The sequence below is a fragment of the Bacterioplanes sp. CLAM21 genome, assembly GCF_059641015.1.
Genome location: NZ_CM184929.1, coordinates 152844 through 208606, shown reverse-complemented (window position 1 = coordinate 208606; position 55763 = coordinate 152844). Strand labels below are relative to the sequence as shown.

The 55763-nt window shown below is 51.4% G+C and carries 60 protein-coding genes (2 of these 60 cut by a window edge); 27 read left to right on the top strand and 33 right to left on the bottom strand.

Going from position 1 to position 55763, the window contains the following annotated elements:
* From urtE to AC55FS_RS00925, 5 genes are all read left to right on the top strand, one after another.
* Nucleotides 1-316 carry the 3' portion of an urea ABC transporter ATP-binding subunit UrtE gene (gene urtE / locus AC55FS_RS00945; RefSeq protein ID WP_496934189.1) on the top strand. The gene continues 383 nt to the left of window position 1, outside the view, so the window shows 316 of its 699 coding nt (coding positions 384-699); the start codon falls outside the window, past its left edge; it ends in the stop codon at nt 314-316.
* Between the two features lie 122 nt (nt 317-438).
* Nucleotides 439-1104, top strand: a complete 666-nt coding sequence (locus tag AC55FS_RS00940) for a YiaD family glycine zipper/OmpA-like lipoprotein (RefSeq protein ID WP_496934188.1) — start codon at nt 439-441, stop codon at nt 1102-1104.
* 45 nt (nt 1105-1149) lie between these two features.
* Nucleotides 1150-1434, top strand: coding sequence for a TfoX/Sxy family protein (locus AC55FS_RS00935; protein WP_496934187.1), 285 nt, complete (start codon nt 1150-1152; stop codon nt 1432-1434).
* 19 nt (nt 1435-1453) lie between these two features.
* Complete coding sequence (locus AC55FS_RS00930) at nt 1454-1735, top strand: putative quinol monooxygenase (RefSeq protein ID WP_496934186.1); 282 nt, start codon at nt 1454-1456, stop codon at nt 1733-1735.
* Between the two features lie 78 nt (nt 1736-1813).
* Nucleotides 1814-2452, top strand: a complete 639-nt coding sequence (locus AC55FS_RS00925) for a YkgJ family cysteine cluster protein (protein ID WP_496934185.1) — start codon at nt 1814-1816, stop codon at nt 2450-2452.
* 6 nt (nt 2453-2458) lie between these two features.
* On the opposite strand, the gene AC55FS_RS00920 is transcribed toward AC55FS_RS00925, so the two are convergent.
* Nucleotides 2459-2689: an accessory factor UbiK family protein gene (locus tag AC55FS_RS00920; RefSeq protein ID WP_496934184.1), complete on the bottom strand. Its 231-nt coding sequence runs from the start codon at nt 2687-2689 to the stop codon at nt 2459-2461.
* A 358-nt stretch (nt 2690-3047) separates the two neighbouring features.
* On the opposite strand from AC55FS_RS00920, the gene AC55FS_RS00915 reads away from it, so the two are divergent.
* The 4 genes from AC55FS_RS00915 (at nt 3048) to AC55FS_RS00900 (ending at nt 5929) form a co-directional block, all read left to right on the top strand.
* Complete coding sequence (locus tag AC55FS_RS00915) at nt 3048-3728, top strand: TorF family putative porin (protein ID WP_496934183.1); 681 nt, start codon at nt 3048-3050, stop codon at nt 3726-3728.
* Between the two features lie 75 nt (nt 3729-3803).
* Nucleotides 3804-4142 carry a P-II family nitrogen regulator gene (gene glnK / locus AC55FS_RS00910; RefSeq protein ID WP_496934182.1) on the top strand — a complete coding sequence of 113 codons (339 nt, stop codon included), beginning with the start codon at nt 3804-3806 and terminating at the stop codon, nt 4140-4142.
* A 48-nt stretch (nt 4143-4190) separates the two neighbouring features.
* Complete coding sequence (locus AC55FS_RS00905; protein WP_496934181.1) at nt 4191-5459, top strand: ammonium transporter; 1269 nt, start codon at nt 4191-4193, stop codon at nt 5457-5459.
* Between the two features lie 110 nt (nt 5460-5569).
* On the top strand, nt 5570-5929 hold the full coding sequence (locus AC55FS_RS00900) for a DOPA 4,5-dioxygenase family protein (protein WP_496934180.1): 360 nt from the start codon (nt 5570-5572) through the stop codon (nt 5927-5929).
* A 159-nt stretch (nt 5930-6088) separates the two neighbouring features.
* On the opposite strand, the gene AC55FS_RS00895 is transcribed toward AC55FS_RS00900, so the two are convergent.
* From AC55FS_RS00895 to AC55FS_RS00865, 7 genes are all read right to left on the bottom strand, one after another.
* Entirely contained in the window at nt 6089-6853 is a 765-nt protein-coding gene (locus AC55FS_RS00895) for a hypothetical protein (protein ID WP_496934179.1), read from the bottom strand.
* Between the two features lie 177 nt (nt 6854-7030).
* Nucleotides 7031-7483 carry an NUDIX hydrolase gene (locus tag AC55FS_RS00890; RefSeq protein ID WP_496934178.1) on the bottom strand — a complete coding sequence of 151 codons (453 nt, stop codon included), beginning with the start codon at nt 7481-7483 and terminating at the stop codon, nt 7031-7033.
* Between the two features lie 113 nt (nt 7484-7596).
* The gene (locus AC55FS_RS00885; protein WP_496934177.1) at nt 7597-8820 is read right to left on the bottom strand and encodes a M48 family metalloprotease; all 1224 of its coding nucleotides are present in this window, start codon (nt 8818-8820) and stop codon (nt 7597-7599) included.
* A gap of 154 nt (nt 8821-8974) precedes the next feature.
* Nucleotides 8975-9310 (bottom strand): 5-carboxymethyl-2-hydroxymuconate Delta-isomerase, encoded by a 336-nt coding sequence (locus AC55FS_RS00880; protein WP_496934176.1) that lies wholly within the window; start codon nt 9308-9310, stop codon nt 8975-8977.
* 96 nt (nt 9311-9406) lie between these two features.
* On the bottom strand, nt 9407-9928 hold the full coding sequence (locus AC55FS_RS00875) for a GNAT family N-acetyltransferase (RefSeq protein ID WP_496934175.1): 522 nt from the start codon (nt 9926-9928) through the stop codon (nt 9407-9409).
* A gap of 128 nt (nt 9929-10056) precedes the next feature.
* Nucleotides 10057-11004, bottom strand: a complete 948-nt coding sequence (locus tag AC55FS_RS00870; RefSeq protein WP_496934174.1) for a glutathione S-transferase family protein — start codon at nt 11002-11004, stop codon at nt 10057-10059.
* A gap of 136 nt (nt 11005-11140) precedes the next feature.
* Nucleotides 11141-11632, bottom strand: a complete 492-nt coding sequence (locus AC55FS_RS00865) for a DoxX family protein (RefSeq protein ID WP_496934173.1) — start codon at nt 11630-11632, stop codon at nt 11141-11143.
* Nucleotides 11633-11764: 132 nt separating this feature from the next.
* On the opposite strand from AC55FS_RS00865, the gene AC55FS_RS00860 reads away from it, so the two are divergent.
* Nucleotides 11765-12673: a LysR family transcriptional regulator gene (locus tag AC55FS_RS00860; RefSeq protein WP_496934172.1), complete on the top strand. Its 909-nt coding sequence runs from the start codon at nt 11765-11767 to the stop codon at nt 12671-12673.
* Between the two features lie 194 nt (nt 12674-12867).
* On the top strand, nt 12868-13338 hold the full coding sequence (locus AC55FS_RS00855; protein ID WP_496934171.1) for a GNAT family N-acetyltransferase: 471 nt from the start codon (nt 12868-12870) through the stop codon (nt 13336-13338).
* A 77-nt stretch (nt 13339-13415) separates the two neighbouring features.
* On the opposite strand, the gene AC55FS_RS00850 is transcribed toward AC55FS_RS00855, so the two are convergent.
* Nucleotides 13416-13811, bottom strand: a complete 396-nt coding sequence (locus AC55FS_RS00850) for a tautomerase family protein (protein WP_496934170.1) — start codon at nt 13809-13811, stop codon at nt 13416-13418.
* Between the two features lie 91 nt (nt 13812-13902).
* Nucleotides 13903-14739, bottom strand: a complete 837-nt coding sequence (locus tag AC55FS_RS00845; RefSeq protein WP_496934169.1) for a substrate-binding periplasmic protein — start codon at nt 14737-14739, stop codon at nt 13903-13905.
* Between the two features lie 198 nt (nt 14740-14937).
* On the opposite strand from AC55FS_RS00845, the gene AC55FS_RS00840 reads away from it, so the two are divergent.
* The gene (locus AC55FS_RS00840; protein WP_496934168.1) at nt 14938-15405 is read left to right on the top strand and encodes a DUF1203 domain-containing protein; all 468 of its coding nucleotides are present in this window, start codon (nt 14938-14940) and stop codon (nt 15403-15405) included.
* 232 nt (nt 15406-15637) lie between these two features.
* Here AC55FS_RS00840 and AC55FS_RS00835 read toward each other — a convergent pair whose 3' ends face one another.
* Entirely contained in the window at nt 15638-15823 is a 186-nt protein-coding gene (locus AC55FS_RS00835) for a PA3496 family putative envelope integrity protein (RefSeq protein ID WP_496934167.1), read from the bottom strand.
* A 298-nt stretch (nt 15824-16121) separates the two neighbouring features.
* Nucleotides 16122-16982: an SIS domain-containing protein gene (locus AC55FS_RS00830; RefSeq protein ID WP_496934166.1), complete on the bottom strand. Its 861-nt coding sequence runs from the start codon at nt 16980-16982 to the stop codon at nt 16122-16124.
* A 176-nt stretch (nt 16983-17158) separates the two neighbouring features.
* Here AC55FS_RS00830 and uvrD point away from each other — a divergent pair, with 176 nt between their 5' ends.
* Complete coding sequence (uvrD, locus tag AC55FS_RS00825; protein WP_496934165.1) at nt 17159-19342, top strand: DNA helicase II; 2184 nt, start codon at nt 17159-17161, stop codon at nt 19340-19342.
* A gap of 175 nt (nt 19343-19517) precedes the next feature.
* Nucleotides 19518-20096: a prepilin-type N-terminal cleavage/methylation domain-containing protein gene (locus AC55FS_RS00820; protein WP_496934164.1), complete on the top strand. Its 579-nt coding sequence runs from the start codon at nt 19518-19520 to the stop codon at nt 20094-20096.
* Between the two features lie 12 nt (nt 20097-20108).
* Here AC55FS_RS00820 and AC55FS_RS00815 read toward each other — a convergent pair whose 3' ends face one another.
* The 4 genes from AC55FS_RS00815 to AC55FS_RS00800 are packed head-to-tail and all read right to left on the bottom strand — an operon-like array spanning nt 20109 to nt 23231.
* Nucleotides 20109-20378: an acylphosphatase gene (locus AC55FS_RS00815; RefSeq protein WP_496934163.1), complete on the bottom strand. Its 270-nt coding sequence runs from the start codon at nt 20376-20378 to the stop codon at nt 20109-20111.
* Nucleotides 20375-21898 (bottom strand): GNAT family N-acetyltransferase, encoded by a 1524-nt coding sequence (locus tag AC55FS_RS00810; RefSeq protein WP_496934162.1) that lies wholly within the window; start codon nt 21896-21898, stop codon nt 20375-20377. The genes AC55FS_RS00815 and AC55FS_RS00810 overlap by 4 nt, the downstream gene beginning before the upstream one ends.
* A gap of 9 nt (nt 21899-21907) precedes the next feature.
* The gene (gene rsmD / locus AC55FS_RS00805) at nt 21908-22474 is read right to left on the bottom strand and encodes a 16S rRNA (guanine(966)-N(2))-methyltransferase RsmD (RefSeq protein ID WP_496934161.1); all 567 of its coding nucleotides are present in this window, start codon (nt 22472-22474) and stop codon (nt 21908-21910) included.
* The gene (locus AC55FS_RS00800) at nt 22467-23231 is read right to left on the bottom strand and encodes a hypothetical protein (protein ID WP_496934160.1); all 765 of its coding nucleotides are present in this window, start codon (nt 23229-23231) and stop codon (nt 22467-22469) included. Before AC55FS_RS00800 ends, rsmD begins: the two co-directional genes overlap by 8 nt.
* 130 nt (nt 23232-23361) lie before the next feature.
* Between AC55FS_RS00800 and ftsY the strand changes: the two genes are divergently transcribed.
* From ftsY to rpoH, 4 genes are all read left to right on the top strand, one after another.
* Nucleotides 23362-24678 (top strand): signal recognition particle-docking protein FtsY, encoded by a 1317-nt coding sequence (ftsY, locus tag AC55FS_RS00795; RefSeq protein ID WP_496934159.1) that lies wholly within the window; start codon nt 23362-23364, stop codon nt 24676-24678.
* A 26-nt stretch (nt 24679-24704) separates the two neighbouring features.
* Complete coding sequence (gene ftsE, locus AC55FS_RS00790) at nt 24705-25394, top strand: cell division ATP-binding protein FtsE (protein ID WP_496935929.1); 690 nt, start codon at nt 24705-24707, stop codon at nt 25392-25394.
* The gene (ftsX, locus tag AC55FS_RS00785) at nt 25384-26358 is read left to right on the top strand and encodes a permease-like cell division protein FtsX (protein ID WP_496934158.1); all 975 of its coding nucleotides are present in this window, start codon (nt 25384-25386) and stop codon (nt 26356-26358) included. The genes ftsE and ftsX overlap by 11 nt, the downstream gene beginning before the upstream one ends.
* Before the next feature lie 139 nt (nt 26359-26497).
* Nucleotides 26498-27367: an RNA polymerase sigma factor RpoH gene (gene rpoH, locus AC55FS_RS00780; RefSeq protein WP_496934157.1), complete on the top strand. Its 870-nt coding sequence runs from the start codon at nt 26498-26500 to the stop codon at nt 27365-27367.
* An 87-nt stretch (nt 27368-27454) separates the two neighbouring features.
* Here the strand turns inward: rpoH and rho are convergent, their stop codons facing one another.
* Nucleotides 27455-28714, bottom strand: a complete 1260-nt coding sequence (gene rho, locus AC55FS_RS00775; RefSeq protein ID WP_496934156.1) for a transcription termination factor Rho — start codon at nt 28712-28714, stop codon at nt 27455-27457.
* 160 nt (nt 28715-28874) lie between these two features.
* Entirely contained in the window at nt 28875-29201 is a 327-nt protein-coding gene (gene trxA, locus AC55FS_RS00770) for a thioredoxin TrxA (RefSeq protein WP_496934155.1), read from the bottom strand.
* A gap of 245 nt (nt 29202-29446) precedes the next feature.
* Between trxA and ppx the strand changes: the two genes are divergently transcribed.
* Nucleotides 29447-30991 (top strand): exopolyphosphatase, encoded by a 1545-nt coding sequence (ppx, locus tag AC55FS_RS00765; RefSeq protein WP_496934154.1) that lies wholly within the window; start codon nt 29447-29449, stop codon nt 30989-30991.
* Here ppx and AC55FS_RS00760 read toward each other — a convergent pair.
* Genes AC55FS_RS00760 through hemB form a run of 3 tightly spaced genes read right to left on the bottom strand, consistent with a single transcriptional unit; the run spans nt 30988 to nt 34375 of the window.
* Nucleotides 30988-31164, bottom strand: coding sequence for a DUF3012 domain-containing protein (locus AC55FS_RS00760; protein WP_496934153.1), 177 nt, complete (start codon nt 31162-31164; stop codon nt 30988-30990). The two genes, ppx and AC55FS_RS00760, sit on opposite strands and share 4 nt — an antisense overlap.
* Nucleotides 31165-31217: 53 nt before the next feature.
* Nucleotides 31218-33317, bottom strand: coding sequence for a polyphosphate kinase 1 (gene ppk1, locus AC55FS_RS00755; RefSeq protein WP_496934152.1), 2100 nt, complete (start codon nt 33315-33317; stop codon nt 31218-31220).
* 47 nt (nt 33318-33364) lie between these two features.
* Nucleotides 33365-34375 carry a porphobilinogen synthase gene (gene hemB, locus AC55FS_RS00750; RefSeq protein WP_496934151.1) on the bottom strand — a complete coding sequence of 337 codons (1011 nt, stop codon included), beginning with the start codon at nt 34373-34375 and terminating at the stop codon, nt 33365-33367.
* 340 nt (nt 34376-34715) lie between these two features.
* On the opposite strand from hemB, the gene AC55FS_RS00745 reads away from it, so the two are divergent.
* A complete protein-coding gene (locus AC55FS_RS00745; RefSeq protein ID WP_496934150.1) occupies nt 34716-35201 on the top strand; it encodes a thioesterase family protein in 486 nt (161 codons plus the stop codon).
* Here AC55FS_RS00745 and AC55FS_RS00740 read toward each other — a convergent pair.
* Both AC55FS_RS00740 and rpiA read right to left on the bottom strand, forming a co-directional pair.
* Nucleotides 35186-37834, bottom strand: coding sequence for an intermembrane phospholipid transport YdbH family protein (locus tag AC55FS_RS00740; RefSeq protein ID WP_496934149.1), 2649 nt, complete (start codon nt 37832-37834; stop codon nt 35186-35188). The genes AC55FS_RS00745 and AC55FS_RS00740 overlap by 16 nt on opposite strands.
* A gap of 3 nt (nt 37835-37837) precedes the next feature.
* Entirely contained in the window at nt 37838-38509 is a 672-nt protein-coding gene (gene rpiA / locus AC55FS_RS00735) for a ribose-5-phosphate isomerase RpiA (RefSeq protein WP_496934148.1), read from the bottom strand.
* 122 nt (nt 38510-38631) lie between these two features.
* On the opposite strand from rpiA, the gene ilvA reads away from it, so the two are divergent.
* Together ilvA and AC55FS_RS00725 are read left to right on the top strand one after the other, a co-directional pair.
* The gene (gene ilvA / locus AC55FS_RS00730) at nt 38632-40149 is read left to right on the top strand and encodes a threonine ammonia-lyase, biosynthetic (RefSeq protein ID WP_496934147.1); all 1518 of its coding nucleotides are present in this window, start codon (nt 38632-38634) and stop codon (nt 40147-40149) included.
* Between the two features lie 179 nt (nt 40150-40328).
* Complete coding sequence (locus tag AC55FS_RS00725) at nt 40329-41117, top strand: substrate-binding periplasmic protein (RefSeq protein ID WP_496934146.1); 789 nt, start codon at nt 40329-40331, stop codon at nt 41115-41117.
* On the opposite strand, the gene AC55FS_RS00720 is transcribed toward AC55FS_RS00725, so the two are convergent.
* From AC55FS_RS00720 to AC55FS_RS00705, 4 genes are all read right to left on the bottom strand, one after another.
* Nucleotides 41100-41402, bottom strand: a complete 303-nt coding sequence (locus tag AC55FS_RS00720; RefSeq protein WP_496934145.1) for a ribbon-helix-helix domain-containing protein — start codon at nt 41400-41402, stop codon at nt 41100-41102. The genes AC55FS_RS00725 and AC55FS_RS00720 overlap by 18 nt on opposite strands.
* Nucleotides 41403-41460: 58 nt before the next feature.
* Complete coding sequence (locus tag AC55FS_RS00715) at nt 41461-42018, bottom strand: DJ-1/PfpI family protein (protein WP_496934144.1); 558 nt, start codon at nt 42016-42018, stop codon at nt 41461-41463.
* 225 nt (nt 42019-42243) lie between these two features.
* A complete protein-coding gene (smrA, locus tag AC55FS_RS00710) occupies nt 42244-42834 on the bottom strand; it encodes a DNA endonuclease SmrA (protein WP_496934143.1) in 591 nt (196 codons plus the stop codon).
* A 138-nt stretch (nt 42835-42972) separates the two neighbouring features.
* Nucleotides 42973-43692: a DUF481 domain-containing protein gene (locus AC55FS_RS00705; RefSeq protein WP_496934142.1), complete on the bottom strand. Its 720-nt coding sequence runs from the start codon at nt 43690-43692 to the stop codon at nt 42973-42975.
* Between the two features lie 174 nt (nt 43693-43866).
* Here AC55FS_RS00705 and AC55FS_RS00700 point away from each other — a divergent pair, with 174 nt between their 5' ends.
* Nucleotides 43867-45243 carry an MATE family efflux transporter gene (locus AC55FS_RS00700; protein ID WP_496934141.1) on the top strand — a complete coding sequence of 459 codons (1377 nt, stop codon included), beginning with the start codon at nt 43867-43869 and terminating at the stop codon, nt 45241-45243.
* Here AC55FS_RS00700 and AC55FS_RS00695 read toward each other — a convergent pair.
* Complete coding sequence (locus AC55FS_RS00695; RefSeq protein ID WP_496934140.1) at nt 45237-45554, bottom strand: Mpo1-like protein; 318 nt, start codon at nt 45552-45554, stop codon at nt 45237-45239. The two genes, AC55FS_RS00700 and AC55FS_RS00695, sit on opposite strands and share 7 nt — an antisense overlap.
* A 213-nt stretch (nt 45555-45767) precedes the next feature.
* Between AC55FS_RS00695 and AC55FS_RS00690 the strand changes: the two genes are divergently transcribed.
* Nucleotides 45768-46988, top strand: coding sequence for a polyhydroxyalkanoate depolymerase (locus AC55FS_RS00690; RefSeq protein ID WP_496934139.1), 1221 nt, complete (start codon nt 45768-45770; stop codon nt 46986-46988).
* Here the strand turns inward: AC55FS_RS00690 and AC55FS_RS00685 are convergent.
* From AC55FS_RS00685 to AC55FS_RS00665, 5 genes are all read right to left on the bottom strand, one after another.
* The gene (locus AC55FS_RS00685; RefSeq protein ID WP_496934138.1) at nt 46966-48549 is read right to left on the bottom strand and encodes a PAS domain-containing sensor histidine kinase; all 1584 of its coding nucleotides are present in this window, start codon (nt 48547-48549) and stop codon (nt 46966-46968) included. The two genes, AC55FS_RS00690 and AC55FS_RS00685, sit on opposite strands and share 23 nt — an antisense overlap.
* Nucleotides 48542-49741, bottom strand: a complete 1200-nt coding sequence (locus AC55FS_RS00680) for an S-methyl thiohydantoin desulfurase family protein (RefSeq protein WP_496934137.1) — start codon at nt 49739-49741, stop codon at nt 48542-48544. Before AC55FS_RS00680 ends, AC55FS_RS00685 begins: the two co-directional genes overlap by 8 nt.
* Before the next feature lie 79 nt (nt 49742-49820).
* On the bottom strand, nt 49821-50417 hold the full coding sequence (locus AC55FS_RS00675) for a YggT family protein (RefSeq protein ID WP_496934136.1): 597 nt from the start codon (nt 50415-50417) through the stop codon (nt 49821-49823).
* A 9-nt stretch (nt 50418-50426) separates the two neighbouring features.
* On the bottom strand, nt 50427-51257 hold the full coding sequence (gene proC / locus AC55FS_RS00670) for a pyrroline-5-carboxylate reductase (RefSeq protein WP_496934135.1): 831 nt from the start codon (nt 51255-51257) through the stop codon (nt 50427-50429).
* Nucleotides 51258-51321: 64 nt separating this feature from the next.
* On the bottom strand, nt 51322-52011 hold the full coding sequence (locus tag AC55FS_RS00665; RefSeq protein WP_496934134.1) for a YggS family pyridoxal phosphate-dependent enzyme: 690 nt from the start codon (nt 52009-52011) through the stop codon (nt 51322-51324).
* A gap of 79 nt (nt 52012-52090) precedes the next feature.
* Here AC55FS_RS00665 and AC55FS_RS00660 point away from each other — a divergent pair, with 79 nt between their 5' ends.
* From AC55FS_RS00660 to AC55FS_RS00650, 3 genes are all read left to right on the top strand, one after another.
* Complete coding sequence (locus AC55FS_RS00660; protein WP_496934133.1) at nt 52091-53125, top strand: type IV pilus twitching motility protein PilT; 1035 nt, start codon at nt 52091-52093, stop codon at nt 53123-53125.
* Between the two features lie 11 nt (nt 53126-53136).
* Nucleotides 53137-54252: a PilT/PilU family type 4a pilus ATPase gene (locus AC55FS_RS00655; protein ID WP_496934132.1), complete on the top strand. Its 1116-nt coding sequence runs from the start codon at nt 53137-53139 to the stop codon at nt 54250-54252.
* Between the two features lie 147 nt (nt 54253-54399).
* Nucleotides 54400-55763: the 5' portion of a putative bifunctional diguanylate cyclase/phosphodiesterase gene (locus AC55FS_RS00650; protein WP_496935928.1), read on the top strand. 901 nt of this gene lie beyond the right edge of the window; 1364 of the gene's 2265 nt are visible here — the first part of the coding sequence; the start codon lies at nt 54400-54402; its stop codon lies beyond the right edge, outside the window.

The following is a 55763-nucleotide window of genomic DNA, read 5'->3' as shown; positions in this document are numbered from 1 at the left end:
TCGTGGTGGTGACTTGTCGGGGGGCCAGCAACAACAGCTGGCGATTGCCCGAGCCTTGTTACTCAAACCCAGCTTGCTGATCCTGGACGAGCCAACGGAAGGCATTCAGCCGTCGATTATTAAAGACATTCAAGCAGTGATTGAGCTACTGCGTGATCGTGGTGAGATGGCCATTGTACTGGTTGAGCAGTATCTGGATTTCGCTGCCGAGTTGGCCGATGACTTTATCATTCTCGAACGTGGCCGGGTGGTGGCTGCAGGGCGAGGTGATGAGTTACACCAGTCGCAGCAGGCACGGACTTTACTCGCTATTTAGCTTTCACTTTGAACCCGTCGGCAACTCATTGTTTTTACAGTAGCTTTGCCCACTAGGACTGTTTTACTCTGCGTCGTTTGGCAGGCGTTGTAGGCCTGCACGAAGTAACCTGTGGAGTAGTTATGAAAAAACTGATGCTTGCTTTGTCTGTCGCCGCCCTGGCTTCTGGTTGTTCTACCTATGACCCTTATACCGGTGAGCAGGAAACCTCCAAAACCGCCATTGGTGCGGGCATTGGTGCCGGCGTTGGGGTATTGGCGGCCTACCTGGATAACCGCGACGAAAAGGACGTGAAAAAGCGCAACCAGCGCATTCTGGCATCGGCCGCAGGCGGTGCCGCCATCGGTGGTGGCATTGGTTATTACATGGACGCCCAGGAAGCCAAGTTGCGCAAGCAGCTGCGCGGCACTGGGGTAAAAGTTGAGCGTGAAGGCGATAAAGTTAATCTGATCATGCCTGGCAATATTACCTTCGCCAGTGGTAGTTCGGCCGTTGCTTCCAGCTTTTATGAAGTGCTGAACTCAGTAGCGCTGGTGATTAAAGAATACGATCGCACTCTGGTGGTGGTGTCTGGTCACACCGATAGCGACGGTGCTGAGAGCACCAACCAGCGTTTATCAGAGCAGCGAGCCAGCTCGGTCTCAGCGTACCTGAAAAGCCGTGGCATTAAATCTGTCCGTCTGGAAACCGTAGGCTTTGGTGAGCGCTCGCCAGTTGCCAGCAATGCCACTGCCTCGGGCAAAGAGCTGAACCGCAGGGTTGAAATAACTCTGGTGCCCATCAGCTAATCGACGCAAGATGAGGGCTGCGGCCCTCAGGTTTGATGGAGTCTTATGTCACTGGCCAAGCTGCCCGGCCTGGGCGTTAAATCAGCGCAGCAACTCAGCGCCGTAGGTATTGAAAGTGAGCAACAGCTGCGCGAGCTAGGCGCTATCGCTGCCTTTGTGCGTTTGCAAAGCTTAACTCCCAAACCCAGCCTGAACTTTTTATACGCTCTGGTCGGAGCGCTGGAAGGGCGTCACTGGCAAGAGGTTGCGCGTACCGATAAGCATAGGTTACTGGCCGAACTAGAGCAGTGGCATCAGCAATGGGGCCAGGCTTGTTCGTCAACTCGTTAACACTCATAAAGGATATACCATGGCGATTACCCGTATTAACGAATTTCGTGCAGCGCCGCAGCAAGAGCAGGCATTGCATCAGTTTTTATTGTCGTTATTGCCCTACATTCGTGGCTCAGAGGGCTGTTTGAGCTGTGAAGTACTCCAGCATCAAGACAACGCGGATAGCTTTGTGGTGATTGAAAAATGGCAATCGGTGGAAGCTCATCAGCAGTCCATCGCCGGATTCCCTAAGGACGATATGCAAGCGGCGATGAGCCTATTTGCCGCGCCGCCCAGCGGAAATTATTACGTTGAATAACAGGCCAAAGATGGCCTGGCTGGACAGTGGCCGGTAGGACGCTAGAATGCAGAGCCACTTTTACGGACCGCTGTGTTTATGTCGTCTTCTGCCAATGCCGGATCTTCGATACGTCTGATTGACTCCGTCAGCGACTGGCTGAACGATTACCAGCGCTGTCGCACCGAACTGAGCGATTTGGACGTTCCTTGTGGTGATTGCGCCGCGTGTTGCCAGTCATCCATGTTTATTCTGATTCGTCCACAAGACACAGCGGCTAAGCAAGCCATTGCCCAAGAGTTGCGTTTTCGTGCCCCTGGGCTGCCCGACGGCTTTGAAGTCATGGGCTTTGATGAGCGCGGCCACTGCCCCATGTATCAGCAAGGCTGCAGCATTTACGCTCAGCGTCCGACCACCTGTCGTCAATTTGATTGTCGGATATTTGCCATTTCAACGGTGGCAGAAGACCAACAACAGCACCCAGACATTGCTGCTAGCAGCCAGCAGTGGCAATTGAATCAGGTCACGCCCCAGGAGCAACAGCAGTTGGATCGCATTGCCGCCATTCGACACTGGTGGCAACAGCATAAAGGAGCGTTGCCAGAAGCCCTACAGCCACCTCGGCCATCTCAACAGGCGGTGTTGGTTTTGGATATTTACCAGCGTTTTCCGGACGATGAATTTTGGCAACAACCGACGGCCGATATAATAACGGCCATCAGCCAAGCCTTTCACTGACCGCGCTTATGGTTGCTGCAGTTCCTGCAAGCGCTGTTCTAACTCGGCTAACTTAGCTTGGGTGCGCGCTAGCACCTCACATTGAGCATCAAACTCTTCCCGCGTCACTAAGTTCATATTGGCTAGCATGGCTTGCAGGCGCGCTTGCAGTAGCTGTTGCATATCGTCGCCCAACGAGGCAAAGGGGCTTTGCTGCAGCAACTGTTGGACGCGCTGAGCAATAACATCTGGGCCCATGATCATCTCCAATATCAAAAAAGCGCATAGTAGCACGGTGCTTTTTGCCATCGAACCGCATCCGTGATGCTTATCCACAGGCAGGCAAGTGACCACCCCACGGCAAGTGCGAATGCTTTGCTTTGTTTTGGTGCGCATGGCGTATTTAGTCTGCTTTATTCTGGTGCGAAAAACAGAGATATCGGCACTATGTCTCGGACGATATTCTTAGAAAGCCCCCGCTAAGTCTCTAAGTAACTGATTTGATTAACTATTTTTAAATTGGCACAACCGCTGCTATAGAACAGCCAAAGAATAATCCGGTGCATCCGGGAACGACGATTTCGCTGTTCATAATAAATTGGAAGGAAGGACAACCATGAAAAAACTGTCACAAGCCATGGCTTTGACCAGTGTTGTATCAGCCAGCCTGTTACTTGCTCACACCACCCAGGCTGAGGTCGATGTATCAGCTTCTGCTGCCATCGCCAACATGTATTTGTGGCGTGGGCAGGATTTGGGCGAAGGCTCGGCTGCAGTGTCGGGTGATCTGACAGTCGGCATGGGCGGAGCCTACGCTGGTGTCTGGACCTCCAGTGGTGACAGTACTTTAGGCCAGGAGTATGACTTGTACCTGGGCTATGGCGGCGAGGCCGGTGACTTCTCTTACGATGTCAGTGCTTGGACTTACGTCTATCCCGGCAACGATGAAGAAAATGGTCGCGGTAACACCTTTGAAGCCAGCGATTTAATTGTGTCATTGGGATACGGACCGGTATCTGCCGCTTATTACTACGTGCTGGCGGGTGATGAAAACGCCAGTTACGCCACCTTGGGCGGTGAAATGGGCAGCTTTTCTGCAACTTTGGGTTTTCAAATGCACAGCGAAGATGACTCGGCAGAATACACCCACCTAGACCTGAGCTACGCCTACAACGACAACCTGTCGTTTACGTTGAGCAAAATTGTCGCCCAGGACGCCGATTTAGATAAAGGCGAAGAAGGTTTCGATGAAGATATGAAAGTGGTGGTTAGTTATAGCCTGCCTATCGAGTTGTAAAAGGCATACAATGGCCCGTGCCCCCGCATGGGCCAACGAAAATAACGCAAGCATTCCAACAAAAGGAGTTTTCCTATGAAACTCATTACTGCTGTGGTTAAGCCGTTCAAGCTGGACGATGTGCGCGAAGCGCTGTCCGAGATCGGTGTACAAGGCATCACAGTGACCGAGGTAAAAGGCTTTGGTCGCCAAAAGGGTCATACCGAGCTGTATCGTGGTGCGGAATATGTGGTGGATTTTCTGCCCAAAGTAAAAATTGAAGTGGCTGTCACGGAAGAGCTGACCGAAAAAGTCATTGAAGCGATTACCAAAGCGGCCAACACCGGAAAAATTGGTGACGGCAAGATTTTCGTAACGACTCTCGAACAAGTGATTCGTATCCGTACCGGCGAGACCGGCGCAGACGCAATCTAAAACCAGTTCGGTAACCGTCAATATCAAGCCTGATGCGGGGGGCTTAATATGGAAAACAATATTTATGAACTTCAGTACGCCATGGACACCTTTTATTTTTTGGTGTGTGGCGCCCTGGTAATGTGGATGGCGGCAGGTTTCGCCATGCTGGAAGCGGGTCTGGTCCGCTCTAAAAATACCACCGAAATTCTAACGAAAAACGTTGCCTTGTTTGCCATTGCTTGCACCATGTATTTGGTGTGTGGTTATGAGTTGATGTATGGCGGCGGTTATTTCCTCCAAGGCATTACCGATGTTGATAGCGCAGCTGTGCTGGCTGACTATGCAGCGCGTGAAGATGGCTTCCAGGGTGGTGCGATCTATTCAACGGCGTCTGATTTCTTCTTCCAAGTCGTATTTGTAGCCACCGCTATGTCGATTGTGTCGGGAGCCGTCGCTGAGCGCATGAAATTGTGGGCCTTCCTAGCATTTGCCGTGGTACTAACCGGTGTTATTTATCCAATGGAAGGTGGCTGGACCTGGGGTGGCAACGACGTATTTGGCCTGTATAACCTAGGCGACTTAGGGTTTTCTGACTTTGCCGGCTCTGGCATTGTGCATATGGCGGGTGCAGCAGCGGCGCTGGCTGGCGTGATATTGCTGGGCGCACGTAAAGGCAAATACGGCCCTAACGGCGAAGTACGCGCTATTCCTGGTGCTAATTTGCCACTGGCCACCTTAGGTACCTTTATTCTGTGGATGGGCTGGTTCGGTTTTAACGGCGGCTCTGTATTAAAGCTTGGCGATATTGCCAATGCCAACTCTGTGGCTGTGGTGTTCCTTAATACCAATGCTGCGGCTGCTGGTGGTTTGATTGGCGCGCTGTTACTGGCGTATTTACTGTTCCGCAAAGCGGATCTCACCATGGCGCTCAACGGTGCGTTGGCTGGCCTGGTAGCGATTACCGCAGAACCTTCAACCCCAACGCCTTTGGTAGCGACTTTGATTGGTTTTGTGGGTGGCCTAATTGTGGTGATGTCCATTCTAACGCTGGATAAAATCAAAATTGATGATCCGGTGGGTGCCATTTCCGTGCACGGTGTGGTCGGCCTGTTTGGTTTGCTGGTGGTACCTTTAACGAACGATGGCGCCAGCTTTTCTGGTCAGCTCGCCGGTGCCGTTACCATCTTTGCTTGGGTCTTCGTTACCTCTCTGATCGTGTGGATGGTGATCAAAGCGGTGATGGGTTTACGCGTCAGCGAAGAAGACGAATACGAAGGTGTGGATCTGTCTGAGTGCGGTATGGAAGCATACCCTGAGTTTACTGCCTCAAAATAAAGCCCCATAAACGCTGACAAAAAAGCAGCGAGCATAATCATAAAAAGTTTAGCGGCCTTCGGGCCGCTTTTTTGTGCCAATGGGTGCAACAGATAAGAAGCAGGTATAATGTGGGCACTTATCACTCTTCAGGCCTGACCATGATTCGCGAAGACTTTCATGCCCACGTTTATTTTGACTTAAGCGCCATTGCCACTGCCAGAGCGGTGCGTGAACAGGCCAAACAGCAGTTATCTTGCGCACGAGTATCCACTTTGCGTGAACGAGAAGTAGGCCCGCATACTAAGCCCATGTTTGAAGTGGTGTTTGCCAGCGACGATCGTGACCATGTCGTCCAGTGGTTAGAACAGCACCGCCAGGGCCTTGATGTATTGGTGCATCCCGTTATTGATGATGAATATCTGGCCCATACCGATCAGGCTTTGTGGTTAGGCCAGCCTTTGTCGTTAAAACTAGAGACATTAGGCTAGCTTGACTATTCGACTACTTGCTTGTGCTTATGAGTTTTCTAAGAGCCTAGCTTGCGCATAAAATTTGGTATTCTTCTTGTTAAGAATTTTCCGGTTCTGAAAATGCTGCCGTAATGGCAGCGAAAAAACACAAAAAACATCAAGGTGTAGGGTGGGTTTCTATTTAGTCTGGTTTATGCATTTTTCTAGGCGAGTTTCGTACTCGCCAAACCATGGTTTTTCATAGGCTTGTATAGGGTCGTTAATCAAACTGGAAATATCATCGTCTGATGCAATCTGAATCAGATTTGATATCGAACATTTGCACATATTTAGGATGGTTTTAAGGTCTTCACCACCTTCATTATGGGTTGATATTACACACCCAGTTATCATGTCGTTATCTCTTTCTGCATTTTTATTGATCAGGTTGTCATGGAAGTACGATTTCATTGCTAGCGATTCTTCAGGCATCTTGTGATCGAATCTTAGTTCTTTGTCTCTTAGCTGGTGTGCAAATCTAATGCAGATGTCTCTGGTTTCATCTTTGCTTTTGCCGCTAAATCTAAAAAAGAACTCTTTTTGATTATCTAGCCATTGAGACCGTATTTCTTTTCTGTCAATATTTTTTGATGTTTCCCATATTGATTTAGCAGATGATATTTCCACAAAGTTCGATGATTCCCAGGCGAAGAAGTGAAAGTCAAATTTATCCCCTTGGCTATCAAATTGGTCTGAGCAAAAATCAGAAATGGATCTGTTGGCTTCTATAACAGACATAATGTCGATAGCAGATTTCGCTAACTTCATCTCATCTCTTTGTTCTATTATTGGTTCTTGTTTGAATATTTTTTGGTGGTTTATTGCTTCTGAGTAACAATCTGAGCTTAACAGTATTAGTAATTTCGATGATATAGTTGTTAATGGTGTTTTTTGATGTCTCATTTAAGTGCCCTTGAGTCCGATTTTATTTGTTAATTTCTGATGTAGATAGTAATGTTTCAGTCTCGCATGTTGCTCGAGCTAAGTCTCTCTAGTGGTAGCCAGGATTTAGCAAATGAGAAACGGAAATTCACTTGGATTTAGTCTCGTGCCTCCACTAGTAAGAGCTTTGTTCGATGTCTATCTATAATGCTTCTCGCGAATGAAACTATTTACGGCTATAAGAGCTTGCTTGTTGTCCTCAAAGCTCAATAGCTCCAGTGCTTCAGCTTTGCTGCACCAACGAAAACCACAATGTTCGTCTGATAGTTGTGGATTTTCAAACACTTCAGCACAGAAGACCTTTTCAACAATCTTTGACGGGCCGTCACCGTACATACAACGCCACTCATCCTTTATTGCGTAGCTGTATTCATGATTTACATCAAAGAATTGATTGGGTGATAAGCCCGTTTCTTCTAAAACTTCTCGTGCGGCTGCTTGTATATAGGATTCATCATCTTCTAGAGCACCAGTGATGCCTTGCCAAAACTCAGGTAAACCTAGGCGGGCATTGCGTTGTAATAGCAGGTAACTAGGTTGGCCGTTCTGAAGCTGATATAAGAAGGTATTGATGGATTTTGGTCTTCTCATCGGAGACTCCTCGAATGTCGTTTCTTTCTGTCAAAATTCCACAAACAGACATCTATAGATGTCTGTTTGTGGATTGGTACTACTTCGTCAGGATGGTAAGACGTAAATGAATATTACCGACAGTTAGGCGGAATAAGGTTTTCCTTGATATTTTTGGAATAACACTTCCACTCCAAGCTTCCGTCAACTAGGGCGGGTTCAACGATTAGGTATTGAACCTCACCATCAAGAGATGTTCCGACATTGGCAGCAAGAGTTCCTTCATACCGTAGACTGATGCGATACTTATGTTTCTCATTACTAATTTCCTTGCTGCTGTACCCAAGATCCTGCATGGATTTTGGCCACTTTCTATTCTCAACAAGATAATCGGAGACATCAGATTTGATTCTGTTCAGTTCAGAAAATACTAAGTTGTATTTAGCTCGTTCCATATATTCTTTATAAGCCGGGATGGCAACCGCTGCCAGAATCCCTACCAAAGCTATAACCATAAAGAAAGATATCAGGCCACCGGCTGTGCCACTGTTCCTACCCGTTCTGGGAACAAATATTGAGAGTAAACCAGCAAGAATACTACGACTTGGGTGCTTTATCTCTGTACCTTTAAACAAAGCTACTGCGGTTGCTACGCGCTTAGTTAACCAAGGGTAGTCGGACGTTAATTCATTAAACGACATCCAAAACCCGGAAGTCATTGCAACTTGCTCTGAGTATGCCTCGATGTTCATAGACTGCCAGTGTGTATCGCCTGCAGCCATTGCCGCCAAGGCTGCTTTTATGTCCTGCTCGGATGTGCAGCAGATGACACCATACCGATCACAAGTATATTCTTCTGCTCGACGCAGAGCAGGCCCAATAACGGGGAACATAGCTCCTGGAAACTTCAATATTCCCCAGGTTAAGTGTTTCCTATGTATATGGCCAAGCTCGTGCCCGATGTAAAAATTTAGAGCGCCTGGCTGGTCCTTTAAGGCGTCTAATACATCACTGTATAGCACGACAAAGTTCTTCCCCAGGAATCGGGTGGCCAATGCATTAAAAAATCCTGTTCGCATGATGTACACATCGGGTGCATCCTGTAATCCAACCTTGTCGCAACATTGCTTCACTGCCTGATGAATCTCTGGATATTGTTTGCTCCCTATCTTTATCGCTGTTCCCTTAATTTGTGAAATAAAGGCTGCTTGTGCGAACAAGAAAAACAAAAAACCGATGAGAACATAAATCAATACCGTACCAAATGTTATAGCGATAAGTGGTATCCAAAAAAATAATGATATTATAGTGACTATGGTTAGTAGAGATTTTTCATTTTTATAGACTAAGTTCGTCATTGTTGTACCTAGTGATTTCCCTAAAGTTCATGGCTGCATATTCTTGAGTCGTCAACTCAATTCTTTCTTTTATATTGGGTAGCTAGAAAGAGCGTGCATTGTGCCGAAGATTTACTATGAAGCAAGCGAAAGGTTAGAAATGACAGGATCTTCACTAAACAACAATCTTGGAATAACTATCGCCGTCGATATCGACTACTTCCACTGACAGCGAACAACGGGCGCTGACTGTTTGTTTGACCTGCTCTAATACTAGATTAGAAAGCTTTGACTTCTGCTCTGCAGTTCTGCCTGGCAGAATTCTAACGGTGACGTGTACAAAGCTAATATCTACGCTGCCGGTCTTGTAGTGGGAGTAAGGAATAGAGCGAACCTTAATATCACTGCCTTCTATAGAAAACAGCTCAGATGCAACAGCACCTTGATAGACTTTATCGACTAGGCTGCTGGCTGAAAGATCATGTGAGTGTTCAACAATGCAGTGGGGCATAGAATGTCCTTATCATAAATAAATGCAAATTCGCAGCTTAACACTAAGCAGGGCCTAGGTCCTGACTATGCCGTGCAGCTGCCTTACTTTTGGGCGTTATTCATTGGGTATGTTGACTTCGTCTTTTAACACCGCATAAGCCACCGCATCGGAGTAGTGCCCTTCTGCCGTGGGCCAGACTTTGCGATAGTAGGCTTCACGCACCCAACCGATGGATTCGAATACTTTCTGCATCGCCATATTGTCGGCACGGGTATGACCTTCTAAACGGTGCTTATCCGTCTGAGAAAATACATAATCTTGCAGTAAAAGTAACGCTTGTTTTCCCATACCCTGGCCACGATAAGAGTTAGCGATACGCAAATCAAATACGGGCGTGATTTCGTCGAGCTCTTCTAGGCGTACAAAACCAATCAGAGCATTATCCGGTAGGCGACGGAGCCAAAATAAACGACTGTATTCATCCTCCAAGGCAGCTTGCGCTGATGCTGTTGCTGACTCGACGGTATGTTGAACTTTGCCATGATAAGGCCAATGACCGTTTACCAAGAAGTTCACCAACTCGTCCAAGTCATAGTTGGTGATGTCGGTTAATATCAATCCATTGAGGTTTGGCATGCCTTGCTACCTATCTAAAATACGGCATTATGCCACAACTGTTTGTTTTTAATCCTATTGGTTGGCAGCTTGTAAAGATAATTATATTGAGCAGACTCGTGGCAGGTTGTTTGGCCTGCCAAATCGAGTTAAATGCTAGATGGGCCTACCGGTACTATGCCATTAGGGTTGAGCGCCTTAATGGAGTAATAGCCGGCTTTGATATGGGTAACATTGACCGTTTGTTGGATGCCATCGATCGCCAGTATCCGCTGCATGTAGGCGTGCAAAAATGGCATGTCTTTTAACTGATTTCGATTGCATTTAAAAAGACCATGATAGGCCAGGTCAAAACGAATCAAGGTGACAAAAAGTCTTAAATCTGACTCGGTTAGTTGCTTGCCAAAGAGATAACAACGTTCGTCACTGAGTCTTTTCTCCATGGCATCAAGCGCATTAAATACTTTGTCATAGGCTTCTTCATAGGCCTCCTGTGTGGTGGCAAAGCCCGCTTGATATACACCATTATTTAAGTCGGTGTAAATGTAGCTGTTTAGCTCATCAATGTCCGCTGATAGCTCGGCCGGAACTAAATCAGGCCCTTGTTGAACTAGGTCAGAAAAGGCGCTGTTAAACATACGAACAATGTCTGCCGATTCGTTGTTGACTATGGTCTTGGTCTTTTTATCCCACAGTACCGGTACGGTCGCCCGCCCGGTATAGTCGGGGTCGACCTGAGTGTATATCTGGTGCAAATAGTTGGCCTGATTTAGGTGATCGTTGTCACTGCCATCGAAGCCGCCAAATTGCCAGCCTTGATCACCCAATTGTGGGTTAACAACTGAGACACTAATGATATCGTCAAGGCCTTTTAACGACCGTGCCATCAGGGTTCTACTGGCCCAAGGGCAAATATAGGCAACATAAAGATGATAACGATCTTTTTCTGCTTTAAAGCCCGCATCGCCTGTTGGTCCTGCTGAGCCGTCAGCGGTAATCCAGTGACGAAAAGACGACGTTTGCCGAATAAAACGTCCTTTTTCGTCTTTGTTTTGCACGGGCTGCCAGTTTTCCTGCCATTTGCCGTTTACTAACATGGTGTTGTCCTCAAAGTGGTGCCCTCCCGGCGTCGAGAGGGTCGGGATGATTAGGCCTATTGTTGCTGTGCCTGTGTATGGCACATGGTGTTGTACTTATAGCGATGCCCTCCCGGCGTCGAGAGGGCCGGGATGACTAGGCCAATTGCTGCTGTACTTGCGTATGGTGCGTGGTGTTGGTCGTACCCAAACGCTCGGCCAGCCAGTTATCGATGGCAAAGCGGCCTGCACCTTGTAGGGTCAGAGCTAAGGTGGCTGCAAATAAGGCTAGTGCATATTCGTAGCCATTGTTGCTTAGCAACAGGCCGTTGCTGAAGTGAACGCTGAAGATCGCAACCAGCATAGTAAAAGCGCTTAACGCAGCGGCTGGACGAGTTAATATGCCGGCCACCAATGCCAGGCCGCCAAAGAACTCGGCGCTGCCCGCTGCAAGTGCCATTAAAAACCCTGGCTCCAGTCCAATGCTGGCCATCCACTGGCCGGTGCCTTCAAGGCCGTAGCCGCCAAACCAAGCAAATAGCTTTTGTGCGCCGTGCACAGCGAGAATGACGCCAACGGGTACTCTCAGTACTGTGGCGGCCAGGCCGGCGTTTGAACGGAAGATAGAATTCAGGGTGAAGTTTTTCATGCTCATGTCCTCGGGTTGTTTGGCTAGAGCCCTTTGCTCTATTAGCTTGAGGTCATGTTATTCCTTAGTTCTTTGAGGATAAATGCGGCTACTATGGGATGATTACCAACATTATGTTTGCAATGAGTCAGTATGGATCGACTAGAACTGTTAAAGGCGCTGCTGGCAGTAGCCGAGGAAGGTGGCTTTACTCGCGCGGCTGATAAGCTCAGTAGCTCCAATCAACTGGTGAGCAAATACGTATCCGAGCTGGAGCGGCAGCTTAATGTGCGCTTGTTTAACCGCACCACACGACGCGTTCACCTGACGGAAGAGGGAGAGCAATGCGTATTACATGCAAGGCGCATATTGGAAAGCTACACCGATATGGAGAACCATTTCAGTCAATATCATAACGCGGCAACCGGAACTCTTCGTATGGGGGCACCGGTATCCTTTGCTACCTTGCATTTGCCGAATCTGATACGCGAGTTTAAACAGCGTCATCCGGATGTTCGTATAAATCTCGAGCTGGGTGATCGCAAAGTGGATGTGGTGGAAGAAGGCTTTGATGTGGTATTAAGGATTGGCCAGCTCAAAAGCTCGTCTTTAATCGCCAAAAAAATTGCCCCCATTCGTTTGGTGCTGTGCGCTGCGCCCGAATATCTCCATCAGTATGGTATGCCAAACAGTCCCGATGATTTACACGCAGAACATTTTTTGCACTATAGCTATATGGAATACTCCGATAGCCAATCACACTTAATGACGGTGCTAAAACAGTACAGTCAACAGGGTTCATCCCCTATGGTTGTTAATAATGGCCAGCTGTTAATGGAAGCAGCCATTGCTGGAGAAGGCTATGTGTTACAGCCAACCTTTATCGTTGGTGACGCGCTGAAACAAGGTAAGCTAAAAATCATGCTGCCAGAGCATGAACCTGCAACACTGGGCTTGTATGCTGTTTATCCACATCGAAAGTTGTTAGCTCCTAAATTGCAGGCATTTATCGAGTTCGTCACTGACTATTTTGGTGAGCAGCCCTATTGGGATGATTATTGATCAACTCAGACATATTTACTTGAAAATGATAAATTCAATATTGCATATCCGTTGCCCATTAGCATAATGCCCATCCGGCTAGCAGGCATGGGGCTGTTTGATTGTGTTGTCGCTCTTTCATTGTCGAGTGACTGGCTGTCGCCCGACTTCTTGCTCTGCTAGCTAAAACCTCAACTTAAAATGAGAATAATATTTTGCATAAATTAGTTCCTATTACGTCCGAAAACGCCCACCTGGCGTTGCATATTCGTGCCGATAAGCCTGACCTGTTTTATTTACACTACAATACCCATTGGATTGGCGATAGCGTTGCCAATGATTGTATTAAAAGCGTTCTGATTGAATACCAGGGCGAGGCGGTAGGTTTCACCTGTTTTGGACCTAGCTATAAAGACGACTATTTGCTGCAGCCTGAAGCCGAGCATATTGCTGAACTCCATCATCTGGTTGTTAGACCACAGTCTCAACGCCAGGGCATAGGTGAGAACGCCATCAAGGCGATTGCTGCTGAGTTATTAAAGGAAGGTTTTAGCGAATTGCGTGTTGCTCACCATCCTGAAGCACAAAAGGCTGCCAACTTTTATAAAAAGCTTGGTTTTGTCGAACACGGCAGTAACTATGACGACGATATTATATTGTCTATAAAGCTGTCCGAACTTGTCTAAAGGTTTGATGATTATATTGGATGTTACTCATTGGAGGGACCTATCGGGCCTTCCTGGCTTTACACCGAATTCTATGATTAAACGTCAACTTTGAATCCTAGTTCTACATCACAGGCAGCCTGTCCTCCACGTATTCCCCAGTTTTCTGAACTAATTTCTCGCAATAATATTTTTACGTGATCTCTGGCGATACCAAGATCTTCAAGATTCATGACAATGTTTTGATACAAATCGCGTTTAGCCTGAATGGAACGGCCGGAAAAACAATCAATGCTAATGTGAATATATTTTTCAGGCTCAGACTTTCCTGGAGGGCATATGAAGCGATGAGGTTCATGACATATCAAGCGTACGTGTTTATCATGTGGAAGAATACGAAATGCCTTTTGAATAGCGCCATGTACCGCTTCCATCAAACAACTTTCAAAGTGGGCAGAATAGCTCTGACGTGTTTCTATTAATACGCTTGGCATCGGTGAAAATCCTTTTTACGGTATTGAAATGTGTCGATGATGTTCCTTCTTATACCAGTGTTCGAGGGTTGAATGCTACTGTATCGAGTGACTAATCTGTCTCGATGCCATCGCCACTTTCTAAATAGCGCTTGAATATACGATCACTTTCTCCGTTATCTTGCATCTCCTTAATAGCACGATTGAATTGATCCAGTAACCACTGTGATCTGGGTGAAGAACGGGTGATCCAGTAATGCACGTCGATGGCTTCTATGTTTGGAGTTGGACGAACAAGAATTTGATCGTTAGCCCGTAGCACACCGATATGCAACCCGCCTTCGATGACTTCGAATGAGGCGAGGAAAACATCGCATTTATCGGTTTGCACGCGATTAATAGCCTGTTGAACATCTGTGGCACTGGTATTGATACCCGCAGTAAGGCCGTGATCGATTTCGTGTTGGTAGTTGTAACCCAGTACTCCGCAAATACGAAAGGCATTGAGGTCTTTGACCGAGTTGATGCGATCGAGCTTGCTTAGATGTTTTTTGTGAAAGACATAACCACGGCGGGTTTTGAATATCGGCAGGGTTCGCAAATAACTTTGCATTCGCTCTGGGTTCGTACTGCCATTGATAAAGACTTCCATCTTGGTATGGGGGTAAGCCAGAACCTGAGCAAGGCAGCGCTTCCATGGCATCAATCGAAAGTCCAGCTGCAGTCCAACTTGGCTGGTTAATGCGTGTAGGAACTCGATACTGGCCCCTTTTATTTGATCAGACTGGACATAACTGTACGGCGGCCATGTTCCATCTTCACAGGCCAGTAGGGTGGATGGTTCGGACCAGCTTCGGCTGCAACAGCACAGCAATAGGCCAATGAGTAGCCACTTGGACCAGTACAAGCGGCTAGTGCTCATCAACAGTGTGCTCAGGCCTTTCACCATGGGCATCTCATCAAGCAAAGACAGGAGTGTTGCTTGTTAGTTTAGAGCAGCTACAGCCCAGCATGGCATTTGTTGGTGAACTTTGATGATGAATCGAGGCCCTAAGATGCCAGTGCCGTTTCTGGCCAGTATCGAGCCTGCTATCGCGTAAGCTAGGCATTCACTTGAGTAGCTAACGATTCAACTGAGGAGCCAAACGTGAATTTTCGAATTGTTGCATTGGATAAAGAGCAATTTCAGCCTTGGTTACAGCGGGATAACGAAGCGTTAGGTCAGCACCATGCTCGCTGGCTGGTGGCCGATGCTAAGCCTGGCTACCCCTGTCGGGTATCGTTGCAGGAGGCAGAAGTGGGTGAGCGGGTATTGTTGCTGCCCTATCAGCACCTGGGGGGGACCTCTTGTTACCGTGCCAGTGGGCCAATATTTGTTCGTGAGAAGGCGCTGCAGGCAAATTTGCAAGTGAATGAAATTCCCGACGTGTTACGTCATCGAATGTTGTCATTGCGAGCCTACGATCAACAGCAAATGATGAAATACGCCGAGATGGTGCAGCCGGATGATCTCGTGGCAGTAATTCAGCAGCAATTAGAGGATGCGGACATTGAGATGATCCATATCCACAATGCCAAACCTGGATGCTTTAGTTGCGCGGTTTATCGAGCATAAAGCAAAAATTCTGACGTCAGTGTGTTATTTATTCTGAATATCGGGCGACCGTCAGTTTTTAAAAAATGGCACAGGCTCTGTGATTATTTCTATAGAAACGGGGAGTTTTCTACAGAAAACCACTTCGGGTGGCCAATAAAAATAGAGCAATTACTATCAGCAACCAATGCTGGCGCTTTCGTACCAGCATTGGTTGCTGCAGATACAAAAAAATCCGCTAAGCGGATTTCTTTTACATATCTTCGAAGTAATGCTCGTCGAAGTTTTTTTCTAGGCGCTTACGCTCTAAGTGAGCTTCAATCGCCCGCCGGGCCATCAATTTTTTCGACATATGGCAGTCTTTATTAACAACGACATTGCCTTCCTGGTCGAACGATACAACTTCTTCATGGGCTGCATTTTTCAGAGCTGCTTCCATTGTATTTTCCTTTTGTGGCTTCACAGAGACTCTCAGAGAAGTCTGACAGAGCGATCTGGGGCGAACCCGGCTTCTGTGATTGTTATTGTTATTGGTTGCAAAAGCATGACAGCAAATATCCGCATCGCCAATGCGACAATTCGGCCATTGAACGAATGTCAGGCCCTTATAAATTGCCTGTAAGTCATTACAGCTCAACGTTTTTACGGTCTGGTTAGCACCTTTGTACTAACGAAAAAATACGCAGTCACAATCCGGACAAGGCTTTGCCTTGGCTATAAATGTCCAGACTGATTGGTCAGCTTTCTAATCGCAGCGAACGTATGCTGCGCTTGATGGCGTTTAGGTGTTCAGCGAATTCGGGCCCGCGGCGCTGGGTAACGGCGACCGCCAGCATGTCGATGATCATCAGGTGGGCAATGCGAGAAGTCATAGGAGTAAACTTCTCGGTATCTTCTTCGATGTCGATATAAATGGGCAGCTCGGCCGCTTGGCTTAAGGCGGTATTGGCAGGCGCTAGGCTCACCACTCGGGCACCGTGCTGCTGCGCCAGCTGTACCGAGTGCAACAGATCTTTGGTGCGGCCACTTTGTGAAATGGCAACCACCACGTCACGGTCACTTAATGTCACCGCCGACATCGCCTGCATATGGGGGTCGCTGTAGGCCGCCGTGGCGACTTGTAGGCGAAAGAATTTATGTTGTGCATCGATGGCGACAGCACCGGAGGCGCCAAAACCATAAAATTCGACCCGCTGGGCGCCACTGATGGCAGCCGAAGCGGCACTGATTTGCTCGGTTTGCAGTTGTGATTTGACCTGGTGCAAACGCTGAATGGTGGTATCGGCAATTTTTTCGCAGATATCGGCGATGCCATCGTCTTCGGCAATGGCAAATTGGCCGATGTTGTTGGCGATGGCCATTTCCTGCGCAATGCGTACCTTAAACTCTTGAAAACCATTGCAGCCGATGGCACGACAAAAACGCACTATGGTGGGCTCGCTGACCTGAGCTTCCTGTGCCAGGTCAACAATGCGCATATGCATGACTTGTTGCGGTGCCTGCAGAACGAACTCGGCCACCTTCACTTCGGACTTGCGCAGACCGCTCTTGGCAGCGGCAATTTCACTCAAAATGGGGCGATTACTCACGATCGGCATCTCGGCTGTTTGTGGCGATTATAGAGCAGCGCCGGCGGAAGACCACCGTTTAGCGCCTTCGCTGCCATACAGCTGGCCGTCAGGGCTCGGCTCGCTAGATGTATAAATGTACAGTCTTTGTTAGACTGCGGCGCAGCCAGCCGCGTCTGGTTCAGGTCTGTTACCCCGGGGCACCTATGGAAATTGAATTACTTCTCGACCAGTTAAATGATGGCCAACGCAATGCCGTAGCGGCCGGTTCCAAGCACCAGTTAGTACTGGCCGGTGCCGGTTCAGGCAAAACCCGGGTGCTGGTACAGCGCATTGCCTGGTTGTTGGGGGTTGAGCATGTGTCGCCCTTTGCGGTGATGGCGGTCACCTTTACCAACAAGGCCGCACGCGAAATGCGTGGCCGTTTAGAACAACTGTTAGATGTGCCCAGTAACGGCATGTGGGTGGGGACCTTTCATGGCTTGGCGCACCGGTTGTTAAAACAGCACTGGCGCGAAGCGAATTTGCCGCAGTACTTTCAGGTGCTGGACAGCGATGATCAACTGCGGCTGGTAAAGCGCATCATGCGTGCCAATAACTATGATGACAGCCGCTATCCGCCCAAACAGGTGCAGTGGTATATCAATGGCCATAAAGACGAGGGCCGCCGTGCGGGCCACGTTATCCCGTCGGCTGATCCCTTTGCTCGCACCATGCAGGAAATCTATCAGCTGTATCAAGACAACTGTCAGCAGAACGGTTTGGTCGATTTTGGTGAAATCCTGCTGCGAGCCCATGAGCTGTGGCTCAACAACCCGGATTTACTGGCCCATTATCAGCAACGCTTCCGCCATATTCTGGTGGACGAGTTTCAGGATACCAACAATATCCAGTACGCCTGGATTCGTCTGTTGGCGGGTAATCAGGTGTCGGTGATGGCGGTGGGCGACGATGACCAGTCGATTTACGGCTGGCGCGGCGCCAACATCGACAATATTCGTAACTTCCAGCATGACTTTCCTGGGGCGGAGATGATCAAGCTGGAAATGAACTATCGCTCCACCGCCACTATTTTGAATGCCGCCAACGCCGTCATCGCCAACAACCAGGGACGTCTCGGTAAAGAGCTGAAAACCACCGGCGATGATGGCGATAAGATTTCCCTTTACAGCGCTTTTAACGAGCAGGATGAAGCTCGCTATATTGCGGATCTGGTCGATGACTGGGCCCGCAATGGTCATGATCGTCGCGATTTTGCCGTGCTGTACCGTTCCAACGCCCAGTCGCGCACCTTGGAAGAAGCCTTTTTACGCGCCGGCATTCCCTATCGAATTTATGGTGGTCAACGCTTTTATGAGCGCCTAGAAATCAAAAACGCCACGTCTTATTTGCGCTTGCTGCTTAATCGCCATGACGATGCTGCCATGGAGCGTGTGATCAATGTTCCGGCGCGTGCCATTGGTGAAAAAACCGTCGATGTACTGCGCTCCCACGCTCGCGAGCAAGGCTGCTCCATGTGGCAGGCAGCGGCGGAAGTGGCGTCGTTAGGCATGGTGCCGAAGCGTGCTGCCAACGCGATACAGACTTTTATCGATCTGATCGACGAAATGAGCGCCGGTATCGACGAGCTGGATTTGCATGAAATCGTTGACCGGGCTATTGAGCAAAGTGGCCTGATTGAGCATCACCGCAAAGAAAAAGGCGAAAAGGGCCAGGCCCGGCTCGATAACCTGGACGAGTTGATCAACGCCGCGCGCCAGTTTGAAAGCGATGACGAAGTTGATGAAGACGCCGACGCCAGTGATCTGGCTTTGTTTCTCGACAATGCCGCCCTGGATGCCGGTGAAGGCCAAGCCGATGAACATGAAGATGCGGTGCAAATGATGACCCTGCACTCGGCTAAGGGTTTGGAATTCCCGCTGGTAGTACTGACCGGCATGGAAGAGGGACTATTCCCGCATAAGATGTCGATGGACGATGCCGATGGTCTGGAAGAGGAGCGCCGCCTGGCTTACGTTGGCATCACCCGGGCGATGAACAAGCTGGTGTTAACTCATGCTGAAAGCCGGCGTTTGCACGGCCAAGAAAATTACAGCACGCCCTCGCGCTTTATTCGCGAGATCCCTTCCGAGCTAGTGGAAGAAGTGCGGTTGAAAAACACCGTTAGCCGTCCGTTAACGGCACGTGAGAAACCGCGCGCCGATCGTCCTGCTATGTTAGACGCCGGGCTGCCGTTTCAGCTCGGTCAGCGGGTATTCCATGAAATGTTTGGCGAAGGCACGGTGTTGCAGTTTGAAGGTCAGGGCCCTGGCCTAAGGGTGCAAATCAATTTCGATGAGGTCGGTGGCAAATGGCTGGTGGTCAGTTTTGCTAAATTGCAGCCGTTGTAACTCGCCAGCAAAGCTCTAAATAATGCTGCACTGCCGTGAGTGCTGCTGCTCTCCAATGTAAGGCGGTGAAACCTGGCCAGCCCGCTCACTATGACTACCGCCCAGCGCTTTTTAGCCACCGCAGTGCACGGCTCTATATAATGCGCGCCGTTATTTGGATACATGAGTGGGTGGCATGGGTTGCAGACATGGGGTGTGCTTTAAGAGGCGCCCAATAGCGGGTTTTACCTTGGTTGAGCTGGTCATCGTGCTGCTGTTGATCGCTGTGCTGGCGGCCTTTGCCCTGCCGCGCTTTAGTCAGTTGCGTAGCGAGGCTGAGCTGGCTCAGGTGCAGGGTGTGGCAGGTGCTTTGCAAGCGGGTGTGCGGCTGGCGCAAACAGTATTTGTTAGCCAGGGCCATCGCAGCCGGGTGCAAAATCTGAGCGGCTTCGGCGAGGGTAATGTTGATACCAATAACTCAGGCTTTCCCATTGGCATTGATAAAGGCAATGGCAATGAAAACATCGGCCGGGGGCCACGCGGATGCAGCGGCATTTGGACCGGGGTGCTCGCGCAGGCACCCAGTGTTGCCCACAACAGCGCGGCATTGGATTACCAAGCCTATCGCCATAGCGCTAACCGAGTGTGCTCCTACGTTTATCGTGCGGGCGGTGATAGCGCCAATCGCCTCAATGCCCAGCTGGTCATTCAGTACGACTCTCGCAATGGCAGTGTGCAACTCTGTGGTCGGCATCCGCAGCTGCCAGCGTGTTAACCCGCTTAAAGATTAGCTAATGGTAAAGCCGCTGACCTTGGGCTCACTTTCTAGCCAGTGAACTTCAACCCGGTCGACGCGTGCATGGGGTGGGCCTTGATGCAAAAACTCGAGCAAGGTCTCAAGTTCGGCCTGCGTACCAACGGCCACCACTTCGACCCGGCCATCGTCGAGATTAATGGCATGGCCAGTAATGCCGAGCCGCTGTGCTTGCTGGCGACTGCTGTCACGAAACCACACGCCCTGCACGCGACCACTCACCAAGGCTTTAAAGGCACTCATGGTTGGCACCACTGCAGTTGATACAGGTCGCGGCGGCGGTCTTTGAGGTTATTGACCGAGCCTTCGCTGCGCACCAGTTTCAGCTTGTCGATGTCCAGATCCGAGAACATGATCATCTCGGTATTGGGCGTGGTTTCGGCCATCACGGCATCATGTGGGAAGGCAAAGTCCGACGGCGAAAACACCGCTGATTGGGCATACTGCACGTCTAAGGCCTCCACTTGCGGCAGGTTGCCACAGCTGCCGCAAATAACCACATAACATTCGTTTTCAATGGCCCGCGCTTGAGCACAATGACGCACGCGCAAATAGCCGTTTTTGGTGTCGGTCCAGAACGGAACAAATAAGATCTCTAAGCCTTCATCGGCCATGAGTCGGCTGAGCTCAGGAAACTCGACGTCGTAACAGATCAAAATGCCGACCTTGCCAGCATCGGTGTCAAACACCTTAACGCTATCGCCACCCTGAATGACCCAGTCTTTGCGTTCATGGGGGGTAATATGGATTTTTCGCTGCTCTTCGACGGTGCCATCGCGGCGGCACAAATAGGTGACGTTATAAAGGTATTCACCCTCCAAAATCGGCATAGAGCCGGTAATCACGTTGATGTTGTAACTCACCGCCATGCGCGACATCTCATCGCGAAAACGCTCGGTAAAGCCGGCCAGAAAACGAATCGCATCGGTTTGCTGATGATTGTCGATCAGCCCCATTAAGGGGGCGTTAAAAAACTCGGGGAATAGGGCAAAGTCACTTTGATAAGCAGCCAGGGCATCGATAAAGAACTCAACCTGTTGCAGCACATCTTGCACCGAAGAAAACGGCCGCATCTGCCACTGCACGGCACCGACACGAACCTGGGTTTTGCGGCTGTCGATAACCGCTTCAAAGGGTTGGTACAGTATGTTGTTCCACTCCAATAAGGTGGCGTAGCCGTGGGACTTTTCATCCTCTGGCAAGTATTTGCCTAACAGGCGTTTGACCTGAAAATCGTTGGCCAGTTGGAAACTCAGAATCGGATCGTACTCTTCCCGCCGGCTGACCGCGGCAATGTACTCAGTGGCGCTCATCTCGTTGGCGTGGTGATGGTAATTGGGGATACGGCCACCGGCCAAAATAGCGCGCAAGTTCAGCTGCCGGCACAGCTCCTTGCGTGCATCGTATAGCCGCCGGCCCAAACGGTAGCCACGAAAGTCTGGATGGATAAGCACGTCCAGGCCATACATAGCATCGCCCTCGTCGTTATTGAGGATGGTCATGCGGCGGCCGATCAAGTCGTCATAGACGTGAGGGTTGCTGTAGGTGTGATAGTCGACCCGCACCGACAGTGCGACCCCGACCAAGCGCTCGTGATCCAACACTATGATCTGACCGTCGGGAAAATCAGCGATCAACTTGTCGATAGTATGGCGCGGCCAGGCGCCATCAAGATCGTCATAGACCCTATCCATCAAGGCCTGCAACTGGGGATAGTCGCTGACTTCCAGGTTGCGAACTTTTAAGTGCAGATCATCGTGCATGACGACTCCTTATGAATTGGTATCTGGGCTGCCTACCTCAAACAAGCGAAAACTGAATTCTTTGGTGTCTTTGCGTTTACGTTCCTGCCAATGGCTGGGGATTTGCGGTTGCAGCGCACTTTCATGTTCAACATAGACCAGAGCGCCAGGCAATAAGGTCAGTTGCTGTAGGGCAGGCTGGAGTAGGTTCTGGCCAAAGGGCGGATCGAGAAACACCAAATCGTACGGTTCTGGGTTGTCTGCCAGCCATTGCAAAGCATCGCCCGCCCACACTTGAGCATTGCTGGCCTGCAAAGTTTTTAAGTTGTCTTTTAACTGCAGTGCCGCTTTTGGATTTTTCTCAAGAAAAATCACTTGCTTGGCACCGCGCGATAGGGCTTCCAAGCCGAGCGCACCGCTGCCGGCAAAGGCGTCCAGTACACGCGCGCCTTCAACGTCGAATTGCAGCCAGTTAAATAGGGTTTCGCGTACCCGGTCCATGGTTGGACGTAGGCCATCGATGGCTGGAAAACGCAGTCGGCGGGAACGCCATTCGCCGCCAATAATTCTGAGTTGCTGAGAGGGTGTTTTAGTCACTGCGAGGTCTCGAAGTCGGTGTCGAAAGCAGACATTGTTGCGCTTGCTCTGGTGCCTGACGCTGGCTGTTGGCCAGGGCCAAGTACAGCTGTGAATAAATGGAGTCAGGCCAGCGATGGTAGGCAAGATGAAGGCGAATGTCGATCTGTCCGGAATCGGAAAGCCACTGCTGCCGCAGCCGTTTGGCTTGCAGCTGACGCCACTGTTGCCATTGTTGTCGATCTGGCCAGCGGGCTTGCTGCAAAGGCTCGATAGTGGCCAGCTGTGACCAGTCTTTACCCTGTTGCTGCGCGATCCACAGTGCGCCAGGCAGTTGCTCACTCAGGCACAGCAGCAAATCAGTGCCGCCATTGTTGAGTGGTAATAATTGCAACCTATCTATGACATAAGAGCTGATCGCTTCGGCTGCTTGCCGGCTCCAGGGTCCACGCAGCACTATGCTGGCTGGCTGCGGCAGATTTGCGTGCGGCAGCTGTTGCAGTTGCTGGGCCCAGTCTTGGGCGGCAAGGGTTATAGCCTGGCGGCTGCCATCCTGGAGCAGCAATAGCAATTGCCCCTCGGTGGCGGCTGTCATGGAATGCCAAATATGAACACCTTCTTGGCTGCGCCAGCTGTGCCAAGGCTGCTGTGGCAGCGGTGGCAATACCATAGGCTCGAGGGGCATATCTTCCTGATGCTGATAGCGCAAGTTAATGATGACAATCAATAACATGCTGCTGAGCATTATGGCGGTCAAGGTGGGGCGACTGAAACGCACAGATTTTCCTTAGGGTGGACCAGTTGGATACAGGGCCGGCACGGTTAATGGTAGGATAGCGGCCTGTTTTATATACCGCTGCGGCATCTTGCCGGTGGCCGGTAGTTGAGCCCAGTGAGACCGTGACCTCATGTTTAGTTTTTTTAAGCGTAAAAAGAAGAAGGCTGAAGAACAAGCTCAGCCGCAACCCGCTGCTGAAGAAGCCTTGTTGCCGGCAAGTGAAGCCGAGCCCGATCAAGGGCAGCCAGACAGTCCAGTCGAATCCACCAGCAGTGATGGCTTAGCGGCGGCGGACGTAGCGCCTGAAGTGGCTGCTATTTCTGAGACAGAACCGACACCTGAGCCAGAACCGACACCTGAGCCAGAACCGACACCTGAGCCAGAACCGACACCTGAGCCAGAACCGACACCTGAGCCAGAACCGACACCTGAGCCAGAGCCAACACCTGAGCCAGAACCGACGCCTGAGCCAGAGCCGACACCTGAACCTGTTGTTGAAACTGTGCAGGAAAAGCCGAAAAAGGCCGGTTTCTTCAGCCGTATTCGTGATGGTCTGAGCAAAACCCGCAGCAATCTGACTGAGGGACTGGCAGATCTGTTAATCGGTAAGAAAGAAATCGATGACGATTTGCTAGAAGAGTTAGAAACTCAGCTGATCATGGCCGATGTTGGGGTCGAAGCCACCACTGAAATTATGACTGGCCTGACCCGTCGGGTGAGCCGCAAAGAGCTAAGCGACAGCGATGCTTTATACGATGCGTTAACGGACGAGTTGTCGGCCATGCTGGGCCAAGTGCAACAGCCTCTGACGCTGGATGCAGGAAATAAGCCTTACGTCATTTTGATGGTTGGCATCAATGGTGTCGGAAAAACCACCACCATTGGCAAACTGGCCAAGCAGTTCCAGAGCGAAGGCAAGAGCGTGATGCTGGCGGCGGGTGATACCTTCCGTGCGGCAGCAGTCGAGCAGCTGCAGGTGTGGGGCGAGCGCAATAATGTGCCTGTGATCGCGCAGCACACTGGCGCGGACTCTGCCTCGGTGATTTATGACGCGGTGCAGGCCGCTCAGTCTCGCGGTGCCGATGTATTGATTGCCGATACCGCCGGTCGTTTGCACAACAAAGACAACTTGATGCAAGAGCTGGAGAAAGTCGTACGAGTGATGAAAAAGCTCGACGACAGCGCTCCCCACGAAGTGATGCTGGTACTGGATGCCGGCACCGGTCAAAACGCCATCAACCAAGCCAAACAGTTCCAGCAACTGATCGGCGTGACCGGGCTGACCCTGACCAAGCTGGATGGTACCGCTAAGGGCGGCATTATCTTTGCGTTGGCGAAACAGTTTGGTCTGCCGGTTCGTTATATCGGCGTTGGTGAAGGCATTGATGACTTGCGGCCGTTTGATGCCGATGAGTTTACCCGCGCCTTGTTTCGCAAAGACGACTGAGCCTGGCTATGACTGAGCGTGATCCTATGGTGCGCTTTGAGCGTGTCAGTAAACGCTATGCCGGCGGCCGCGATGCGCTCAGCGGCGTTAGCTTTGAGCTGGGCCGTGGTGAGTTTGCTTTTCTGACCGGCCACAGTGGCGCCGGGAAAAGCACCTTGTTGAAGCTGATGATGCTGATGGACCGGCCATCGCGCGGCAAGGTCTTTGTTGATGGCCAAGATTTGGCATCGCTGCGCCCAGGGCAGGTGCCTTTTCATCGTCGCAAGATCGGTGTGGTGTTTCAAAATCATCAGTTGCTGTTCGACCGCACTGTGTTCGATAACGTAGCGCTGCCATTGCAGATTGCCGGTTTTAGCCCGGCTGAAGCAGCTAGGCGTGTGCGTGCCGCACTCGATTCTGTTGGCCTTTTGGGCAAAGAAGCACGCACCCCGATTGAACTCTCAGGTGGTGAGCAACAGCGTGTCGGTATCGCCCGAGCGGTGGTCAACAAGCCCGCATTACTGTTAGCTGACGAGCCCACCGGTAACCTCGATCCTGAGCTGTCGGCAGAAATCATGGATTTGTTTGCACGCTTTCAGCAGGTGGGTGTGACCGTATTGATTGCCACCCACGACATCGCGCTGATTGAGCAAATGGGGCATCGCCGCTTGATTCTTGATCATGGTCAGTTGGTGGCCGGTGGCATGGCCATGGAGGATGATATCTATGGCGGATAAGCAGCCACGCCAGGGCGCGTCAGAGCAGCGTATTGGCGTCACCCACAGACTCAAAGCATGGCTGGCCAATCACCAGTTGGTGGCGGTGGAAACCTTGGTCAAGCTGTTGCAAAAGCCGACCGCGACAATTTTGACCTGGTTGGTAGTAGCCATTGCCCTTACTCTACCTGGAGCCTTGTGGATGACGCTGGATAATGTGCAGCATCTGGGTGGGCAGCTGCAGCAGTCGGGACGCTTATCTGTGTATTTAAAACACGATAGTGATAACAGCGCAGGACAACAGTTGGCTCAGCAAATTGCAGCATGGCCACAAGTGGCCAGTGTTGATTATGTCAGTGCCGAGCAGGCGCTCAGTGAATTCAGCTCGGCCACCGGCTTATCGTCGGCGCTGGAGTTATTACCCGACAATCCTCTACCGGCAGTGATTCTGGTAGAGCCGCCGCTGGCGGTGTCTCCGGCGGCCCTGCAAGCCTTACATGCGCGCTTGTCGCAGCAGCCCTTGGTCGATGAGGTGCAGCTGGATATGCGCTGGGTGCAACGCCTGTTGGCTTTGCTGCAACTGGGTGAGCGCATGATTTGGGTATTGGGCTGCTTACTGGCCTTGGCCATTGTGCTGGTGGTGGGCAATACCGTGCGCTTATCGATTGCTGCCCGTGAAGATGAAATCCGGGTGGTCAAACTGGTCGGCGGTACCAATGCCTATGTTCGCCGGCCTTTTCTGTACCTGGGGGTATGGATAGGCATGGTCGGCGGCCTGATGTGTTGGTTGTTGCTGGTGGTGTGTTGGTGGTTGCTGAGTGGTCCGGTGGCTGAACTGGCACAACTATATGGCTCAACCTTTACATTGCAGCCGTTATCAGCCGGCGCAGCGCTGTTATTATTGGGCGCTGCTGTGGTGATGGCCTGGCTTGGGGCCTGGTGGTCGGTGAGTCGTCATCTGCACCACATTGAACCGCAGGCATAATACTGACAAAACTGTACGGATTGTTCCATAAAGGAACTCTCTGCGGACTTGGCGGTCGTAAAACGCGAGTGCTAGACTAGCTCTCGCCGTTGATGACCCTCAATGGCCCGATTAACGATCCTTATTTCAGGAGTGTTCGATGAACAAAGGCTTGCAAGCCATCAATGCTATGTCACCAGGCGCTAACCTGGAGGCTTACATTAGCACGGTGAATGCGATCCCTGTGCTGAGCCCAGAGGAAGAAAAAGCTCTGGCTGAGCGTCTCCATTATGAGGGTGACCTGGAAGCAGCACGGCAGCTGGTTATGTCGCATATGCGCTTTGTTGTGCATATCGCCCGCAGCTACTCCGGCTATGGACTGAACCAGGCAGACTTGATCCAAGAAGGCAACGTCGGCCTGATGAAGGCGGTCAAACGCTTTAACCCAGAAGTGGGTGTGCGACTGGTGTCCTTTGCTGTGCATTGGATTAAGGCCGAGATCCACGAGTACATTTTGCGCAACTGGCGCATCGTCAAGGTGGCGACCACCAAAGCACAGCGCAAACTGTTCTTTAACCTGCGCAGCCAGAAAAAGAGCCTGGGCTGGTTAAGCAACGACGAGGCGGAAGCCATTGCCTCTGACCTGGGCGTTGAGAAGAAAACTGTATTCGAAATGGAAGGCCGTCTGCACGCGTACGATGCGGCCTTTGATGCCGGTGTTGATGACGACGACGAAAGTGCTTATCAGGCGCCAGCTTATTATCTGGAGGATCATAGCCATGATCCGGCGCGTCTGGTTGAGCATGATAACTATGAGCAGGACGCTAACGATCGCTTGGCCAATGCCCTTGATCAGCTTGATGACCGCAGCCGCGCCATCCTGCAGCAACGCTGGTTGAATGAAGACAAGTCGACCTTGCATGAGCTGGCAGCGGTATACAACGTCTCGGCTGAGCGTATTCGCCAGCTGGAAAAGAACGCGATGAAAAAGCTGAAAACTGCTATTGGGACCGATTTGGTGCTGGCTTGATCGCTTTGACAAGCGCCCAATAAAAAAGCCGCTGAACTCAGCGGCTTTTTTATGTCTGCAACTCAGTCCGTAACAACAGAGCGTGGCTTATTTGCCACGCATTGAGTCGAAGAACTCGTCGTTGGTCTTGGTCTGACGCAGCTTGTCGAGGATAAACTCGATGGCTTGCACGTCTTCCATCTCGCTCAGCAGTTTGCGCAGGATCCACAGACGCTGCAGTTCACCTTCTGGGAACATCATGTCTTCACGACGGGTACCTGAACGGCGAATATTAATTGCAGGGTAGATGCGCTTCTCAGCGATCTTACGATCCAGGTGCAGTTCCTGGTTACCGGTACCCTTAAATTCTTCGTAGATGACCTCATCCATCTTCGATCCGGTGTCGACCAGAGCGGTAGCGATGATGGTCAGAGAGCCGCCTTCTTCGACGTTACGCGCAGCACCAAAGAAACGCTTTGGTTTTTCCAGGGCGTTGGCGTCGACACCACCGGTCAGGACTTTACCTGAGCTTGGGATAACGGTGTTGTAGGCTCGTGCCAAACGGGTGATAGAGTCGAGCAGAATCACCACATCACGCTTGTGCTCAACCAGACGCTTGGCTTTTTCGATCACCATCTCAGCGACTTGAACATGGCGAGCTGGTGGCTCATCAAAGGTCGAAGCAACCACTTCACCACGCACGGAGCGGGTCATCTCGGTCACTTCTTCCGGACGTTCGTCGATCAGCAAAACGATCAAATCACTTTCCGGATTGTTGCGGGTAATCGACTGTGCAATGGTTTGCAGCAGCATGGTTTTACCCGCTTTCGGTGGTGCTACGATCAAACCACGCTGACCTTTACCGATTGGAGCGGTGAGGTCTAATACGCGGGATGACAGGTCTTCGGTTGAGCCGTTGCCCACTTCCAAGATGAAGCGCTCATTCGGGAACAGCGGCGTCAGGTTTTCAAATAAGATTTTCGACTTAGCGTTTTCTGGCTTGTCGTCATTGATCTCGTTGACCTTGAGCATAGCGAAGTAGCGTTCGCCATCTTTCGGTGGACGGATCTTACCGGCGATCTTGTCGCCTTTGCGCAGGTTAAAGCGGCGAATCTGGCTGGGAGAAACGTAGATATCGTCTGGGCCGGCCAGGTAAGAGCTGCTGGCGCTACGCAAGAAACCAAAGCCATCCTGCAGAATCTCCAGTACCCCTTCACCGTATATGTCCTCGCCGCTTTTGGCGTGGTTCTTGAGGATGGCAAAGATGATGTCTTGTTTACGGGTACGGCTGACGTGCTCCAGCTTCATCGACTTGGCGATGTCTAATAGCTCGGGCACGGATTTCAGTTTTAGATCGGAAAGATTCATAAGGATATGGGTTGGTTAGATTGTTCGTATTACTAGGGAAAATTGCGTGAGCAACAGGGGAGTTACGCCCAGGGATGGCGTCAGGTCGAAAGTGACTATAGACAGTTAAATGATGGGTGTCTATAGCAAAAAGGGCGCAATTGCGCCCTTTTTGACCAACTTATAGCGACTGCTCGATAAAAGCAGCTAGGTCAGACTTGCTCATAGCGCCGACCTTGGTCGCTTCGACGTTGCCGCCTTTCATCAGAATCAGAGTCGGAATGCTGCGGATGCCATACTTAGGTGCGGTCTGTTCGTTCTGGTCGATGTTTAGCTTGGCAATTTTCAATTTGCCGTCAAAATCTTCAGCCAGCTCTTCCAGTACCGGGGCGATCATTTTGCATGGACCGCACCACTCAGCCCAGAAATCTACCAGTACGGGCAGTTCTGAGTTCAGTACGTCTGCTTCAAAAGAGTCGTCGGTCACATTGATGATCTTATCGCTCATGGTATTCCCCTGTGGAAGGTCAGGTGCTGCCTATGGCAGCGTCAAAAATGGTCGTTGGTGGCTTAAGTTGGCCACCTGTCGTGCTGCGCTAGCGCGGCAGTTCTTTAGCTAACGGCATTGTACGCCTCGCCGGTCTGGAATCAATTTGTTCTGCAGAACCAGACTGTTGCTCTGGACGAACGCGTTGGTGCGATGCATATTCGCTGATATAGGGACGATTGCTCTGTATTTCAATAGGACCAACCATGACCGATGCCTCTTCCTCCTCCGATCAGCTGCTGGCTGCGGTAGATCTTGGCTCTAATAGCTTTCATATGATGATTGCGCAGGAGTTACAAGATGAAATCCGTACGCTGGAAAAACGCGGCCAAAAAGTACAGCTGGCGGCAGGACTCGACGCCCAGGGCTATTTGTCGGAACAAGCCCAGCAGCGTGGCCTGGAGTGTTTACGGGAGTTTGCCCAGCGTTTGCAAGGCATGGACCCGAAACGAGTGTCGGTGCTGGCGACCAATGCACTGCGCGCAGCACGCAATCGACAAGCCTTTATTGATCAGGCTGAGGCCATCTTAGGCTATCCCATCGAGGTGATTTCCGGGCGTGAAGAAGCGCGGCTGATCTACCTGGGTGTGTCCCATACGGTGGCCGACGACGGTGGCAAACGCTTAGTGGTCGACATTGGCGGCGGCAGCACCGAATTTATTATTGGTGAACGCTTCGAGCCGTTGGAGCTGGAAAGTCTGCATATGGGCTGTGTGTCGTTCACCCAACGACATTTTCCGGGTGGCGTGATTTCCGCCGAAGCATTCGACAATGCCGTAGCTGCAGCACGGCAGGAACTGCTGAATATTGAAACCAACTTCAAACGCTGTGGCTGGAGCAATGTGGTGGGTTCCTCTGGCACTATTCGTGCGGCCGAGCAGGCGATTATTGCCCAAGGCTGGGCCAACGAAGGCATCAGTCGCGATAATCTGAAAAAACTGCGTAAGTTGATGCTGTCTTTTGCTCATATCGATGATGTCGATCTGGACGGCATTAAGGTCGAACGTCGTGCGGTATTTATTGGCGGCTTAGCTATTTTGCAGGCGGTGTTTGATACTTTACAGCTCGATTTGATGCACTACTCCGACGGCGCCTTGCGTGAAGGGGCGTTGTGGGATTTGGTAGGGCGATCGAGTCACGAGAATGTGCGCGCCCGGGTGGTGAACTCGTTGGCGGAACGTTTTCATGTCGACTCGGCTCAGGCCGAGCGTGTCAGCTTAATGGCAGGACAACTGCTGCAGCAAGTGCGCAGCGACTGGGGTCTGACCGAGCCCGCTTGGGATGCCTGGCTTAACTGGGGTGCACAGCTGCATGAAATTGGTTTAAGCCTGACCCACAGTGGCTTCCATAAACACGGCGCCTATTTGTTACAACACAGCGATTTATTGGGCTTTACTCGCCAAGGACAGGCAGCTCTGGCCATGTTGGTGCGCAGTCATCGACGTAAATTGCGTTTGCATGAATTTGACAGCATTTCGCAGCAATGGCGGCAGCAGTTTATCTACTTGGCGTTATTGTTGCGGTTGGCGGTGAATCTTAATCACAGTCGCGGTGCACATGAGATGCCGGTGCCCGATGTGGCGGTGAAAGGTGAACGCATCACACTGACCTTTCCTGCCGATTGGTTGCAGCAGCACCCACTGACGCTACGAGATTTGGTCAGTGAGCGCGACTACTTGGCCGCGGCTGGCTTTGATTTAGTGATCAAAGATGCAGCGGCCGGCTCGCTGTTGCCAGCGGCAGATGATTAGTCGTCGCTGCGGAAAATGCAGCTTTTGGCATATTCGGTAGCATCGTTGGCGGTCCAATCGCCTTTTGATTTTTCGTCCATCATTTCGCACCAGGCTTTGCTGCCTACTTCCGGGGTGCAGCCACTCAGTGCCAGCCAACTTACAAGTGCCAGGGTAATGCTCAGGGCTTTCATACAGGCCTCCAATTTAAAGGAGGCCGCATTGTATGTCAGCCCGCGAGAGGGTGTTAGCGTGAGGTAGCGAGTTTGTCGAGTAGCCAGCTTTGTGCGCTGATGATTTCATCTTCTGGCTCGGCGACAATCAACTGATATTGCCCGTCTGGCTGCAGAATCCAGGCCTGGCTATTATCCTGCATACAGATGTCGAGCTCGGTTTTCATACGCTCTTTCAGTTTGTTGTTGTCGACTGGAAAGGCGGTCTCGACACGGCGCAGCAGGTTGCGCTCCATCAAATCGGCACTGCCGGCGTAAATTTCGTCCTTGCCATTATTGTGGAAGTAATACACCCGGGTGTGTTCCAGGAAACGACCGATAATCGAGCGTACCTCGATATTGTCGGATATACCGGGCACTCCAGGACGCAAGCAGCACATGCCGCGAATAATCAGCTCCACCCTAACGCCTGCCATAGACGCTTTGTAGAGCGCCCGAATCAGCTTAGGTTCGGTTAGGCCATTGGCTTTCATGCGTATTAGGGCCGGTTTGCCAGCCTCGGCATGGGCACGTTCACGATCGACCAGTTCGAGTAGCTTTTTATGCAGGGTAAAAGGCGCATGAATCAGTTTTTTGATTCTTAGTGCTTCACCCATACCGGTCAGCTGCTGGAACAACTTGTGCACGTCTTCGCCGATGGAGTCGTCACAGGTTAAAAAGCTGTAGTCGGTGTAGGCCCTGGCATTGCCGGCGTGGTAGTTGCCCGTGCCCAGGTGCACATAGCGTTTATATTTATCGCCTTCTTTGCGTACGATCAGCATCATTTTGGAATGGGTTTTGTAGCCCACAACACCGTACACCACCACCGCGCCGGCTTCTTGCAAACGGTTGGCCAGATAGAGGTTTTCTTCTTCATCAAAGCGAGCACGAAGCTCAATCACCACCGTGACTTCTTTACCGCTGCGTGCCGCATCGACTAACGCGTTAACGATTTCAGATTTAGCTCCAGTGCGATACAAGGTCTGCTTGATGGCACGAACATTTGGATCTTTGGCCGCCTCACGCAGCAGGTCTACGACTGGGGTAAAGGATTCAAATGGATGCAGCAACAGGGTGTCGCGATCGCGAATGCCTTCAAAAATACTCTTTTTAAAGCTGAGATTTTTCGGCAGTCCGGGGGTGAACGGCGTGTACTGCAGATCAGGCCGGTCAATTTGATCCAGCACTTCCATCAAGCGTGACAGATTCACCGGTCCATTGACCTGGAACAAATCACCACGTTCGAGATTAAACTGCCGTAGCAAAAATTCGGTGAGTTCTTCTGGGCAGTTATCGGCCACTTCCAGGCGCATTTCTTCGCCAAAGTTGCGACTGTGCAGCTCATCTTCCAGCGCTGAGGCCAAATCGGCGGCTTCGTCATGGTCGATTTCCAGATCGGCGTTGCGTGTCACCCGGAATTGATAACAGCCCTTGATATTCATGCCGGGGAACAGCTCGTCGGCATATTCGTGAATGACCGATGACAAGAAGATGAAATTGTCGCCGCCACTGCATAGTTCATCGGGCAAGCGGATAATACGTGCCAGAGAGCGCGGTGCGGGAATAATGGCCAAACCGGTTTCACGGCCAAAGGCGTCTTTGCCTTCCAGCGCGACGATAAAGTTCAGGCTTTTATTAACCAGACGAGGGAAGGGATGCGATGGATCCAATCCAATCGGGCTGATCAAGGGTTGCAGGTAATCAAAAAAGTACTGTTTTACCCATTCGCGTTGGGCTTTAGTCCAATCGGCGCGACGTAAAAAACGAATGCTTTCCTGCTCTAAAGCCGGCAACACCACGTCATTCAGAATACTATACTGGCGTTCTACGGTATCGCTGCAAATTTGATGGATTTCATTCAGTACCTGCTTGGGATGCAAACCATCAGCACCGGCCTGCTCGCGGCCATAAGTCAGTTGCTGCACCAGATTTGCGACCCGAACTTCGTAAAACTCATCAAGGTTTTTGCTAAAGATACAGAGAAAAAACAGGCGATCTAGCAGTGGGTGGCGGTCATCCAGCGCTTGCTCCAATACCCGGATGTTGAACTGCAGATGGCTGAGTTCGCGATTAAAATACAACTCGGGGCTGTGCAGGTCGGTGATGATGTTGTCATCGGGTAGCGCGTCGGACATGCCGGTTCCTTATCCACAAAAGCGGCGCCTAGCGCCGCGAATACATATTAGCGATCAAGCCATTCAGCGTATTGTTTGCCATAGTACGTCAGAATGCCATCGGCACCTGCGCGTTTCATGCATAACAAAGATTCGTGCATGATGGCGTCATCGTCCAGCCAGCCGTTTTGAGCGGCGGCTTTGTGCATGGCGTATTCACCGCTGACCTGATAAACAAAGGTAGGTGCCTTCAACTCATCTTTAATGCGACGCACCACATCCAGATACGGCATGCCAGGTTTCACCATCACCATATCGGCGCCTTCAGCCAGATCCAACGCCGCTTCGTGCAAGGCTTCATCACTGTTGCCTGGATCCATTTGATAGGTTTTTTTATCGGCCTTACCGAGGTTGGCAGCAGAACCTACCGCATCACGGAAAGGACCGTAATAGGCCGAGGCATATTTGGCGGAATAGGCCATGATGCGCGTATTAACAAAACGTTCGCCTTCCAGTGCGGCACGAATATCACCGATGCGGCCGTCCATCATGTCGGACGGGGCGACCACATCAGCACCAGCTTCAGCGTGGGACATGGCTTGTTTGACTAGAGTCTCAACGGTAATGTCGTTGAGCACATAACCTTCACCATCGAGAATGCCGTCTTGGCCGTGTATCGTGAAGGGGTCCAAAGCTACGTCGGTAATGACGCCCAGCTCCGGTACAGCATCTTTAATCGCACGTACGGCACGTTGCAACAAACCGTTGGGGTTAAAGGCTTCTTCTGCCATTTCTGATTTGGCATCGGCGGGCGTAACGGGAAATAGCGCCACGGCAGGCAGACCTAACTTAGCCAGATGGCGAACTTCTTCAACCATTAAATCAATCGACAGACGATCGATACCCGGCATGGACTTGACCGCCTCACGCTCCTGATGGCCTTCCAATACAAACATCGGGTAAATCAGATCATCGATGCTGACGCTGTTTTCTCGCATCAGCCGACGAGAGAAGTCATCGCGGCGCATACGGCGCATTCGGGTTTCGGGGAAAAAGCGTTGGGCATCGGTGAAAGCCATGATGACACTCCTGTGGATTTGGGGGGAAGCTTGCAGTGAACTTGTGGTTCAGATACGGCGCTGGCGCCATGCTGCCGATTCTAGCCGGTTGTGGCGATGACATGCGGCAAGTCAGTGCGTCTTTTACGCCTCGCTGAAGCTTTTGTCACGGCTCATTGACCCTTTATTACGTCCGTGTGCCAAAGCCGTGAGCCGATATGCCAATGAATACTGGCGTTTTGGCAATTGTTCCGGCCAGCCGCTGGCCTAACATAGGTGATCGATGTGACACCGACATGACGCTGTCAGCCGGTTTTCAATGGCGGCGAGCGCTTTTTTAGCAGAATAATAAGGAAACAGTATGAGTGAGCAAACCCTGACCGCCGAAGGCTTTAGTGACACGGAGCTTAAGTTAGCGCTCAATTTTGTTGAGCAAATTCCGTTTAACAAGGTGTTGGGCCTTAAGCCCAAGTTGCTCAGTGCTGAGCGCTGTGAGTTCACCATGGCGATGAAAAACGATCTGGTCGGTAACTGGTTGCAGGGCATTTTGCACGGTGGGGCGATTTCAACAGCGCTGGATGTGACCGGTGGTGCCATGGCCTTGGTGGCGACCTGGCAGCGCTTGCACCGCGATGATGTGCCAAAAGAGCAACATGCCAGAAAGTTATCGACACTCGGTACCATTGATATGCGCGTCGACTTTTTACAGCCCGGCAAAGGCGAAGAGTTTGTTGCCAGTGCCACCTTGCTGCGTATTGGTAACAAGGTGGCGGTGACGCGTATGGAGTTTCACAACGAACAGGGCACTTTGATTGCCGTGGGGACCGGCACTTATTTGTGCGGTTGATATTTCTGTTCCAGCTCCTGCACTAGGTTGTCCGTCACCCTCAAGCTGTGCAGTAAATCGAGCAGATTGTACTCAAGATTGACGTTAAGCCGGGTGCTCTGGCCATCAAAAAAATCGGGATTGTGCCCTGCAAAGGCCAGTCCCAGATTTAGACTACCGTCGGGCTGGTAGCGAATCGCAGATTCCAGCTCGTTATATTGGAAGTCTTGCAGCAAGGTCATTGCCATGGCGACCGTGTCGTTGCTGCTGCCTAACGCTGCGCTGGCCTGATTGTGATAACTCAGTGTGCCTCCCGGCGCTCGGGCAAATAGTTTACCGGCCGGTATTTCCGGGCCTTGTGGGCCGATGACAATGGGCAGCACGCCATCCATAACGCCCGTTGCCTGCACCTCGGCTTTGGCTTCCAGCGCCGCCACTTGCTGCAATTCGATATGGTCGACGGCAATACCGAAGGCATTGATGTCTTTGCGACTGTCGTAGCGTGCTTCTGGAATTCGCACTGTACCGCCCAGCAGCCGGGTGCGCCCTTCGTGCAGCTGGGCGGTGATGTAGTCAAGGCCCGTCCAGGGCTGCATGACATCCAACGGCACGAGCTGAGCACTCAGGCGCAGTAGTGAATCGGTTAAAGCAATGCCTGGATTGAGCTGATCTCCCGCCAGCTGGGCTTCAACGGCTAAGGTCGGCCCTTGCTGGCGTAACGAGGTAAAACCATGCCAGCCTTCAAGGGCGACACGATTGTCGATATTGGCGCTGACGTTCGACAGTCGCAGCGTCATATCGGGCTGCACTCGGCCATCAGGTTGCCAATGTAGCCAGCCTTGTCCAGATAACTGACCACTCAACCACTGAATTTTGCTCACACTGCGCCAGCTATTGAGTTCTAAGGCCGGAGCGGCCAGTTCTGTCGGCTGCAAGTACCATTGCAAATGACCGCCTCGCTGCCGATGATGGCGAAAATCGGCTTGCAAAGCGAGGGCCTGCTCACCTGCGGTTAATTGAAGCTGACCGTTGAGACGGTTGCTGGACAGCGCCAACTCCATGGTCAGTTGAGTATCGGCCAGCTGCCAGCCTTGCCAATGCGATGGCTGGGTTGCTGCGTTTAGCTGGCAGTGTGCCAATAACGGCAACTGATCGAGTGGCCTTTGGCCAAGATCAATGGCCAAGCTACATTCCATGTCGCCGGGCTGCAGTTGCACATCCGTGGTGAGAGCGGCATCGGTTTGAGTTAAGGTCGCGGCTTGCCAACTGGCCTTAACGGGCGACAGTAGTTGGCATTGAGGCTGACACGATAGCTGTATCTGTTGCAGCCACTGGCTGTGCCAAGCGGGTACTTTCCAGTTATGTATCTGGCCTTGCGCTATGAGTTGCACGCCCCGTTCAGAATGGAGCGTTAAGCCTGAACCTGGCTGCCAGTGCAATTGCCATTCTCCGCTGGCATCTAGTCGCAAGCTAAGTTGCTCGTTGTTTGGCTGAGCGCTGGCGTTGATCGGCAACTGTAATTGCAAGCCTGTGTCGGTATTCCATTGGCCAGCGGCATCGAGCTGCAGTGTGGCTTTGGCATCGTCAGTTTGAATGCTGGCAGGAAGTTGCCCATCCAGTTGGCACTGTTGCAGGTTGGCCTGGCAGCTGGCTTGTAGCTTGGCTTGCAGTTGCAGCTGGTGTCGTCCTTGGCTGGCACTGATAGCCGAGGTTAAAACGGAAAATTGCCACGGTTGTTGATGGCGTTTGTCGATCTGCAGCTGTACATCAGCCCCCTTGATCTGAGCGTCGGTCGACTGAACGGCATCCGTTTGCAGTTGCCATGCAGCGCTGATGTCCAAATCCTGGGGCAGCTTGGCGGAAGATGGTAGCGTGGCAGTGAGCTTGCCTGAAACACTGTTTAACGCTGTCAGTGGCAGTGCTGGTAAACGTTGTTGCAACAGGGCTAGGTTCAGGTACTGATTGACTTCCAGTTCGGTGAGCCCCTCTTGTTGGCGAATATGGCCGTGCCATTGTAAGAGTCGTTGCTGTTGCTCAGACAGCATCAGTAACCAAGCACCGCCAACCTGCAGTTGCGCTTCCAGTTGCCACGGCTGGTTCAGTTCGGGTAATTGCAGCTGCCCCCAAAGTCGCCACAAGCCTTCATCAAAACGTGCTTGCAGCTGGCTCGACAAATGCTCATTGCGCAGTGCCAAACGGTCAATTTGGATGCGCCCTAGCGGAATTTGCAACCATTGCTGCAGTGGCGGTAGATCAAGCTGTTGTTGCAATAAGGCCGCGCCGGAGCGCTGTGCCTGGCGCTGAGCGACCTGGGTTAATCGTTCCGACGTCTGCTCAATATCAATGCTGTTGATGCTGAGCTGCTGAAATTCGCCGCGTAGCAATGCCAGCGGGCGATAGCTGAGCTGTAGCTGTTGCACTCGGATCTGGCTGCCGTCAATTAGGGTGATATCAACATCATCGACTACCAGCTTGTGCCAGCTCCACTGACTTATCTGTACCTGGCCGGCACCGACGCCGCTCCACTGTAGCGCTTGATTGGCCCATTGATTGAGCGTCGGTTTCAGCAGCCAGGGCAGAGCGAGCAACAGCCCCAGCAGTAACACCGTACTGCCGGCAAGGCTCCACAGTAGACGTCGCCACCAGCGTCGCATGGGTTACAACTGACGTTGTTGCACACCCTGTTCAGTTGCCAGCAGTAGAATATCGGCTGGGCGTTGGGCAAACAGGCCGTTAGTCACGACGCCGACGATCTGGTTGATGCGATTTTCGAGCTCTGTTGGCGAGGCAATGTGCAGGTTAAACACATCTAAAATTTGGTTGCCGTTGTCGGTAACCACGCCTTCACGATACACAGGGTCTCCACCCAGCTTGACCAGTTCGCGCGCGACATAAGATCGGGCCATAGGAATGACTTCCACCGGCAAAGGAAACTGCCCTAATAAGCCCACTTCTTTACTGGCGTCGGCAACACAAATAAAGGTTTTAGCAACGGCGGCGACAATTTTTTCGCGGGTCAAAGCGGCGCCGCCACCTTTGATCATTTCCAGGCGCTCATTGATTTCATCGGCGCCATCCACATAAAACTCCAGGCTGCCTACTTGGTTGAGATCAAACACTTCAATGCCATGGCTACGCAAGCGTTCGGCCGACGCTTCGGAGCTAGCCACTGCGCCCTCAAAGTCTTTTTTCAGTGCGGCTAGGGCATCAATAAAACAGTTGGCGGTGGAGCCAGTGCCGACGCCAATAATGCTGTCTTTTTCCAGGTGTGGGCGAATGTAGTCTGCGGCGGCCTGGCCGACGGCTTGTTTCAGTTGATCTTGTGTCATCGGTATCACTTGCGGTTAAGGGGCTTAAAGTCGGTGCCGGGAATTATATGCATGACTGAGTTACAATGCCCGCTTTGTTATTCGCACCGGTCAGCCGGCCGCATCAGCCTTGAGACTTGTCCATGTTGAATCAGTATCTGAAGAAAATTCTATCGGCGCGGGTTTACGACGTCGCTATTGAATCGCCTCTGCATCAGGCGCCATTTCTGACAGAGCGTTTGGGCAACCGAATTTGGCTGAAGCGTGAAGATGAGCAACCTGTGTATTCGTTCAAAATTCGTGGCGCTTATAACAAGGTGGTGCAACTGAGCGAAGAAGAAAAAGCCCGTGGTGTAGTGGCGGCTTCAGCCGGTAACCATGCTCAGGGGCTGGCATTGGCCGCCAAAGAGTTAGGCATTAAAGCCACCATTGTTATGCCGCGGACCACTCCTGAAATTAAGGTGAAATCGGTGAAAGCACGCGGTGCAAAGGTGGTATTGCACGGCGATGCCTTTGACGATGCTTATGCTTATTCGCAAAAGTTGGTGGAAGAAAAGGGCATGACCTATATCCACCCTTACGATGATCCGGAAACCATTGCTGGACAAGGCACCATCGGCATGGAAATCCTGCGCCAGATGCGTGACCCGATTGATGCGATATTTATTCCAGTCGGCGGCGGTGGTCTGATTGCCGGGGTTTCCGCGTATGTCAAAGCACTGCGCCCGGAAGTACGCATTATTGGTGTTGAAAGCACAGAGTCCGCGTCGCTGGCGGCTGCGTTGGAAGCCGGTGAGCGAGTCATATTACCGCAGGTTGGCATATTCGCTGACGGTGTGGCGGTGGCCCAGGTCGGTGAAAATACTTGGGAAATCTGCAAGGATCACGTTGACGAGGTGATTACGGTGACGCCGGATGAAATCTGTGCGGCGGTAAAAGATACCTTTGACGATACCCGTGCGGTGTGCGAACCCGCAGGCGCATTGAGTGTTGCTGGTCTGAAAAAATACGTCGAGCGTGAAGGTTGTGAAAATCAGAACCTGATTGCCATCCTCAGCGGCGCCAACGTTAACTTCGACCGCTTACGTTACATCTCTGAAGTGGCTGAAATTGGTGAAGGGCGAGAAGTGATTCTAGCAGTCACGATTCCCGAGCAGCCTGGTAGTTTCCAGAAGTTTTGCAGCCTGTTGGGTAAGCGTCCAATCACAGAGTTTAACTACCGCTACGGCGATGATAACCGCGCGCAGATTTATGTCGGGGTGAAAGTCAGTGCTGAGCCGGGTGCTCGTCAGGCGTTATTGGATGAGTTGGTGGCCGGTGACTATTCCGTTGCCGACCTGACGGACAACGAAATCGCAAAATATCATATTCGTCATATGGTCGGTGGCCATGCACCGGCCAGCGTAGATGACGAACACCTGTACCGGTTTGAGTTTCCAGAGCGCCCAGGGGCGTTGCTTAATTTCCTGCGTACCTTAGGCAAGCGCTTTAATATCTCGCTGTTCCATTATCGTAATCACGGCGCTGCCTACGGCCGTGTATTAGTGGGGCTACAGGTGCCGGAAGGGACCGAGGCTGAGCTGCGTAAGTATTTGAAAGCGTTGGGCTATCGTTATTGGGATGAAAGCGATAATGCTGCTTATCACTTGTTTTTAAAGTGATTTTCTCTAGCTATCGACATTCACAAGGTTGCGCTCAGTAACAGAGCGCCGCTTGCTGACACTGTCACTCATGTCAGGTGGAGCTACACTGCGCAGGCGCTGCAGCAAACCCAGCGCGACTAGTATTGGTAGTAAGAACCGCCCGTCATAGGGTGTGAATGCTTAGTGGGAGATTCGCCGTGAAGTTGATAGCGCCATTATTCATCTTATTGCTGCCTGCGTTGGCCTTTGCCGCCGACTGTAAGAACTTTAAGGCCAGCGGAAATTCTGAGTACCCGCCCTATTTATGGCGCCCGGCTGGTAATCCACAACTGCTAGTGGGGGCTAACGCCAGGTTGATGGACTACATTGGCGAGCAAATGGGTATCAGTATTTCCCTTGGCTATGTTGGCCCATGGGGCAGAACTCAAGAAGAACTGGCTAAAGGCAATATCGATTTTATCGCTGGTGCTTTTTTTACTAAACCTCGTACCGAACGTATGGACTATCTTTATCCGCCGTTTCAGTTAACCCGCACGGCAGTCTGGGTGAGTGAATACCGTCCATTTGAATACAGTGAATGGAAGGATCTGGTCGGTCGCCAGGGGGTAACAGTAATCAACAATAGTTTTGGCCAAGAGTTCGATGAATATGCGGCCAATAATCTGACCATCCATGAGGCCGTCAAACTAGAGCAAGGCTTGCGCATGCTGCAGGGCGATCGGGTCGATTATTTTATCTATGAACTCAACCCCGGCCGTGCCTATGCCTCGCAGCTGGGCATAACCGATGTAAAACCACTGGCGGTACCAGTATCACAAGAGCCCTTGTATCTGACCATGTCGAAAAAGTCCAAATGCAATACGCCTGAATTTCGTCAGCGCCTGGAAGCGGTGTTGAAAAACGCCGAGCAGGACAAAGTGATGGAAGGCTTCTTAAAAATGGCTATTGAAGACTGGCGCACCAGCGCCTCAACCACTATCGAGTAGCTCAGACGTCATTGGTGCCATCGTTAATCGGCGCTGCTGATTCAAATAGGTCGTGCCAGCGACACGAAGCAGGGAAGTAAAATTATTGCCCGTTACGTCGCTAGCTTCATGATACAAGCGGCTGATGAAGGTACTTAACGTTAGTCTCTCGCTGTCAGCGATGTCCTGCAGTAGCTGCCAAAATACCCCCTCCAAACGAATGCTGGTAACCACGCCATCAATGCGGATCGAACGAGTCCGCAGACGAAATAGCTCAGGTTCGGCGTTAGAGTAGAGTTCACACATGTTCACCTCGTGTAGGGCCGTAGGCTATGAGCAGCCTACAGCAAAGGGGCATGCAGTGTTACAGCAGCGCATGAAACTGTGCTAACCAGGCCGGGTGTGCGGGCCAGGCTGGCGCCGTCACAAACTGGCCATCCGTAACCGCTTCGGTGACATCAATATCGGCATACAGGCCACCGGCCAACTTCACTTCCGGTGCGCAGGCGGGATAAGCGGATATCTTCCGTTCGCGAATGACATCAGCGGCCGTCAGGATTTGCACACCGTGGCAGATGGCAGCAATGGGTTTGCCACTTTGGGCAAACTCTTGCACCAAGGTCAGTACCTGTTCATTCAGGCGCAGATATTCAGGCGCGCGTCCGCCAGGCAGCAGCAGCGCGTCGTATTGCTGCGCCTGAACCTGAGCAAAGTCCGCATTCAAGGTAAATCGATGGCCAGGTTTTTCGGTGTAGGTTTGATCACCTTCGAAATCATGGATAGCGGTAGCGATAGTGTCGCCCGCTTTGCGCTCAGGGCATACCACATCGACTTGGTGTCCCACCATCTGCAGCGCCTGAAAAGGCACCATCAGTTCATAGTCTTCAACGAAGTCGCCAGTCAAAATGAGAATTGTCGCCATAGTGTCATCCTTTTACATTGAGAAGCCCTCAACAGATTAGATGATGTCGATAATGCAGTGGTAGTAGCAGGATACTACTGAGCTTCAGGCAAGTAGGACTGGAGTGGGTAGCTACCATCGGCCTTATCCATTGAGAAGCTCTTAATTGGATTAGATGATGTCGACAGCGCAGTGGTAGTAGCAGGGTACTGCGGAGCTTGAGGTCTGTTAGGGCTGAGTGGTTAGCTACAGCCGGCCTTTGCTGAAGCGCTCGCGAGACTCTTGCTTTTTACGGTCGCTTTTACGCAGCAGCGCATAAAAAGCACCGCTACCGCCGTGGTGGATCTGCGCCGTATGGAAGGCTTGCACATCGTCCAATTGTTGCAACCAGTGCACCAGATAGCTTTTTAATAGGGCAGGGTCTTCCATATTGCGGTCGCCCTTGCCGGGCATAATAAGAACCGTACGTAGATCATGCTCAAGACAATCGGCGACAAAACGAAACACCTCTCGGCGCGCCTGCTCTATGGTTCTACGGTGTAAATCCAGGCGAGCTTCTATCTCGTATTTACCAAGACGGAGCTTGCGATACACACCATCCTGAATGCCGGGACGCTTATAGCCAAATATATCGTGTGGGCCGATACGATCGACGTCGGACGTTTGCAGGTGATTGGGATCAACTTTCGGCTGTTCACTGCTGGCGGCCCGGCGGCGTTCTTGGGCATTGGCTTTTGCCAGCTCATCCTGGCGACGCAGTTCCACACGTTGACGTTGCGCCAGCGGTTTTACCCCCTGCATTTCTTGCAAGAATAAATCGTCGTCTGAGTCAGCCATGGATACACCCTTATTCACACTGCCTGATAATAATACCGCAGTCTGAACACTTGTTTATCAGCTTTAAATCCATGAATAAAACAAGGAATAGCAAAATGATGCGCTATTTTACTATTCCCTAGGGTGAATACTGGGGTACTAAAAGCTGTAGACCAGTGTCAGGCCAAACTCACGGTCGGTGTTAACGTTGTCGTCAGGCACTTTATCCGTGTAAGTCACGGAATAGCTAATTTTGGTGGCCAGTGCGCCCACCACCTGGCTCTTAAGGCTGGTTTCAGCTTCGTAAACGCTATTGTCTTGACCGGGTTCGGCACTCACTTCCTGTATCAGTTGCACGGATGGCGTGATCGACCACGTGAGTTTGCCAGCCAAGCGAGCGATCCATTCCTCTTCTACGATGCGTGAATCATCGATTTTGTCGCGACGATAACCTGGGCCTACTTCGATATGAGCCTTGAGTTCTTTATCTGTGAGTACGCGATAACCATAACCAACGGCAACGGTGGTTTGGTACTGGAAACCAGAAAAGCGATCACGTTCTTGCTTGATTAAAGATGCCAGATAAGAACGTTTGCTGAAATTGCGATCCAGCTGCAGCTCGGCGTTGTACTTTTCCTTTGATGTCTCACCGTCCTCTTTGCTATTCCGCGCCGCCAGCTTCAAGGTTTTGTCCCACACCTTGCCCTCGTGCTTGATGCTTGCTTTGCCATTGAGCGTGCTGGAATCGGTATTGCCTGAGGTATACAGGGAGCCCAACTCAGCTGAGCCACTCCAGGCGGGTTTGGCCTCCTCTACGGTGTCCTCAGCAAGACAGCTGCCACTGACGATCAGGGCCAGCCAAGGTAAGCAGGTTTTCATTAATGCAGACTCCAGTCCCCGTGGTCGAAAAGTGGGGATCATATGACCAGAAACAGACCGACGGCAGGTTATCGGTAGCGGCCGTTGGCTGCAACAGTCCATACAATTTCCGACACGCGTGTATTGCAAGACTTTGAGCTAGAGTATGGCCAGCCGTTATTCAAGGGGAAACCAGTGCGACACAACATATTGAACGAGCCCGTGCCGAAAGTGCTTTATCAACTGACGCAGCCAATGGTGGTGGGCATTGTCGCGGTGTTCTTTTTTAATCTGGTGGATACCTGGTTTATCAGCTTACTGGGAACGAACAGCCTGGCTGCTGCGGGGTTTGCTTTGCCGGTAACGCTAGTGGTGATGAATCTCGCCATCGGTGTCGGCATCGCAGCGTCGGCCTTGATCGCTCAAGCAGTAGGTGCGGGTGATGATACTGGTGCACGCCATGCTGCCACTGGCGCATTGCTGTTGGGTTTGGTGCTTGGCACTGCTCTGGCGGTCATCGGCGTATTGTTGAACGACACTCTGTTTTCCATGCTCGGGGCTGATGCAGGGGTGCGAGCTGAAATCTGGCGTTATATGCAGTTCTGGTGGCCAGGCTCGGTGCTGATGATGGCGATGATGATTCAAAACAGCGCCCTACGTGCCGTCGGTAATACCCGTTTACCATCGCGTATGATGATGGCGGCGGCCTTGCTGAATGCAGTGCTCGATCCGCTGCTCATTTTTGGCCTCGGACCACTACCCGCGATGGGCATAGGAGGCGCGTCATTGGCAAGCGCCTTGTGTTGGTTGCTGGTCATCGGTGTGGTGCTATCCCATCAACTGAAAACGGGTGCTTTAAGCTGGCAAGGTTTGGTTCCCGGTGCTGTCTTAACCTTGTGGAAGCGGCTACTGGGGCTGGGAATTCCCGCCATGATTACCAACATGCTGGTGCCGGTTGCTGCAGCGGTATTACTGCTATGGGTCGCCCCTCTAGGGGACGAGGCGGTGGCTGGCTTTGGTGTTGGCATGCGTCTCGAGCCCTTCGCTATTGTCGTGGTGTTAGCGCTGACATCGACCTTGCCAACCTTTGTGGCGCAGAACCGCGCGGCTGATCAATGGCCGCGTGTTTGGCAGGGGTTGTTTTTGTCTTTTCGCTTTGTGCTGGGCTGGCAGCTAGCCATTTGTCTAGTGCTGTGGTTGATGGCGCCGTGGCTGGCCCAGCTATTCTCACCTGAAGCTAAGGTTCAGGAGTATGTGGTTGGTTTTTTACGTTGCCTGCCGCTCGGATATGCCGGCCTTGGCATCGTGTTATGTACCAATGCCGCACTTAACTCGCTGCAACATACCCAGCTGTCTATGTGGATGAATGGTGTGCGTTTATTTGCGCTCTATCTGCCTGGCGCTTGGCTTGGCCTAAAGCTGGGAGCTGTTGTTGGAGAGGGGTACCTAGGATTGCTGTTGGGCGCTGCCACGGGAAATTTAGTCGCCGGTGCTGGCGTTTGGTGGATGGCACAACGACTGCGAAATCGCGGCTCTTTGACCTTAGCGGGGCGTCGTTTTGTGGCTCAGTGATGGTGCTTTCTAAGCCAGTCTTTCAGCATGACCCAATCGGCAACAAAGCTCCACAGCGGGTATTGGAAGGTCGCCGGTCGATTGTGCTCAAAAAAGAAGTGGCCGACCCAGGCCTGGGCATAGCCAGCCAATAGCGCCAATGGCAGTAGCCAGCCATTACTGGTGATGATGGCTATCACCGTGATGGCGAGTGCACACAGGCTGCCACTGTAGTGCAGTGCCCGACACATAGGGTGCGCATGTTCGCTCAGATAATAAGGGTAGAACTCGGCAAATGACTGAAAACGCGATGTTACGGCGGGTTTTGGCATTGCTGCCCCCTCATTTATTGTCTTTTTTTATCAGCTTAAACCAACAAGCTTTCATCTGAACTGGCCATTCGGGACAATGTTAGCGACCCGATACGGTTATTCGCGTGCTTAAAACTTTGCTTTGCTGCAGGGCTGCTAAGCTCGTATTGATGTCTTTATTTTTTATCCGCCCTTTGTCGTTTAGCGGTCGTGACTGAATAACCGAGGTGCCACATGCTTTATCAAATCAATGCCGGTATGGCGCGGGTAATGCAGCCCTGGCATGTGATCGCCCGCCAAACCAGACAGTGGTTGTATCAGCCCTGGAACCCATTGAATGCCAGCTGGAGCATGCGCACTTTGCGCGCCTCTGTGGAGCTGTTTGAGCGTTTGACCGATTCATATGACAAGCCTGAATGGCAGTTGGATGAAATTAAGGTTAAACGTCGAACCTTGCACCTTGAGTATGACGTTGAAGTGGACAAGCCATATTGCCAGCTTGTGCACTTTAAACGTTCAAATATCGCTGAAGGTCAGCCGCGGGTTTTAATGATTGCGCCGTTATCGGGTCACTATGCCACATTACTGCGAGGCACAGTGCGCGAGTTCTTGCCTGACCATGAGGTGTATATCACCGACTGGCGCAACGCACGTGATGTTGCAGTAGAACATGGCGGCTTTCACTTTGATGACTATGTTGATTATCTGATCGAGTTTTTCCGTTTTCTTGGCCCTGACACCCATGTTGTCGCCGTATGCCAGCCCTGTGTTCCTGCGTTAGTGGCGGCAGCAGTGATGGCAGAACGAGGGCTTGAAGTGCCACGCTCGATGGCGTTGCTGGGTGGGCCGGTGGATACCCGCATAAGTCCTACAGACGTCAATGATTACGCTTCGGGTAAAGATCTCGAGTGGTTTCAGCGTAACGTTATTTGTCAGGTGCCACGGGGCTTTATTGGTCAGGGGCAGTTGGTATACCCGGGTTTTATTCAGCTTTCGGGTTTTATGTCGATGAATATCGATAACCATTTAAGCAAACACTTTAAGTTCTTTAATGATTTGATTCGTGGTGACGGTGATAGTGCTGAGGCGCATCGGGCGTTTTATAACGAGTACTTGGCGGTGATGGATATGCCAGCGCATTATTATTTAGAAACCATACGCCGGGTTTTCTTGGAACATCAATTGCCGCGCGGACTGATACAACATCGCGGCCAGACGGTGGATCTTCAGGCCATCGAAAGCATGGCCATGATGACGGTTGAAGGTGAGCTGGATGATATCACAGGTCGTGGTCAAACCGCCTCGGCTCTGTCTATTTGCGCTCGAATACCGGTAGCAAAAAAGTGTCACCTAGAAGTGGAGGGCGTGGGGCATTACGGCATCTTTAATGGTCGTCGCTTTCGCGAAGAAATAGCACCACAGCTTAAAGCCTTTATGCAGCTCCATTCGGGCTAGCTTTGGAACACATCATCTCCGCTTCAGATAGCAAACGTTGCACTTGGTTTATCAGCTTTATTGCATTTAAAGGTTTAACCAGGACATCGTTCATGCCCGCCGCGATACAGGCAATGCGGTCTTCTGCTAAGCCCCTAGCGGTTAATCCCAGTACCGGCACTGTCTGGTAGTAATCGTCCAGCCTGCGTATTACCTGAGTGGCGCGCAGGCCATCCATGACTGGCATATGCCAGTCCATTAAGATCAGATCAAAACGTTGGCGACAGCAGCGATCGATGGCTTGTTGGCCATGCTGTGCTTGAGTCACTGTCAGACCGGCGCGTTGCAGTATTTTGCTAGTGACCAGTTGATTGGTTTTATTATCCTCCACCAAAAGCACATGCCCGCTGAGGTTTGTCGGCAGTGCTCTGGCGGCAGGTTGAAGCTGTTGTCGCAGCCCCTCGGCCAGGTCGTAAGCCAACAAAACCTCAAAGGTTGAGCCTTGCCCGGGAGTGCTGCGAACGGAAATGCTGCCGCCTTTGGCTTCGACCAAATCACGGCAAATAGCAAGCCCTAGGCCGTTGCCTGATGTCTGCCGGGTGGTGGAGCTATCAACTTGAGTGAAAGGCTCAAATAATTGCTGCTGCTGATCAGACGCTATGCCTATGCCGGTATCTTCAACTCGAACCCGAATATGTGCCTGCTCTGGTCGCAATTTAATCAGGTCTATGCTTAGGCAGACGTCGCCTGCTGGGGAGAACTTGATGCCATTGCTGAGCAAGTTCAGCAGAATCTGCTTTAGCCGCTCGCTATCTCCCACCAGGATATGAGGAATATTAGGGTCGATGTTACAGCTCAGGCTAACGTCATATTGGCGCCGTAAAGGGTCAAGTTGGGCGCACACATCATTGGCAACAGCGGTGATCTGCATGTTTTCTTGCCGCAGCTCTAACTGACCTTTTTCCAGTTGAGAAAACTCCAGAATATCGTTGGTTTGTTGCGTCATGCTATCAAGTGACGAACGAATGAGGGCACACAGTTCACGCCGTTCATTGGCATCGTCACACTGTTCTAACAGCTCTACGGCACCGCTGATTCCGTTTAAGGGCGTACGCAGCTCGTGACTCATGTTGGCTAGGAAGGCGGTTTTGGCCGCGCTGGCAGCCTCAGCTTGCACTTGCGCGTGCTTCAGCCGGGTAACATTTCGGGCGACACCAAATATATGTGCCACTCGCCCATCATTATCAAATAAGGGCGAAAGTAATGTGCTCCAGTAGTGGTCACGGCCGTCATGACTGCTAAAAGATTCCTTTTCCTCATATTGCAGTGGACGACGCTGTTCTACACATTGCCGATAGCGTTGGGTTGATGTTTGGTATAGCTCAGCTGGTAGCAAGCTTTTCAGCGACTGGCCCCGTGGCAGGTTACCAACCAACTCTAGTGTGGCTTTTTGGGCCGAGTTGGTATTGACCAAAAAGAAGTCGTCATCACCCACTTCAAGGATGAACATGTTATCGGGAGAGTTGGCCCAGATTTCAGCAAACAGATGCTGCTCTAGACGTTTGTTGTCATCTTCAGGCATGGCTCTGCTGCCGCTGCGACAGCGGCCGGTAATGGCTGTACTTGATTCTGGCGTTATCGCTAGGGAACTTGTCTAGTATTGAGAAGATATCTTCAGAAAAAAGTCGTATAGATTCGGGTTGAGCGCGCACCTGTGTGGGAGCGGCAACAGCCCAAACCGTGATGGTTTGTCCAATTTCGAGTTCTGCTGCAGAAATTGACAGACGCTGACCGTTGGCGTCGTGTTTGAGCATATTGATGCAATCTGGCGCCGACGCTTCAATGCATACTTGGCTGTCGTTCCAAAGCAATAAGCTCTCGTTTCGGACAAACACCCAGTAGGTCTGGCCGTTATTGCCTTCGATCACTAGCTTGCCATCATCAAAACCTCCACGAGTATCGTGCTTAAGCTGGGTTATTTGACCCGTGACGACACAGCGGTTTGCTAAGCCGTGACTGTACAGAACTTCTTCAAGCTGACCGTCGCTATGCTGCTGCAATAACGCCTGGCCGATTTCAATGGCCTGACTGATGGAGCCTTGTACTAAATAGTCCGCAGCCACTGTTTTGATAAAGTGCCCGGTTAATGGAAACAACGCCATGCCAGCAATGCTATTGAAAGCAGGGCTGGTAATGTCTTGTCGTGCTTTTAGCTCCAGTTGCGCAGGGCTGTGTGGCTCGATAAACAGGCGCTGACAAAACTCGGATGGATCTGTGACAGAGCTATCGGATGCAATCGCTGCAGGGGTGCAGCTTTGGCCGGACAAGGCCAATAACATTTCATCCAGCCTTGGGGCCGCTCGACCACAGGGGTCGGCATCAATGACAGCGATTGACCTTTGCTGCTGCTGATTGAAATAGTCGGCGACGTAAAACGGTAATAGGGCATTAACGGCGCCGATTTCACCCGGTAGCAGGTAAGTCGGTGCTTGTTCGATGTGCTCGGCCAATGCGTGGTATGCGTTGATGGGTGCGCTGAAGCCATGACCTTGTTTCACTTTTACAGGGGAGCCAAATCCAACCACTGTCAGGCTGCGGTCGTCATCGGCTAAGTGCGTAGCATCTTGCAGAGCTACTTGCCCCTGCATCTTATGCAGAAACTGGTAAGCCATGCTTTTCGGGCCGCCGCCGCCCGAAGCCATAAAACAGGCGCCTTCAATCAGCGCCATTAGGTCTTGTTTGTTAAGCGCTTGAGCCCGCCTTGGCTGTCTCATGCTTCGATCCTTGATACTGACAATGGCCAAGCATGATAACTAGGATTGCTGCCGCAGGCGATGGCGGCAGCCGTTGGCTCTATAAGCCGATGACAACATTGGACAGTTGCATTGGAACCTGGCCCAGTTGATACAAGGGCGTGAGTAGCAGTATTTCCGCGACTTTCAGCGCCAGGATAAAGATCATAGGTGATAAATCGAGGCCGCCCATGTCTGGCATTTTCGCCCGAATCGGCGCGATCACCGGTTCTAGCAGCTGGTTAATCAGAATCAATGCCGGATTATAAGAGTTAGGCGCAATCCAAGAGGCAATGACGACGATCAGTAAGCCCCAGAAATAAACGCTGAATACCAGGCTCACTAATCCGATGGTGCCCCATACCAGTATATTGAGCCAAGGCAATCCAAAGCCAAGCATCATGGCGATGACACCAATGTAGATGCACTGCACCACCCAGGCCAACAGTAACGAAGCCAGATCGAGTCCACCTAAGCCTGGCACCACACGGCGCAGTGGCAGCAGTAACGGGTTGGTCGCTTTAACAATAAATTGCGAAATAGGGTTATAAAAATCGGCCCGTACCAGTTGCAATAAAAAACGCATCAGTACGACTAGAGCAAACAAGCTGCCAACAGTATTGATGAGTAGCAGGCCGACCTGCATCAAGGGAGACATACGCTTTCCTTATTTTTCTGTATTGGCGCCTAATTCTTGAGTCATTTCTGCTGCACGGTGACTGGCGGCCTGCATTGCGGCAGATACCACGTCGCGTAAATGCGCCGCTTCAAAGGTGGCGATGGCTTGCTGTGTGGTGCCTCCCGGAGAGGTCACACGGCGACGCAGTTCGTCGGGAAGTACATCGGACTGACGAGCCATTTCAGCAGCCCCTGCTGCGGTCTGCAACGTCAGTTGGCGGGCTGTTTCAGCGTCCATACCCATAGCGATGGCCGCTTCAATCATGGATTCCATCAGCAGGAAATAATATGCTGGACCGCTGCCAGAAACGGCGATCACAGTATCGATATCGGCTTCTTGCTGTACCCAAACGGTTATGCCCACGGCTTTCATTAAGGTATCTGCCAGTTGTTGCTGCTCACTACTCACCTGGCTACTGGCAAATAAGCCACTGGCGCCGTAATTAACCAGTGACGGGGTATTGGGCATGCATCGCACAATGGCTTGGCAGCCTGACCAATGGGCCAGTGAAGCCATATCTATGCCGGCAGCAATCGAGATCAGAAGCGGTTGACGTTCGCTTAACTGTGCTTGCAAAGGTGCCAGCACCTGACTCATAACCTGAGGCTTAACCGCCAGAATTACCACGTCGGCCTTAGCGGTGACTTGCTCATTGTCGGCATACACCTGTACGCCATAGTTGTCAGCTAGCTGCTGGCGCTGCTGTTCATTTGGATCGCTGACATGGATCTGGCTGGCGGACATATCACCTTGGCGTACTAGGCCGCCAATGATGGCAGCGGCCATGTTGCCTCCACCAATAAAAGCCACGTGTGTCATTGTCGTTCCTTTTATGTATTTGCTGCGAGTTTAGGTATCCAAGTCGGTGGCGGCAAGGGCGGCATTATTTGTTGCGAGCGCCAAAGATGTCTGTGCCTACCCTTACTTGATGACTGCCACAAGCAACGGCGAGTTCCAGATCCGATGACATACCCATCGATAATGTGTCCATGCTCGGGTACTGCGACCGCAATTGCTCTAATAACTGCTGCATCTGCTGAAACTGCTGGCGCAGCACAGTGTCATCATTGCTAGCTTCGGGGATGCACATTAACCCCCGCAAAGTAAGGTGGGGAAGGTCAGCCACTTGCTGAGCCAGCTGTGCTAACTGTTGTGGCAATACACCAGACTTTTGCTCTTCGGCGCTGATGTTCACCTGCAGTAGTACCTGCAACGCTGGCATTGACGCTGGTCGTTGCTCACTGAGTCGTTTGGCCAGCTTGTAGCGGTCTAGCGTTTCCAGCCAATGGAAGTGCTCGGCGACCGCTCGACTCTTGTTGCTTTGTAGATGACCAATAAAGTGCCATTCGATATCGGTGAGATCGGCCAGTGACTCAATTTTGTCCATTGCGTCCTGTAAATAGTTTTCACCGAAGGCCCGCTGACCTAGCTGATAGCACTGGCGCACCAGTGATGCAGGTTTGGTTTTACTGACCGCCAGTAATGTGACTTCAGAGCGATTACGGGCGGATTGTTTGCAGGCGTTGTCTATTCTTTGCTGTACCGCTTGATAGCTTTGTTCGAGTGTGGACATTGCTTAGGCTTGGTTTAGGATTGTCTGCAAGCAATGATAAAACGAAGGCGCCGTTTGCGCACGGCGCGTAGGAGACTGCATGGATATCACCGAACTGTTGGCTTTTAGTGCAAAGCAAGGCGCGTCTGACTTGCATCTGTCGGCGGATTTACCGCCGATGATCCGGGTGGATGGCGATGTGCGCCGCATTAACTTACCGGCTTTAGCACATAAAGAAGTCCATTCTTTGGTGTATGAAATCATGAACGATAAGCAGCGTAAGGACTTTGAGGAGTTTCTGGAAACAGACTTTTCCTTCGAAGTGCCGGGTGTTGCGCGTTTCCGGGTCAACGCCTTTAACCACAACCGTGGTGCCGGTGCTGTATTTCGGACCATTCCTTCCAAGGTTCTGACCATGGACCAATTAGGAATGGGGCAAGTGTTTAAAGATCTGTCGAACATTCCACGCGGGATCGTATTGGTGACAGGCCCAACCGGCTCGGGTAAGTCGACCACCCTGGCCGCCATGATCGACCATATTAATGAGAACAAATACGATCACATTCTGACCATTGAGGATCCGATCGAATTTGTACACGAATCTAAAAAAGCCTTGATTAACCAGCGGGAAGTTCACCGCGATACCTTGGGCTTTAATGAAGCCCTGCGTAGCGCCTTGCGTGAAGACCCCGATGTAATCCTGGTGGGCGAGCTACGTGACTTGGAAACCATTCGTTTGGCACTGACGGCAGCAGAAACCGGCCACGTAGTATTTGGCACATTGCACACCAGCTCAGCTGCGAAAACCATCGACCGTATTGTCGACGTGTTCCCTGCGGAAGAAAAATCCATGGTGCGCTCAATGTTGTCTGAATCACTGCAAGGGGTAATTGCGCAGACACTGCTGAAGAAAAATGGTGGTGGACGAGTGGCTGCCCATGAGATCATGGTGGGCACACCGGCGATTCGTAACCTCATTCGTGAGGACAAGATTGCGCAGATGTACTCCTCCATTCAGACCGGTGGGGCATACGGCATGCAGACCATGGACCAGTGCCTGCAGAACCTGATGTCGAAAGGTATGATTTCCCGCGAAGCGGCACGCGAGAAAGCTAAAGTGCCGGATAACTTCTAAGGGTAACGCTTATGTCTATGGATAAGTTTTTACGCTTGATGGTAGATAAACAGGCATCCGACCTGTTTATTACCGCAGGTATCGCCCCTTCCATGAAGGTACACGGCACTATTATGCCGTTGACCCGTGCTGCCTTGGGTGCTGAGCAGGTACGAGATATTGTTCTGGGCCTGATGAATCAAAAGCAGCAGGAAGAGTTCGAAGAGAAAAAAGAGCTCAACTTTGCCATCAACGCCAGTGGTATTGGCCGCTTTCGTGCCAGTGCGTTTTATCAACGCAATGTGGCTGGCATGGTGTTGCGTCGTATCGAAACTCAGATTCCCAAAGTGGATGACTTGGGTTTGCCGGATGTGATCAAAGATCTGGCAATGGAAAAACGTGGCCTGATTATTTTCGTAGGTGCCACGGGTACGGGTAAATCTACCTCATTGGCAGCCATGATTGGCCACCGCAATCACAACAGCAAAGGCCATATTCTCAGTATTGAAGATCCGATTGAGTTCGTACACCGTCACGACAACTGCATCATTACGCAGCGTGAGGTGGGACTGGATACTGAGTCGTTTGAAATCGGCCTGAAGAACTGTCTGCGCCAGGCCCCTGATGTGATCATGATTGGTGAGGTTCGCTCACCCGATACCATGGAACATGCAGTGACCTTTGCCGAAACCGGTCACTTATGTTTGGCCACGTTGCACGCTAACAACGCTAACCAGGCATTGGAACGGGTTATCCACTTTTTCCCGCCGGAGCGGCACAGTCAGATCTGGATGGACTTATCCCTCAATCTACGTGCGATTGTTGCCCAACAGTTGATTCCAACACCAGATGGGCGAGGCCGTCGAGCCGTGGTGGAAGTGCTGATTAACTCGCCATTAGCTGCTGATTTGATTCGCAAAGGCGAAGTTCATGAGCTGAAACCGCTTATGCGTAAGTCAAATGAATTGGGCATGCAGACCTTCGACCAGGCCTTGTACTACCTATATGAACAGGGCGAGATCACCTACGAAGATGCCATTTCCCATGCGGACTCTCCAAATGACTTGCGCTTGATGATCAAACTCGGTTCTGAGACCGATCTTGATCAGCTCGATGGTGCGACTCGTAATTTGCGTATCCAAGACTGATCCTGTTCGCCTGGCGCAGCAAACTGCGCCGGGTATCTTTTTGCAGCAACAGCTAAACACTGCCCTTCGGCTATGCTTATGCGACAATCCGCGCTTTGAACATTGAGCCGGTCTGGCGGAATACTAAGGTGGTGCTGCTTGGCGCTTATGCGACGCAATATCTGGAGCTTGTTTGTCCTAATCGTCCTGGGTGGATTGGGCATTCTGGCAGCCATTATCAGTTACAGTTGGCACGTCCAGCTGAAGGAACAGTTGCAAGCGTATAACAGTCGTACCGAGCTGATTGCCGAAGTCACGCGCAGCGTGTTGGCGACGGAAGAGAAGCTGCTGGATGTGCTAGGTAGCGAATTACTAAGCACCGATGACTCTCTGTCTAGCCAGCAACACATTGCTATATTGAATCGCTTTTTAGATGTTAATCCTGTGTTGATGGGATTAGGTGTGAGCAATGCAGAGGGTGAATTTTTACTGGTGAGCAGCAATATCGATATCACCAAACTGCACAATTTGCTGCAACACAAAGACACTCGCGATTCCTTCTTACGTACTCTGCATAGTACTCAAATGGTGCTTGGCAGAACTTATCAAGTGCCCTCATTGCAGCGCTGGATTATCCCTCTGCGTAAGGCATTAAGAGACGAACGCGGTCAGGTATTGGCCGTGGTGTCATCAGCCATTGATTTGTCAGCGGCGTCACAGTTATTGCAGCGACAGGGGCAGGCAGGCGGAAAAATCTGGTTGCTGCGTTCGCACGATAATTATTTACAGTTTATCGATGGTGAACACAGTGACAAGGCGCTTTATAAACAGCCGTTGCCAACGGCATCTGTGCGGTTATTTGAACGAGCGTTACAGGAGCACAATGGCATTGACCTAGCGACCATGCGCAGTCGTCAGCAAGCCTGGAGTTACCGTTTAAAGCGAGAAAACGAACCTTTGCTTGGGGCTGCGATGTTTTTGCCCGAGTATAGTTTGTGGGTGTTGTCAGAAACAACAGAGCACGCCCTGCGTCAGGGTTTCAGTGGTCGGATAGCGCTCTACGCCGCGGTCTATGCTGGATTGGTATTGGTGCTATTTCTGCTATTTCGCTCTATCGCCTCGGCTGAGCATCAGCAACGCCAGCAGCTATTTCACACCATTAATCACGATGGCTTAACCAATTTACCGAACCGCAACTACCTGCTTGAACATGTGCATGGCTGGATGGATCAAGAGCGCAGCTTTTATGTCATGTTTATCGATATGGATAACTTTAAGGGCGTTAACGATAGTTTCGGTCATGACTGTGGTGATCAGGTATTAATAGAGCTCGCCCATCGATTGCAGCGCCATGTGCAGGACGGGGAAATTTTAGCTCGATTGGGCAGTGATGAATTTATCTTGTTAATGACTTTGCAAGATCAGGAGCAAGTTCGCAGGAGGGCCGAGGCGATCATTCAGTCAGTGTCGCGTGATTATGCGGTTTATGGTTTTAACTTCCAGCTCGGTGCCAGCATTGGTGCCGCACGCTA

Bases quoted from the DNA above. Each gene is read 5' to 3' on its own strand.
- AC55FS_RS00940 (WP_496934188.1), top strand. From the start codon at position 439: ATGAAAAAACTGATGCTTGCTTTGTCTGTCGCCGCCCTGGCTTCTGGT.
- AC55FS_RS00935 (WP_496934187.1), top strand. From the start codon at position 1,150: ATGTCACTGGCCAAGCTGCCCGGCCTGGGCGTTAAATCAGCGCAGCAA.
- AC55FS_RS00930 (WP_496934186.1), top strand. From the start codon at position 1,454: ATGGCGATTACCCGTATTAACGAATTTCGTGCAGCGCCGCAGCAAGAG.
- AC55FS_RS00925 (WP_496934185.1), top strand. From the start codon at position 1,814: ATGTCGTCTTCTGCCAATGCCGGATCTTCGATACGTCTGATTGACTCC.
- AC55FS_RS00920 (WP_496934184.1), bottom strand. From the start codon at position 2,689: ATGGGCCCAGATGTTATTGCTCAGCGCGTCCAACAGTTGCTGCAGCAA.
- AC55FS_RS00915 (WP_496934183.1), top strand. From the start codon at position 3,048: ATGAAAAAACTGTCACAAGCCATGGCTTTGACCAGTGTTGTATCAGCC.
- glnK (WP_496934182.1), top strand. From the start codon at position 3,804: ATGAAACTCATTACTGCTGTGGTTAAGCCGTTCAAGCTGGACGATGTG.
- AC55FS_RS00905 (WP_496934181.1), top strand. From the start codon at position 4,191: ATGGAAAACAATATTTATGAACTTCAGTACGCCATGGACACCTTTTAT.
- AC55FS_RS00895 (WP_496934179.1), bottom strand. From the start codon at position 6,853: ATGAGACATCAAAAAACACCATTAACAACTATATCATCGAAATTACTA.
- AC55FS_RS00890 (WP_496934178.1), bottom strand. From the start codon at position 7,483: ATGAGAAGACCAAAATCCATCAATACCTTCTTATATCAGCTTCAGAAC.
- AC55FS_RS00885 (WP_496934177.1), bottom strand. From the start codon at position 8,820: ATGACGAACTTAGTCTATAAAAATGAAAAATCTCTACTAACCATAGTC.
- AC55FS_RS00880 (WP_496934176.1), bottom strand. From the start codon at position 9,310: ATGCCCCACTGCATTGTTGAACACTCACATGATCTTTCAGCCAGCAGC.
- AC55FS_RS00875 (WP_496934175.1), bottom strand. From the start codon at position 9,928: ATGCCAAACCTCAATGGATTGATATTAACCGACATCACCAACTATGAC.
- AC55FS_RS00870 (WP_496934174.1), bottom strand. From the start codon at position 11,004: ATGTTAGTAAACGGCAAATGGCAGGAAAACTGGCAGCCCGTGCAAAAC.
- AC55FS_RS00865 (WP_496934173.1), bottom strand. From the start codon at position 11,632: ATGAAAAACTTCACCCTGAATTCTATCTTCCGTTCAAACGCCGGCCTG.
- AC55FS_RS00860 (WP_496934172.1), top strand. From the start codon at position 11,765: ATGGATCGACTAGAACTGTTAAAGGCGCTGCTGGCAGTAGCCGAGGAA.
- AC55FS_RS00850 (WP_496934170.1), bottom strand. From the start codon at position 13,811: ATGCCAAGCGTATTAATAGAAACACGTCAGAGCTATTCTGCCCACTTT.
- AC55FS_RS00845 (WP_496934169.1), bottom strand. From the start codon at position 14,739: ATGGTGAAAGGCCTGAGCACACTGTTGATGAGCACTAGCCGCTTGTAC.
- AC55FS_RS00835 (WP_496934167.1), bottom strand. From the start codon at position 15,823: ATGGAAGCAGCTCTGAAAAATGCAGCCCATGAAGAAGTTGTATCGTTC.
- AC55FS_RS00830 (WP_496934166.1), bottom strand. From the start codon at position 16,982: ATGCCGATCGTGAGTAATCGCCCCATTTTGAGTGAAATTGCCGCTGCC.
- uvrD (WP_496934165.1), top strand. From the start codon at position 17,159: ATGGAAATTGAATTACTTCTCGACCAGTTAAATGATGGCCAACGCAAT.
- AC55FS_RS00820 (WP_496934164.1), top strand. From the start codon at position 19,518: ATGGGTTGCAGACATGGGGTGTGCTTTAAGAGGCGCCCAATAGCGGGT.
- AC55FS_RS00815 (WP_496934163.1), bottom strand. From the start codon at position 20,378: ATGAGTGCCTTTAAAGCCTTGGTGAGTGGTCGCGTGCAGGGCGTGTGG.
- AC55FS_RS00810 (WP_496934162.1), bottom strand. From the start codon at position 21,898: ATGCACGATGATCTGCACTTAAAAGTTCGCAACCTGGAAGTCAGCGAC.
- ftsY (WP_496934159.1), top strand. From the start codon at position 23,362: ATGTTTAGTTTTTTTAAGCGTAAAAAGAAGAAGGCTGAAGAACAAGCT.
- ftsE (WP_496935929.1), top strand. From the start codon at position 24,705: ATGGTGCGCTTTGAGCGTGTCAGTAAACGCTATGCCGGCGGCCGCGAT.
- ftsX (WP_496934158.1), top strand. From the start codon at position 25,384: ATGGCGGATAAGCAGCCACGCCAGGGCGCGTCAGAGCAGCGTATTGGC.
- rpoH (WP_496934157.1), top strand. From the start codon at position 26,498: ATGAACAAAGGCTTGCAAGCCATCAATGCTATGTCACCAGGCGCTAAC.
- rho (WP_496934156.1), bottom strand. From the start codon at position 28,714: ATGAATCTTTCCGATCTAAAACTGAAATCCGTGCCCGAGCTATTAGAC.
- trxA (WP_496934155.1), bottom strand. From the start codon at position 29,201: ATGAGCGATAAGATCATCAATGTGACCGACGACTCTTTTGAAGCAGAC.
- ppx (WP_496934154.1), top strand. From the start codon at position 29,447: ATGACCGATGCCTCTTCCTCCTCCGATCAGCTGCTGGCTGCGGTAGAT.
- AC55FS_RS00760 (WP_496934153.1), bottom strand. From the start codon at position 31,164: ATGAAAGCCCTGAGCATTACCCTGGCACTTGTAAGTTGGCTGGCACTG.
- ppk1 (WP_496934152.1), bottom strand. From the start codon at position 33,317: ATGTCCGACGCGCTACCCGATGACAACATCATCACCGACCTGCACAGC.
- hemB (WP_496934151.1), bottom strand. From the start codon at position 34,375: ATGGCTTTCACCGATGCCCAACGCTTTTTCCCCGAAACCCGAATGCGC.
- AC55FS_RS00745 (WP_496934150.1), top strand. From the start codon at position 34,716: ATGAGTGAGCAAACCCTGACCGCCGAAGGCTTTAGTGACACGGAGCTT.
- AC55FS_RS00740 (WP_496934149.1), bottom strand. From the start codon at position 37,834: ATGCGACGCTGGTGGCGACGTCTACTGTGGAGCCTTGCCGGCAGTACG.
- rpiA (WP_496934148.1), bottom strand. From the start codon at position 38,509: ATGACACAAGATCAACTGAAACAAGCCGTCGGCCAGGCCGCCGCAGAC.
- ilvA (WP_496934147.1), top strand. From the start codon at position 38,632: ATGTTGAATCAGTATCTGAAGAAAATTCTATCGGCGCGGGTTTACGAC.
- AC55FS_RS00720 (WP_496934145.1), bottom strand. From the start codon at position 41,402: ATGTGTGAACTCTACTCTAACGCCGAACCTGAGCTATTTCGTCTGCGG.
- AC55FS_RS00715 (WP_496934144.1), bottom strand. From the start codon at position 42,018: ATGGCGACAATTCTCATTTTGACTGGCGACTTCGTTGAAGACTATGAA.
- smrA (WP_496934143.1), bottom strand. From the start codon at position 42,834: ATGGCTGACTCAGACGACGATTTATTCTTGCAAGAAATGCAGGGGGTA.
- AC55FS_RS00705 (WP_496934142.1), bottom strand. From the start codon at position 43,692: ATGAAAACCTGCTTACCTTGGCTGGCCCTGATCGTCAGTGGCAGCTGT.
- AC55FS_RS00695 (WP_496934140.1), bottom strand. From the start codon at position 45,554: ATGCCAAAACCCGCCGTAACATCGCGTTTTCAGTCATTTGCCGAGTTC.
- AC55FS_RS00690 (WP_496934139.1), top strand. From the start codon at position 45,768: ATGCTTTATCAAATCAATGCCGGTATGGCGCGGGTAATGCAGCCCTGG.
- AC55FS_RS00685 (WP_496934138.1), bottom strand. From the start codon at position 48,549: ATGCCTGAAGATGACAACAAACGTCTAGAGCAGCATCTGTTTGCTGAA.
- AC55FS_RS00680 (WP_496934137.1), bottom strand. From the start codon at position 49,741: ATGAGACAGCCAAGGCGGGCTCAAGCGCTTAACAAACAAGACCTAATG.
- AC55FS_RS00675 (WP_496934136.1), bottom strand. From the start codon at position 50,417: ATGTCTCCCTTGATGCAGGTCGGCCTGCTACTCATCAATACTGTTGGC.
- proC (WP_496934135.1), bottom strand. From the start codon at position 51,257: ATGACACACGTGGCTTTTATTGGTGGAGGCAACATGGCCGCTGCCATC.
- AC55FS_RS00665 (WP_496934134.1), bottom strand. From the start codon at position 52,011: ATGTCCACACTCGAACAAAGCTATCAAGCGGTACAGCAAAGAATAGAC.
- AC55FS_RS00660 (WP_496934133.1), top strand. From the start codon at position 52,091: ATGGATATCACCGAACTGTTGGCTTTTAGTGCAAAGCAAGGCGCGTCT.
- AC55FS_RS00655 (WP_496934132.1), top strand. From the start codon at position 53,137: ATGTCTATGGATAAGTTTTTACGCTTGATGGTAGATAAACAGGCATCC.